The 57,671-nt window shown below is 60.8% G+C and carries 47 protein-coding genes, 1 tRNA gene and 1 other RNA gene (2 of these 49 only partly in view); 24 read left to right on the top strand and 25 right to left on the bottom strand.

Annotated elements, in window-relative coordinates:
• From ACILSR_RS04285 to ACILSR_RS04250, 8 genes are all read right to left on the bottom strand, one after another.
• Nucleotides 1-311, bottom strand: the beginning of a protein-coding gene (locus tag ACILSR_RS04285) for a PAS domain S-box protein (protein ID WP_395748486.1). The gene continues 2,224 nt to the left of window position 1, outside the view; only the first 311 of its 2,535 coding nucleotides appear in the window; its start codon is at nt 309-311; its stop codon lies beyond the left edge, outside the window.
• Between the two features lie 334 nt (nt 312-645).
• Nucleotides 646-1,701, bottom strand: a complete 1,056-nt coding sequence (locus tag ACILSR_RS04280) for a response regulator (protein ID WP_395748485.1) — start codon at nt 1,699-1,701, stop codon at nt 646-648.
• Between the two features lie 9 nt (nt 1,702-1,710).
• Nucleotides 1,711-2,157, bottom strand: a complete 447-nt coding sequence (locus tag ACILSR_RS04275) for a response regulator (protein WP_395748484.1) — start codon at nt 2,155-2,157, stop codon at nt 1,711-1,713.
• A gap of 5 nt (nt 2,158-2,162) precedes the next feature.
• The gene (locus ACILSR_RS04270) at nt 2,163-3,419 is read right to left on the bottom strand and encodes an ATP-binding protein (RefSeq protein ID WP_395748483.1); all 1,257 of its coding nucleotides are present in this window, start codon (nt 3,417-3,419) and stop codon (nt 2,163-2,165) included.
• A 139-nt stretch (nt 3,420-3,558) separates the two neighbouring features.
• Nucleotides 3,559-3,975, bottom strand: coding sequence for a c-type cytochrome domain-containing protein (locus tag ACILSR_RS04265; RefSeq protein ID WP_395748482.1), 417 nt, complete (start codon nt 3,973-3,975; stop codon nt 3,559-3,561).
• A gap of 22 nt (nt 3,976-3,997) precedes the next feature.
• A complete protein-coding gene (locus ACILSR_RS04260; RefSeq protein ID WP_395748481.1) occupies nt 3,998-4,282 on the bottom strand; it encodes a hypothetical protein in 285 nt (94 codons plus the stop codon).
• A gap of 12 nt (nt 4,283-4,294) precedes the next feature.
• A complete protein-coding gene (locus ACILSR_RS04255; RefSeq protein WP_395748480.1) occupies nt 4,295-4,774 on the bottom strand; it encodes a universal stress protein in 480 nt (159 codons plus the stop codon).
• Nucleotides 4,771-5,694, bottom strand: a complete 924-nt coding sequence (locus tag ACILSR_RS04250; protein WP_395748479.1) for a universal stress protein — start codon at nt 5,692-5,694, stop codon at nt 4,771-4,773. Before ACILSR_RS04250 ends, ACILSR_RS04255 begins: the two co-directional genes overlap by 4 nt.
• Before the next feature lie 244 nt (nt 5,695-5,938).
• Between ACILSR_RS04250 and ACILSR_RS04245 the strand changes: the two genes are divergently transcribed.
• The 11 genes from ACILSR_RS04245 (at nt 5,939) to ACILSR_RS04195 (ending at nt 17,630) form a co-directional block, all read left to right on the top strand.
• Entirely contained in the window at nt 5,939-6,565 is a 627-nt protein-coding gene (locus tag ACILSR_RS04245) for a hypothetical protein (RefSeq protein ID WP_395748478.1), read from the top strand.
• A gap of 74 nt (nt 6,566-6,639) precedes the next feature.
• A complete protein-coding gene (locus tag ACILSR_RS04240) occupies nt 6,640-6,843 on the top strand; it encodes a hypothetical protein (protein ID WP_395748477.1) in 204 nt (67 codons plus the stop codon).
• A 21-nt stretch (nt 6,844-6,864) separates the two neighbouring features.
• Nucleotides 6,865-7,155, top strand: coding sequence for a hypothetical protein (locus tag ACILSR_RS04235; RefSeq protein ID WP_395748476.1), 291 nt, complete (start codon nt 6,865-6,867; stop codon nt 7,153-7,155).
• A gap of 23 nt (nt 7,156-7,178) precedes the next feature.
• Complete coding sequence (locus tag ACILSR_RS04230) at nt 7,179-7,598, top strand: Hsp20/alpha crystallin family protein (protein WP_395748475.1); 420 nt, start codon at nt 7,179-7,181, stop codon at nt 7,596-7,598.
• Nucleotides 7,595-10,030: an endopeptidase La gene (gene lon, locus ACILSR_RS04225; RefSeq protein ID WP_395748474.1), complete on the top strand. Its 2,436-nt coding sequence runs from the start codon at nt 7,595-7,597 to the stop codon at nt 10,028-10,030. Before ACILSR_RS04230 ends, lon begins: the two co-directional genes overlap by 4 nt.
• Before the next feature lie 171 nt (nt 10,031-10,201).
• Entirely contained in the window at nt 10,202-11,788 is a 1,587-nt protein-coding gene (locus ACILSR_RS04220) for an AAA family ATPase (RefSeq protein ID WP_395748473.1), read from the top strand.
• A gap of 4 nt (nt 11,789-11,792) precedes the next feature.
• Entirely contained in the window at nt 11,793-14,483 is a 2,691-nt protein-coding gene (locus ACILSR_RS04215) for a cation-translocating P-type ATPase (protein ID WP_395748472.1), read from the top strand.
• A gap of 1,004 nt (nt 14,484-15,487) precedes the next feature.
• Nucleotides 15,488-15,841, top strand: coding sequence for a hypothetical protein (locus ACILSR_RS04210; protein WP_395748471.1), 354 nt, complete (start codon nt 15,488-15,490; stop codon nt 15,839-15,841).
• A 161-nt stretch (nt 15,842-16,002) separates the two neighbouring features.
• The gene (locus tag ACILSR_RS04205) at nt 16,003-16,488 is read left to right on the top strand and encodes a hypothetical protein (protein ID WP_395748470.1); all 486 of its coding nucleotides are present in this window, start codon (nt 16,003-16,005) and stop codon (nt 16,486-16,488) included.
• A 110-nt stretch (nt 16,489-16,598) separates the two neighbouring features.
• Nucleotides 16,599-17,054: a hypothetical protein gene (locus ACILSR_RS04200; RefSeq protein WP_395748469.1), complete on the top strand. Its 456-nt coding sequence runs from the start codon at nt 16,599-16,601 to the stop codon at nt 17,052-17,054.
• A gap of 153 nt (nt 17,055-17,207) precedes the next feature.
• Nucleotides 17,208-17,630 (top strand): GNAT family N-acetyltransferase, encoded by a 423-nt coding sequence (locus tag ACILSR_RS04195; RefSeq protein WP_395748468.1) that lies wholly within the window; start codon nt 17,208-17,210, stop codon nt 17,628-17,630.
• 441 nt (nt 17,631-18,071) lie between these two features.
• Here ACILSR_RS04195 and ssrA read toward each other — a convergent pair.
• Nucleotides 18,072-18,423: a transfer-messenger RNA gene (gene ssrA, locus ACILSR_RS04190) on the bottom strand.
• A 176-nt stretch (nt 18,424-18,599) separates the two neighbouring features.
• Between ssrA and cysS the strand changes: the two genes are divergently transcribed.
• Nucleotides 18,600-20,018, top strand: a complete 1,419-nt coding sequence (gene cysS, locus ACILSR_RS04185; protein ID WP_395748467.1) for a cysteine--tRNA ligase — start codon at nt 18,600-18,602, stop codon at nt 20,016-20,018.
• A 331-nt stretch (nt 20,019-20,349) separates the two neighbouring features.
• Here the strand turns inward: cysS and ACILSR_RS04180 are convergent, their stop codons facing one another.
• Nucleotides 20,350-22,119, bottom strand: coding sequence for an NHL repeat-containing protein (locus ACILSR_RS04180; protein WP_395748466.1), 1,770 nt, complete (start codon nt 22,117-22,119; stop codon nt 20,350-20,352).
• Nucleotides 22,120-22,442: 323 nt separating this feature from the next.
• Nucleotides 22,443-23,408: a ParA family protein gene (locus tag ACILSR_RS04175; RefSeq protein ID WP_395748465.1), complete on the bottom strand. Its 966-nt coding sequence runs from the start codon at nt 23,406-23,408 to the stop codon at nt 22,443-22,445.
• A 214-nt stretch (nt 23,409-23,622) separates the two neighbouring features.
• On the opposite strand from ACILSR_RS04175, the gene ACILSR_RS04170 reads away from it, so the two are divergent.
• Nucleotides 23,623-24,231 (top strand): DUF1080 domain-containing protein, encoded by a 609-nt coding sequence (locus tag ACILSR_RS04170; protein ID WP_395748464.1) that lies wholly within the window; start codon nt 23,623-23,625, stop codon nt 24,229-24,231.
• Between the two features lie 61 nt (nt 24,232-24,292).
• Here ACILSR_RS04170 and ACILSR_RS04165 read toward each other — a convergent pair whose 3' ends face one another.
• On the bottom strand, nt 24,293-25,219 hold the full coding sequence (locus ACILSR_RS04165) for a serine protease (protein ID WP_395748463.1): 927 nt from the start codon (nt 25,217-25,219) through the stop codon (nt 24,293-24,295).
• A gap of 171 nt (nt 25,220-25,390) precedes the next feature.
• The gene (locus tag ACILSR_RS04160; protein WP_395748462.1) at nt 25,391-25,909 is read right to left on the bottom strand and encodes a hypothetical protein; all 519 of its coding nucleotides are present in this window, start codon (nt 25,907-25,909) and stop codon (nt 25,391-25,393) included.
• Between the two features lie 259 nt (nt 25,910-26,168).
• Between ACILSR_RS04160 and ACILSR_RS04155 the strand changes: the two genes are divergently transcribed.
• Nucleotides 26,169-27,485: a DUF1552 domain-containing protein gene (locus ACILSR_RS04155; protein ID WP_395748461.1), complete on the top strand. Its 1,317-nt coding sequence runs from the start codon at nt 26,169-26,171 to the stop codon at nt 27,483-27,485.
• A gap of 441 nt (nt 27,486-27,926) precedes the next feature.
• Here ACILSR_RS04155 and ACILSR_RS04150 read toward each other — a convergent pair whose 3' ends face one another.
• Nucleotides 27,927-28,406 carry a hypothetical protein gene (locus ACILSR_RS04150; protein WP_395748460.1) on the bottom strand — a complete coding sequence of 160 codons (480 nt, stop codon included), beginning with the start codon at nt 28,404-28,406 and terminating at the stop codon, nt 27,927-27,929.
• 155 nt (nt 28,407-28,561) lie between these two features.
• Here ACILSR_RS04150 and ACILSR_RS04145 point away from each other — a divergent pair, with 155 nt between their 5' ends.
• Complete coding sequence (locus ACILSR_RS04145) at nt 28,562-29,131, top strand: elongation factor P (RefSeq protein WP_184338114.1); 570 nt, start codon at nt 28,562-28,564, stop codon at nt 29,129-29,131.
• Nucleotides 29,132-29,694: 563 nt separating this feature from the next.
• Here ACILSR_RS04145 and ACILSR_RS04140 read toward each other — a convergent pair.
• From ACILSR_RS04140 to ACILSR_RS04115, 6 genes are all read right to left on the bottom strand, one after another.
• Nucleotides 29,695-31,446, bottom strand: a complete 1,752-nt coding sequence (locus tag ACILSR_RS04140) for an ABC transporter ATP-binding protein (protein ID WP_395748459.1) — start codon at nt 31,444-31,446, stop codon at nt 29,695-29,697.
• Nucleotides 31,447-31,636: 190 nt separating this feature from the next.
• On the bottom strand, nt 31,637-32,920 hold the full coding sequence (locus ACILSR_RS04135) for a class I SAM-dependent methyltransferase (RefSeq protein WP_395748458.1): 1,284 nt from the start codon (nt 32,918-32,920) through the stop codon (nt 31,637-31,639).
• Nucleotides 32,921-33,016: 96 nt separating this feature from the next.
• The gene (locus ACILSR_RS04130; protein ID WP_395748457.1) at nt 33,017-33,892 is read right to left on the bottom strand and encodes a formylglycine-generating enzyme family protein; all 876 of its coding nucleotides are present in this window, start codon (nt 33,890-33,892) and stop codon (nt 33,017-33,019) included.
• Nucleotides 33,889-35,700, bottom strand: coding sequence for a hypothetical protein (locus ACILSR_RS04125; RefSeq protein WP_395748456.1), 1,812 nt, complete (start codon nt 35,698-35,700; stop codon nt 33,889-33,891). The genes ACILSR_RS04130 and ACILSR_RS04125 overlap by 4 nt, the downstream gene beginning before the upstream one ends.
• Nucleotides 35,701-35,795: 95 nt before the next feature.
• Entirely contained in the window at nt 35,796-36,740 is a 945-nt protein-coding gene (locus tag ACILSR_RS04120) for a GDP-L-fucose synthase family protein (protein WP_395748455.1), read from the bottom strand.
• A 231-nt stretch (nt 36,741-36,971) separates the two neighbouring features.
• Nucleotides 36,972-37,046 (bottom strand) — tRNA-Glu (locus tag ACILSR_RS04115).
• A 592-nt stretch (nt 37,047-37,638) separates the two neighbouring features.
• Here ACILSR_RS04115 and ACILSR_RS04110 point away from each other — a divergent pair.
• From ACILSR_RS04110 to ACILSR_RS04100, 3 genes are all read left to right on the top strand, one after another.
• Complete coding sequence (locus ACILSR_RS04110; RefSeq protein ID WP_395748454.1) at nt 37,639-40,833, top strand: hypothetical protein; 3,195 nt, start codon at nt 37,639-37,641, stop codon at nt 40,831-40,833.
• 71 nt (nt 40,834-40,904) lie between these two features.
• Entirely contained in the window at nt 40,905-41,558 is a 654-nt protein-coding gene (locus ACILSR_RS04105) for a GTP-binding protein (RefSeq protein ID WP_395748453.1), read from the top strand.
• A 29-nt stretch (nt 41,559-41,587) separates the two neighbouring features.
• Nucleotides 41,588-42,010: a hypothetical protein gene (locus ACILSR_RS04100; RefSeq protein ID WP_395748452.1), complete on the top strand. Its 423-nt coding sequence runs from the start codon at nt 41,588-41,590 to the stop codon at nt 42,008-42,010.
• Between the two features lie 72 nt (nt 42,011-42,082).
• Here ACILSR_RS04100 and ACILSR_RS04095 read toward each other — a convergent pair whose 3' ends face one another.
• A complete protein-coding gene (locus ACILSR_RS04095; RefSeq protein ID WP_395748451.1) occupies nt 42,083-42,481 on the bottom strand; it encodes a hypothetical protein in 399 nt (132 codons plus the stop codon).
• An 800-nt stretch (nt 42,482-43,281) separates the two neighbouring features.
• Here ACILSR_RS04095 and ACILSR_RS04090 point away from each other — a divergent pair.
• Both ACILSR_RS04090 and ACILSR_RS04085 read left to right on the top strand, forming a co-directional pair.
• Nucleotides 43,282-44,232 (top strand): FAD:protein FMN transferase, encoded by a 951-nt coding sequence (locus tag ACILSR_RS04090; RefSeq protein ID WP_395748450.1) that lies wholly within the window; start codon nt 43,282-43,284, stop codon nt 44,230-44,232.
• 31 nt (nt 44,233-44,263) lie between these two features.
• Nucleotides 44,264-44,584, top strand: a complete 321-nt coding sequence (locus tag ACILSR_RS04085) for a hypothetical protein (RefSeq protein WP_395748449.1) — start codon at nt 44,264-44,266, stop codon at nt 44,582-44,584.
• A 281-nt stretch (nt 44,585-44,865) separates the two neighbouring features.
• Here ACILSR_RS04085 and ACILSR_RS04080 read toward each other — a convergent pair whose 3' ends face one another.
• Together ACILSR_RS04080 and ACILSR_RS04075 are read right to left on the bottom strand one after the other, a co-directional pair.
• Entirely contained in the window at nt 44,866-48,072 is a 3,207-nt protein-coding gene (locus ACILSR_RS04080; RefSeq protein WP_395748448.1) for an efflux RND transporter permease subunit, read from the bottom strand.
• Nucleotides 48,073-48,113: 41 nt separating this feature from the next.
• Nucleotides 48,114-49,298 (bottom strand): efflux RND transporter periplasmic adaptor subunit, encoded by a 1,185-nt coding sequence (locus ACILSR_RS04075; protein ID WP_395748447.1) that lies wholly within the window; start codon nt 49,296-49,298, stop codon nt 48,114-48,116.
• A gap of 428 nt (nt 49,299-49,726) precedes the next feature.
• On the opposite strand from ACILSR_RS04075, the gene ACILSR_RS04070 reads away from it, so the two are divergent.
• Both ACILSR_RS04070 and ACILSR_RS04065 read left to right on the top strand, forming a co-directional pair.
• Nucleotides 49,727-50,209, top strand: coding sequence for a DUF2127 domain-containing protein (locus tag ACILSR_RS04070; RefSeq protein ID WP_395748446.1), 483 nt, complete (start codon nt 49,727-49,729; stop codon nt 50,207-50,209).
• Between the two features lie 333 nt (nt 50,210-50,542).
• Nucleotides 50,543-51,043 (top strand): hypothetical protein, encoded by a 501-nt coding sequence (locus ACILSR_RS04065; protein ID WP_395748445.1) that lies wholly within the window; start codon nt 50,543-50,545, stop codon nt 51,041-51,043.
• 48 nt (nt 51,044-51,091) lie between these two features.
• Here the strand turns inward: ACILSR_RS04065 and ACILSR_RS04060 are convergent, their stop codons facing one another.
• Entirely contained in the window at nt 51,092-52,279 is a 1,188-nt protein-coding gene (locus tag ACILSR_RS04060; protein WP_395748444.1) for a substrate-binding domain-containing protein, read from the bottom strand.
• A 111-nt stretch (nt 52,280-52,390) separates the two neighbouring features.
• Between ACILSR_RS04060 and ACILSR_RS04055 the strand changes: the two genes are divergently transcribed.
• Entirely contained in the window at nt 52,391-53,353 is a 963-nt protein-coding gene (locus ACILSR_RS04055) for a YHYH protein (protein ID WP_395748443.1), read from the top strand.
• A gap of 89 nt (nt 53,354-53,442) precedes the next feature.
• Nucleotides 53,443-55,974 carry a DEAD/DEAH box helicase gene (locus ACILSR_RS04050; protein ID WP_395748442.1) on the top strand — a complete coding sequence of 844 codons (2,532 nt, stop codon included), beginning with the start codon at nt 53,443-53,445 and terminating at the stop codon, nt 55,972-55,974.
• Nucleotides 55,975-56,052: 78 nt separating this feature from the next.
• On the opposite strand, the gene ACILSR_RS04045 is transcribed toward ACILSR_RS04050, so the two are convergent.
• Nucleotides 56,053-57,671, bottom strand: the 3' portion of a protein-coding gene (locus tag ACILSR_RS04045) for a molybdopterin oxidoreductase family protein (RefSeq protein ID WP_395748441.1). 583 nt of this gene lie beyond the right edge of the window; only the last 1,619 of its 2,202 coding nucleotides appear in the window; its start codon lies beyond the right edge, outside the window — the gene reads right to left on this strand; its stop codon occupies nt 56,053-56,055.

Here is a 57,671-nt window from a genome sequence, read left to right as displayed (position 1 = left end):
TCCAGCGCGCCACGCTTCATCATCTCCACCGCCACCCGCTCATCGCCCTGGCCGGTGATGATGATGAAGGGCAGGTGGTCGTGCAGCCCGTCCAGGCGGTCCAGCAGTTCATTCCCTTTGAACCCCGGCAGCTTCAGATCCAGCAGCACCAGGTCCGCGGCATGGTCTTTGACCCAGCCGATCGCTTCCTCGCCAGACTTGACGCTGGCCACCTGATGTCCCTCACGTTGCAGTTCCTGGCTGATGAGCCGGGCGATCCCCGGATCATCATCCACCACGAGGATGGTCGCTGGCTTGTGCGGAGCTTTCATGGTGCGGTCAGGCCTGCGTGGCCCGTTTCCTCCTCCGCAACGATGATGACGACCGGCTTGATGAGGTTCATGGCTTGCAGTGCTGAGAGCATCGGGGCGTCAGGCATGTTTGGGAAGAGTGGTTTCAGCACATCAGTCCTCAGCCCTCGGCTGAGGCCTTCTGCGAGTTTTCTCTGAGATCCGCGGCCGGGACCTGCGCCCCCCGCTTCACAGCAGCATGGCCCCGCCGGCACTTTGCGCTCCTGCCTCATTGCTCAAAACTGGCCGCATCTTGCGCTTTCCCCGGGACTTGCCGAATCCGACACACAAGTCACCCCAAATGCACGCCTGAATCTCAGGTCGCAGGCAGCGTGCAGGTCACACAAGTGCCTCCGCTCTCCTGCTTCTCAATCGACAGCCTGCCCCCGATCATCCCCGCGCGGTAATGCATGATCCGCAGCCCCATGCCCTGCCGCGTGGGGTCCACCGCGCCAATGCCGCCGCCATCATCCTTCACCGTCAGCGTCAGCTGCACTCCATTGAAATTCAGCCCGATACGCACCTCCCTGGCCCGCCCATGCTTCACCCCGTTGCTCACCGCTTCCTGCGCAATCCGGTACAAATGGGTCGCCGCAGAGTAGTCATTCATCTGCACCGCCCCCGTGCATTCGAACCGGCAGTCGATCTGAAACAGGCTCGTGGTCCGCGCCGCAAGATCATGCAAGGCCGAGACCAGCCCGTCCGGCTCCTCCGCCACCGGATGCAGTCCCCGAGCCAGGCTGCGCGTCAATGCCACAGTTTTCTTCAAAAGGTCGGTAATCTTGGCCGCCTCCGGCACCTCAGGCGCCCCCCGGCTGGCCAGACTGCGGCTCAGCATGGTGGCCATGATGCTCAGCCCGGCAAGCTGCTGGCCCAGATCATCATGCAGATCCCGGCCGATGCGCTGCTGCTCCAGCTCGCTGATATGCAGAATCTCCTGCTCCAGACGCTGGCGGTCCGCTTCAGCAGCAGCCAGACGCTGTTCCTTGTCCAGCTGTGAAAGCGCACGCCGCGCCACGGTGGGCACAAATTCGATGAAGTTCACATCCTTCACCAGATAATCCAGCGCACCGCGCTTCATCATGTCCACCGCCACGCGTTCGTCTCCCTGGCCGGTGATGATGATGAAGGGCACGGGACGCCTCATGGCTGCCATGGACTCGATGAGGGCCGGACCTTCCATGTCCGGCAGCTTCAAGTCGAGCAGCAGCAGGTCTGCGCGGTGCTGTTTCAGCCATTCAGTGGCCTCCAAACCGGAGCCGACTGCTGCTGTTTGATACCCTTCGCGACGTAGTGCACGCTCGATCAGCCGTGTCAGCCCGGGATCGTCATCCACCACCAGGATCGTGACAGGCGCTTGGGTGGCAGACATGGTGCGTGCTCAGGGCTGGCCGTTGATCTCGGGCACCTGCACGAGGGACACGTACATGCCGAGTTGCTTGATGGCCTCGGCAAATTTGTCGTAGTCCACCGGTTTGACGATGTAGCTGTTGCAGCCCAGCATGTGGCAGCGCTCGATCTCCCGCGGATCGTCCGTGGTGGTGAGCATGATGACGGGCAGCTTGCGCAGGGAGGCGTCCTCCTTGATCTGCCGCAGGGCCTCCACGCCGTCCACCTTGGGCATGCGGATGTCCAGCAGCAGGAGATAGGCGGTGTCGCTTTTGCGCTGCGGGCCCGTACCGCGGCGGAACAGGAAATCGATCACGTCCTGACCGTTTTCGAACCGCACGACGGGGTTGTGCAAACCAACACGGCCGAGGTTCTTTTCGATAAGCCGGGCGTGGCCGGCGTCATCTTCCGCGATGATGATCACTACTTCCTGAGTCATGGAGCTCATTTTCTAGACGGGTTCCGGGTGGCTGGCAAGGTGACAAAGAAAGTGCTGCCCTGGTCGGTGCCAGATTCGACCCAAATCCTCCCGTCCAGACGTTCCAGAATGCGCTGGGCAATGGTGAGACCAAGGCCCTCTCCCGAACTGTGCGAGGGGTTCAAGCGATGAAAAATCTCGAAGGCTTTCTGCTGATGGGCAGGCGCAATGCCTATGCCATTGTCCTTCACCTGATAAACCACCTGCGCACCATCGACCTCTCCTTTGACACTGATGTGCCCCGGCCGCGCGGGATCGAGGTATTTGATGGCATTGTCGAGAAGATTGGAGAAAACCTGGTTGATCTGCGTGGCATCGCCGAGGCAGTCCGGCATGTCGCCAATCTCAAGCCGGGCACCGGCCTGCTGAAGCTGGAACTCCATCGCGTGGGCGATCTGCTGAATCATCTCCTGCATGGACAGGCGTTCCACCGTCAATGCGGCACGGCCCAGGCGTGAAAAACGCAGCAGACCTTTGAGCAGGGAGTCGATTTTGGAAACTCCGGCCTGAATGAAGCCCAGCGACTCGGGAATGTCTTCCTCGATGGCCAGACGCAGACCTGCCTTTGGCAGGGTGTCTCCTGCCGTTTCCTGCATGTTTTTGCGCAGACTTTCACAGGTGCGCGTCAGCTCCTGGCTGAAACCCTGGATGTTTACCAGTGGTGAGCGCAGATCATGGGACGCCACATACACGATGGCCTCCAGCTCCTTGTTCTTTTCTGCGAGCGACTGCGCCAGTTCGGCGAGTTTTTCCTCATCGCGCTTCCGTTGGGTGATGTCGGTGCGGATGGCGATGTATTGCTGCGGTTTTCCTGCAGCGTCCACAAAAGGGAAGATGGTGGTGCTCACCCAATAAATGCTGCCGTCCTTGGCGCGGTTGCGGATCTCCCCCTTCCAGGTCTTGCCATGGCCGATGGTGCTCCACAGGTCGTGGAAGAACTCCTTGGAATGATGGCCGGAATTGATGATGCGGTGGTCCTGGCCCAGCAGCTCGCCGCGGCTGTACTTGGAGATCTCGCAGAACTTGTCGTTCACGTAGGTGATGATGCCGCGCGCATCCGTGGTGGCCACGATGGAGTGGGCATCCAGCGCCGCCTTCAGATCGATCAGCTCCTTCACCGGAACCAGATGCGCATCCGTTGCCGGACCTCCCTGGGGCAGGTCCGCCACAGGGGGTGTGGTTTCGAGCCGCTGGAGCCGGTCAATCAGCTCTTCCCTGGTCATGCGCGAGTAGTCCGTCATTCGAAGTCAGTGTGGCGGAGGAGTGTGGGAATGCCCATCAAAAAATCCAGCCTGATCTTCTCCCCGGCCATCCTGGCCTTTGACCAAGGGCGGGATCTGCGTCTGCGGGCGATGGGGCGGATCAGGAATGCTTGTTTTTCCACTCCTGCGGCGGCACGAGACGGACGTCCTTGGGCCATGTGGCGCCCTGCTTGATCCATTCGTGCAGCAGCTGCGCCTGCTCGCGTTCCATGCCTTCCGGGGTGGGCGGCATGGCCACGGGGTTTTCGTGTCCCAGCAGCAGGACTTTGTAGAGCAGGCTGCGATGAGGTGAACCTGGAACGATGACCGCGCCGCTGCGGCCGCCCTTCATGGCCAGTTTTTGTGTTTCCAGATTCAAGCCGGCGCAGACATACTGATGCTGATGGCATTCCAGGCAGCGTGTCTCCAAAAGCGGCTTCACCTCGCTCACAAAATCCACTTCAGGGCGCGGCTCCAGCTGCATGCAGGATGTCAGACCAAGCCATGCCGTGAAAAGGGTGAAGCGGTGAAGTTTCATAAGCGTGAAGGGCGGTGATGAATCAGGCCGCGAAGCTGAAGCGATGCTTCACCTGTGCAGCGTCCAGACCAAGCGAGTTGGCGAGCAGCCGTGAAGCCAGACGCTCGGCAGCGACGTGGAGCATGCGGTCGGCCTTGGACTGTTCGAGCTCGATGCCTTCATGCTTGATGGCTTTGATGCGGGCGCCGACGACGAGCAGGTTCATGAGGAAGTCTTCGGCCTCCACCGGGTCGTCCGTGCGGTGGGTGTCCACACGATGGTTGTGCTGAGGATGAATGATGTATTCGATGTCAAATTTTGCGATCATGGTGGTGGGTGGTCAGGGTGATGCCGGCTGGGTGGTGAGATGGCTTTGTGACGCTGCATGCTCAGGCACCACCACCACCGGACAGGGCGCATCCTTCAGCACATCGTCCACCAAGGTGCCAATCAAGAGATGGTAGAAAGTGCCATGCGGATGAGCGCCGACGATGATGAGGTCCGGCTGCAGGGATCGGGTCTCGGCGAGCACCTCCTCCGAAGTGGCGCCAGCCATCTGACGCACGCTGGAGTGAACTCCTGATCTGACCAAAACATCGGTCATGCTGATCAGTCTGGCGTGATGGCTGTCGAGCGCCTCCTGGGACGGTTTGCGCATGCGCACCGGAGACAGCGGGCTCATGTCCGGGACGACGGGTTCCTTGGGCACGACATGCAGAACGACGACTTCGCAGTTGAAGGCCTTGGCAAACCTGGAGGCTTGCTGGAGCACTTCGAAGGCGAGTTCCGAGAGATCAACGAGGGTGACAATGGTTTTCATGAGGGGGAATTCTCCACGGCAGGTTTCACCACGAGCACCGAGCATGGCAGGCGGGTCAGCAAACGCTCCGCGGTGGATCCCATGAGGACATAGCGGAGGTTTGTGCGGCCTTTGCCACCGACGATGACCAGGTCTGCCCTGACCTCTTCAGCGTGGGCCGCGATGCCGTTGCCAGAGTTGGGTGCTTCCTGAAGTACTTCGGAGGCCTGGATGCCCTGTGAGGCGTCTTTGACAAACTCGTGCAGCTCCCGCCGCAGGCCCTCGACATAGGCCTGCCTTTCAGCGGGAGTGAAGACCACGGTGGGATATCCGATGCCCACGAGCGTATCGCTGTAAGGGGAGACGAACAACGGCTCCTGCCACACGTGCAGGAAATCCACGCTGGCAGAATCCTTCACTGCGATGCGGCGCGCAGCCGCAACCACTTCACGGGCAGTGTCGGAGTAATCAACGCAGGCAACGACCTTGTGGAAGGGGTGTGCGTGGTCTGAGCGCACCAGCAGGACGCGGGAAGGAGACTTACGGGCGAGTTTGGCGGAGACCGAGCCTGCGCCTGCAGGGGTAAGGCCTGCACCGGCGATGCCTGCCACGAGCAGGTCCGCCTGCAAGGTGCGCACGTGATGGAGAATCTCGTGCAAAGGCGTGCCCACGGCAATGATGGCCTCGGTGTCGTCAGGGATCTGCGAGTGTGAGATCCAGGCTGTGAGCGCGCTGCGGGCGCCTTCCGCCGCCGTCGCGGCCTGCTTTTCGTAACCGGACTCCCGGGCGTCCGCCAGCGTGGCCACCGCCGCGGAGTTCACCACGTGCAGCACGTGCAGCTTCGATCCCTGAAGACGGGCGATGCGTGACGCCTGATCAAGCGCGGCGCGAGATCCGGGAGAAAAATCCACGGCGACGAGGATGGTTTTGAGCGAGTTCATGGTGAGTGATGATCAGGGTGGCAGAGCAGCGATAGGCCACGCCCGCCAGCCTCAGCAACTGGCAGATGTCCCTGATGGGACTCAGTAAACGGCTGAGACGCGTGAGGCGCTCTTCCTCATGGCGGCGGCGCCAGCGCGTTGCTTACGATTCATCGCAGCATCGAACACTCGCAGGGTTCAGCTTCAGGCGGCCAAAACTGGCGGCGGAGAGGCCGCGTCAGCTGCGCACATCCACTTCATCTTCATGAACGAAAAAATTGACGCGCTGATGGAAAAAATGTGTGCGCTGGAAAAGGAGATCCTGCGCGAACTGCAGAAGAAGGAGCTGGAGTTCTTCTACGAGGTGCGTCAGGGCAGAGTGCGCTTTACCGAAGAGGCACGGGCCCGGCACCGACGGCTGGTGAAGCGGTTCGCCAGCTACATCCGTGACTCGCGCTTCATGATCATTCTCACCACGCCGGTGATCTGGGCCTGCTTCATCCCGATTGCACTGCTGGATCTGTGCATGGTCGTTTATCAGGCGATCTGCTTTCCCGTCTATGGAATTCCCAAGGTGAAGCGCAGCGACTACATCAAGCTGGACCGGCGGCATCTGGCCTACCTGAACTGGGCGGAGAAATTCAACTGCGAGTACTGCGGCTATGCCAACGGCGTGCTGGCCTGCGCCACGGAGATCGCCGCGCGCACGGAGCAGTACTGGTGCCCGATCAAGCATGCGCTGCGGATGAAGTCCATGCACAGCCGCTACCGGCACTTTTTTGAATACGGAGACGCCGAGCACTACCGCCAGCAGATTGAAACGGTGCGGCGGTCGTTTGAGGACGTGGCGAAGAGCGAGGAACCAGAAGCCGCCGCACCCGCGATCACATGATCTGACCGGCAATCACCAAACCACGGGCAGCCGCACATTCGTAATAATGTCAGAGTAACAACACAAGCAAAGCCATGAAAACCACGACCACCGCAGCCACCGACGAAGCCCCCGCCAAGCCCCTGCCCCGCAAGCTGGGCGCGAACCACAGCGAGACCGCCAAACGGCCCCGCAAGCATGACAACAACTTCAAGCAGTCCAAAGACCTGCGCGAAGACCGGGGCATCCGCCAGCTGAAGTCGAGCCCGAAATCCCAGTCCGCCCGCGGTGGACGGTAAAACCAGCCAGCCTCCCCTGCCATGAATGATCCTAAAACACCCCATCCCGCTGATCTCTGCCTCCAGCGTGCGCTGGAGCGGGCGGAGGACTACGTGAGACGTGAACCGACCAAGGCGGTGGGCGCCGCGCTGGGGGCTGGGCTGCTGCTGACGCTTCTGCCCGCCCGCAGCCTGGTGCGGCCCATCGCCTCTTTGGGCGCCACCCTGCTGCCTCCTGCACTGCTGGGGCTGGGCCTCATCAAGGCCTTTGAGCTCTGCTGTCAAAACTGTACGGCCAAGGCGCCACCACCGCAGACGACGAACTCGCCTTAACCACCCGTTCTTCAACCCCCATCATGCCACGCAGCATCCGATTTACCCGTCTGTTTTCCATGGCGGATCAGCTGGCAGCCCAGTTGCAGGGCCTGCCCTTCGCGGGCCTGCAATCTCCGCAGGCCGTCTGGCGTCCGGACGTGAATGTCTATGCGCATTCCGACCGGCTGGAGGTGTGCGTGGATCTGGCCGGTGTGAGCAAGCAGGAAATCAATGTGGAGGTGGAACCGCGGCGTCTGGTGATACGGGGGCTGCGTCAGGCCCCGGATCGTGGCTGCGAGGCTTCGTCCTGCTGCCGCATCCTTGTCATGGAGATCCCAGATGGCAGCTTTGAGCGGGTGCTGGAGTTTCCCGTGGCCGTGGACACGGAGAGGGTGGTGGCCAGGCACGACAATGGGTGGCTGTGGATCACCCTGCCGATTCACATGGAGGATGTGTCATGATGGAAAACCTGTCATTGAAGGCCGCTGAATCCGGCAGCAACGCAGTGAGTGCGACCAGCTCTGCCGGCGCGGGCGCTGAGGCAGTGGTGTTGGTTCCTGGCGCGGTGGATGTGCTGCCGATCCTGCCGCTGCGCGACACGGTGCTCTTTCCAGACACGATCATGCCGCTGAGCATCGGGCGTGCCGCCAGCCTGCAACTGCTGGAACAGAGCCTGCCGCAGGGCAAGCTGCTGGGTCTGGTGCTGCAAAAGGACAAGGAAAGTGAAAATCCAACGCTGGAGCAGCTGCATGAGCACGGCGTCATCGGCCGTGTGATCCGCATGATCCGGCAGGACAATGGCGTGGTGGTGCTGGTGCGTGGAGAGCAGCGCATGCGCATCAAGCAGGTGGTGCAGCAGGAGCCTTTCATGAAGGCGGAGGTGGAGATGCTGAGCAGCGTGATGCCGGACAAGAATGATGATCTGGCGGAGGCGGCGGTGCGCAATCTGCGCGAGTCTGCCGGCAGGCTGCTGAGTCTGCGACCGGAGGTTTCAGATGAGGTGAAGACTTTGTTCTCAAGCATCGACAACGCCAGCACGCTGACGGACATCCTGGCCGCCAATCTGAGCATCGAAACGGACGAGAAGCAGAAGCTGCTGGAGGAAACCCAGGTGGCGCGCCGTGTGGCGCTCCTGGAGGGGCACCTCAACAACCAGCTGCACATCGCGGACCTGCAAAGCAAGCTGCGCGAGAATGTGAGCAGCGAATTTTCCGAGGCGCAGAAGCGCGCCTACCTGCGCGAGCAGCTGCGCGCCATTCAAAAGGAACTGGGCGAGGACAACAGCGGCGAGGAGCAGGTGGAGGACATCCGCCAGCGCCTGGAGAAGGCAGGGCTGCCCGAGAAGGCCCGGCTGCAGGCTGACAGAGAACTCAAGCGGCTGGAAGTCATACCGCCGCAAAGCCCGGACCACTCCGTCATCGTCAACTACCTCGAAACCATCGCCGAGCTGCCATGGAACGTGCTGAGCGATGAGAAGGTGGATTTGCGCAAAGCGCAGGAGATTCTGGACCGCGACCACTACGGCCTCAGCAAGGTGAAGAAGCGCCTCATCGAGTACCTCGCGGTGCGCAAACTCAACCCTGCGGGACGCGGCCCCATCCTGTGTTTCCTCGGCCCTCCAGGCGTGGGAAAAACGAGTCTCGGGCAGTCCATCGCGGAAGCGCTGGGTCGCAAATTTGCACGCATCAGTCTCGGCGGTCTGCGAGATGAGACGGAGATCCGGGGGCATCGCCGCACTTACATTGGGTCGATGCCGGGGCGGCTGATCCAGGAGCTGAAACGGCTGGGCACGCGCAATCCGGTGCTGATGCTGGATGAGATCGACAAGCTGGGTGCGGACTTCCGGGGAGATCCTGCCAGCGCGCTGCTGGAGGTGCTGGACCCGCGCCAGAACCAGGAGTTCACGGACCGCTACATCGACGTGCCGTTTGATCTTTCGCAGATCATCTTCATCGCCACGTGCAACACGCTGGACACCATCCCCGCGCCGTTGCGTGACCGCATGGAGATCGTGGAGCTTTCCGGTTACACCGAGCGCGAGAAACTGAGCATCGCGAAGAACTATCTGGTCAAACGCCAGCTCTCCGAGCACGGCCTGACCGAGGAGCAGTGCACCTGGAGCGATGAAGCGGTCGAGCGTGTGATCGAAGACTACACGCGTGAGGCTGGCGTGCGAAATTTGGAACGCCAGATCGCGTCCGTGACGCGGCACATAGCAGCCAGCATCGCCAAGGAGGAGATCACGCAGGCCAAGGTGACGCCGGGCATCGTGCGTGAGGCGCTGGGACCTGCGGCGTTTGTGCGCGAGAGCAAGCTGCAGACGAGCGCGCCCGGAGTGGTCACGGGCCTGGCCTACACAACGGCGGGTGGCGAGGTGCTGCACATCGAGGCGATTCGCTTTGCGGGCAAAGGCGGCTTCACTCTCACGGGGCAGCTGGGCGATGTGATGAAGGAATCCGTGCGTGCGGCGCTGAGCCTGGTGCGCAGCCGTGCCACGCAGCTGGGCATTGATGCCAGGACCTTCGACAAAAACGAAGTGCATGTGCACGTGCCGGCGGGTGCGGTGCCGAAGGACGGACCGTCTGCGGGCATCGCCATGTTCACCGCGCTTGCTTCACTGTTTTCCAACCGACCTGTAAGCAAGGATGTGGGCATGACGGGAGAGGTGACGCTGCGCGGCCTGGTGCTGCCAATTGGTGGACTCAAGGAAAAATCCATCGCTGCGCTGCGTGCCGGACTCAAGACGATCATCATTCCCAAGCTCAATGAGAAGGACGTGCCGGATCTGCCGGAGGAAGTGCGGCAGCGGCTGAAAATCATCCCGGTGGAAACCGTGGACGAAGTGCTGGCAGCAGCGCTGGAACCCGCCGCGGAGAAAAGGCATGAGCCATGAAAGAGATGCTTTTCGAATCAAGACGATGAGTTTCTGCCACTGGCGGCGCTCATTCCGGTGCGTGTGGAGTCGAGGAGCTTTCCTCTGGAAGCTGCGGATGAAGCGCTGGCCATGCTTCGCGCAGGCCGACTGAACGGCGCCGCTGCGCTGCTGCCCTGACACTTACTTTTCATGATCTCCGCCGACACACAACGCCTGCTGAATTTTCTGTCAGATGCGGATTCGTATCCGCATCGGCCATCGCAGGTGACGCTGGTGCAGACGCATGCATCGTGGGTCTTCATCGCGCCGCCGTTTGTGTACAAAATCAAGAAGCCGGTGAGTCTGGGTTTCCTCGACTTCTCCACGCTTGAACTTCGGCATGCCGACTGCAAGCGCGAGCTGGCGCTCAACCGACGCCTTGCGGAGGATGTTTATCTGGGGATCGAACCGATCTGTGAGCACGAGGGCAGACTGCACTTCGGCGGCTATGGAGAAATCATCGAGTGGGCGGTGAAGATGCGGCAGATGGATCCGCGCTACTTTTTGCTGCAACTCATGCAGACAGAAGAAGTGGGGACGAGGGAGATGGATCGCATCGTGGACAGGCTGCGGCGCTTCTACGTCTCACAACCACCGCTGCCAGCGGCAGAAGTCAAAACGGCCAATGAGCATCTGCGCCAGAGCACCGAGGACAACTTCAAGGCTGCCGCGTCATTCGTGGGGCAGAGCCTCTCGCAGCAGGCGCTGGACGCCATCGCGCAATACACGCGGGGGTTCTTCGAGCGGCAGAGCGCGTTGCTGGAATCGCGCCTGCATGAGGGGTGGATCCGCGACTGCCATGGCGACTTGCATCTGGATCACATCCACCTCTCCCCCGAGGCGGTGCGGATTTACGACTGCATCGAGTTCAACACGGACTTCCGCTGCATTGATGTGGCCTGTGACATCGCGTTTCTCGCGATGGATCTTGATTTCAACGGCCGTGCGGATCTGGCGCGATACATCGTCGAGCGCTTCGCGGTGCTGCTGGATGATCACGGCATTCGAGCGCTGATGGACTTTTACAAGTGCTACCGCGCCTGCGTGCGTGGCAAGGTGGAGAGCATGCATGCGAATGCCGAGACCGTGGCGGAGGCGGAGAAGCAATCGAGTCTCCAGCTCGCACGACGCTATTTCCAGCTCGCGCCGCAGTATGCCATTGCAGGCTCCGAGCCGCGTGTGTTCGTTTTCATGGGCAAGGTGGCCTCGGGGAAATCAGCGCTTGCTGAAACCCTGGGGCGGGAAACCGGGTGGCCGGTGCATTCTTCGGATCGACTGCGCAAGACCCTCGCGGGAACTCCTTTGAACCATCGCGGCACCGAGGAGGAACGTGCGGAGTTGTATGCGCCTGCGATGACGCAAAAAACTTATGAGATGCTGTTTGCCGAGGCGCTGGCCACGCTGCGCGAAGGGCGAAGCGTCATTGTGGATGCCACGTTTTCCAAACTCGAACAGCGCAATGCTTTGAAGAAGGTCATGGCTGCAGAGAATTGCGCTGTGCAATGGATCGAGGCGCATGCCGGCGACGACGTCATCCGTGAACGCCTGCTGGAACGGGACCACGCAACCTCCGTGGTGTCTGACGCACGCTTTGAAGACTATCAGCGGCTTTCTGCATCTTATGAGCCGCCGCATGAGCTGCTTTCAGATGAAAAACTCTCCATTCTGACGGACGGACCGCTCGATCGGGTCTTTGGCAGGCTGATGAGAGAACTGGTGGAGTCAGCATTTAAATAAAGCCATGCCGGAAAAACCATCACTCGCCTGCCACGCTGCCGAATCTGCAAAGGTTGTGGCGGCGCTGCGGACGGATGCCCAGGCCGGGCTGAGCAGCAGCGAGGCGTCGGAGCGTTTGAAGCAGCAGGGACCGAATGAACTGCCGGAAGACAAGCGCCGACCGATGTGGCGTGTGGTGGCCTCGCAGTTTGCGAGCCCCCTGATCTACATCCTTTTTGTGGCGGCGGTGATCTCCTTTGTGATGAGGCATGCGAGTGATGCGGTGGTGATTCTGGTGGTGGTGCTGATCAATGCACTGATCGGCGCCGTGCAGGAAGGCCGCGCGGAACATTCCATGACGGCGCTGCGGAAGCTTTCGGCGCTGAAGGTGCGCGTCATGCGGGACGGCAGGGAGACGCTCATTGAGGCAAGGGATCTGGTGCCGGGAGACATCCTGCTGATCGGAGCAGGAGATCAAGTGGGCGCTGATGCAAGGCTGCTCGAAGCCTCGGCGCTGGAGGCCACCGAAGCTGCGCTGACGGGTGAGTCCCTGCCGGTCGCGAAACAAACGGATGCAGTGGCGGAGGACGCGGGACTGGGGGATCGCAGGAACATGATTTACTCCGGCACGCATCTCACTGCGGGGCGTGGGCGTGCTGTCGTGGTGGCCACGGGTTTGCAGACAGAGGTGGGAAAGATCGCCAGCCTTACGGCATCCGCAGAGGAGCCGAAGACGCCGCTGGAAGTGAGGCTCAAGCAGTTTGGAAACTGGCTGGTGGCTGCGGCCATGGTGCTCTTTGTTCTGATCCTCGGCTTTGGCCTGCTGCGCGGCATTCCATTTGTGACCATTTTCATGGTGGCGATCAGCCAGATGGTTTCGATGGTGCCGGAAGGGCTGCCTGTGGCGATGACCATTGCGCTGGCCGTGGGCATGCAGCGCATGGCGCGGCGGGGAGCCATCGTGCGAAGACTTGCAGCCGTGGAAACGCTGGGTTCCACCAGCATCATTTGCAGCGACAAGACAGGGACGCTCACCAAGAACGAGATGACCGTCACCCTGCTGGTGCTGCCGGATGGGCGGCAAATCACCGCCACGGGCACGGGCTATTCTCCCGATGGCGGACTGCGTGGCGAAGACCAGGACATCACCGCGCAGGACGATGACGCGCTCCGCGCCCTGCTGGAAGCCGCCACGCTGTGCAATGACGCGAATCTGGTGCCGCCCGAAGGGGATGAATCCCGCTGGCGGCCGCTGGGAGACCCCACCGAAGCAGCGCTGCTGACGCTGGCGCTCAAAGGTGGTGTGGAATCTGAACCACTGCGCCATCGGTGGCCACGCCGGGCGGAGATTCCTTTCGACTCAGCGTCCAAGATGATGGCCACACAGCATGGCCGTGATGAGAAGCACCGTGTGTTGTTCAAAGGCGCGCCTGAGAAGCTGCTCGAACTCTGCGATCCTGCGACACTGGATCTAGCGCAGGTGCACCAGACTTCCAACGAGCTCGCCGGCCTGGCTTTGCGGGTGCTTGCCGTGGCTGAAGTGTACGATGTCGAGCTGGATGAGGGCGCAGGGTTTGAACCCTGGCGCGGTCGTTTGTGCTTTCTCGGCCTGCTGTGCCAGATGGACCCGCCGCGTGATGAGGTCAAGAAGGCGGTGGAGGAGTGTCTGCAGGCGGGCATCCGGCCGGTGATGGTCACCGGCGATCACAAGGCCACGGGGCTGGCCATTGCAACGGAGCTGGGCATTTCACGGCCGGGTGACATCGCCGTGGACAGTGCGGAGCTTGAGGCGATGTCTGAAGACGAACTGCGTGCCAGCCTGGACCGCATCTCCGTATTTGCGCGGGTGCATCCGGCGCAGAAGCTGCGCATTGTGGCGGCGTTTCAGTCTCAGAAACAGGTCGTGGCCATGACCGGAGACGGCGTGAATGACGCGCCGGCGCTCGCTGCCGCGGATGTGGGAGTGGCCATGGGCATCACCGGAACGGAGGTGGCCAAGGGCGCGGCCAAGATGGTCATCACCGATGATAACTTTGCCACCATCGTCAAAGCCATCGAGGAGGGACGGCTGGTGTATCAGAACCTCAAGAAGGTCGTGCTCTTCCTGTTTGCCACTTCCATCGATGAAGTCGTGGTGCTGCTGCTGGCCTTGCTGTGCGGTTTCCCGCTGCCGCTGGCGGCCGTGCAGATCCTGTGGATCAACATTGTCACCGAAGGCGTGGTGACGGTGAACCTGATCCTGGAAGGCCTGGAGGGCGATGAGATGCAGCGGAAGCCAACACCGGTGGATGAGCCGCTGATCACGCGGGATATGATGAAGCGTCTGCTGCTCATGGTCAGCACCTCGGTGGTGGTCATCTTCGGTTTCTTTGTCTGGCGGCAGGGCAGCGGTGTGCCGTTTGCCCTCGTGCAGACAGAGACTTTCACCCTGGTCGCGGTCACTCAGTGGTTCAATGTTTTGAACTGCCGCAGCGCCATGAAGTCGGCGATCAGTCTCGACGTGCTGCGCAACCGGTGGCTGGTCGGCGGTCTTGTGCTGGGCAATCTTCTGCACCTCCTCGTCATCTACAGCGGGCCGATGAACCGGGTCTTCCACACGGTGCCGATTCCGCTGGCCGACTGCGTCCTTCTCGGACTGGTTGGCAGCAGCGTGCTGTGGATGGAGGAGCTCAGGAAGTGGTTTGCACGGCGCAGGGCTGCATTGTCCGCGACGTGACTGGATCGAAATAGCTATTCCGCAGATGCGACGGCACGATGACCCGCGTCATCCGGTGGTGTTGTAAAAACGGCTGCATTCCGCCTCGCCGGCACAGCACACGAGCACAATCGGAGCAAGCAGACTGCACAAGATGCCATCGATCTTGCAAAGTGGATTGCTGGCAAACAACCGGCCATTTTGCAAGTTGGACGCGAGATGCGGAAACAGCAGCGGCTGGCTGCGCTCCTAGTACACCTCGCCAACTCTCCCATGACCATGCGAAACCTGCGAACCAGGCATGGATTCCAACGCGAGGAAGCAGAGCAATTGGCCCTCGAAAACCCGCAGTGCTTAACGATAAAAAGATCAAGACTGGAAAGGCTGGCCAGCCGCGATACGCCCCGCAGCCGTTCCTCCAGTTTGGGTGTGGTGTCAGGATTATTCACACATGGAATCTACACTCCTATGCCATTGCAAAGCGACATTTTTATTGCCCATCAACGGCATAGAAGTGTAATACGACACCCATGATCGCCACGGCACGCACTATTCCTACATAAATGTGGGCGATAAAGCTGCTGACAAACCTTGAAACCTGTTATTCATCTACATTGTTAGGCCAACTAACAGCACCACACAAAGAAATGACACTCCTCGCCACATCCTATCCACTTTGGTTTAGTGTGGCGATTTGGGTAGTCGTCTATTCGCCACTCATTCCCGGAAGCATCATCTTAGTAGTGGGCTTCGTGAAGATGACACGCAAGAGACGCCACGCAGTATTTTGGCTTCTTGCCGCAGCACTTCTACTCGGCATCGGCTACTATTACACTCTCAAGATGCTCAGTGCGGTATGATCACGACACTGCGAACCAAGCACCAACCCAGGGCGAACAAAACGGATGCAGGCAACGGCTCGAAGGCTATCTGTCGTGTCAGCAACGTCTTGCGCTCGCCGTCGCCTGATCCGAGACGTTCGCCAATGAAACGGAGTCCATCGTCGTCATGAAAACCTACTGACCATGAACCATATCAACTGCATTTTGTTGGCGTTTATCAGTCTTGGCTTTGCTTTACCAGCTCGGGCCGGAGAGGGGATCGACCAGAAACTCACGAAGCAAGTCGCGGACATATATGTTGAGTGCCAGAAGATTGCGCCGGGAGTGACCCGGCGAGAATTGCTCAAGGTATTCACCACTGAAGGTGGCCTCTCGACCGCCACGCAACGCACGTTTATTCATCGCCAGTGCCCCATTATCAAGGTTGACGTAGAGTTCAAACTTTCTGACCCCAAGCAGGGGGAGCTTGACGAGCGACCAACAGACACCATTAGCAAGATTTCCAGACCGTACTTAGCGCCATCCATACGTGATTGATGAGATGATTCGTGAGCCAAGGCATATGAGATCAAGAGCCGTCATCACAGCCAACCAAAGGGGCGAACAAAATGGATGCAGGCAACGGCTCGAAGGCCATCTGTCGCGTCAGCAACGTCTTGCGCTCGCCGTCGCCTGATCCGAGCCGTTAGCATCAGAAAATGAAGAAAGGATGTTTGATCTTCGGCGCAATTGCACTGATCGGCATTCTTGGATGCGGCTTTCTCCTTTGGGACTTTGCGAGGATCAAAAGCTGGGGAGTCGATGTTGAGTCAGTTGAGTGGCTTCCAAAACAGGCTTCGAATATCACCTTCATTTCGGGAGACATTAACAGGATCGCGGAGTTCGACATCGATCGGGACTCTCTCGCGAAATGGTGTGATTCGATTGGGAAATCATTGAAGCCTGTCGCTGAAGGTCAGAACGCGAGCATTTGGCGCGTGAATCAATGGCTGGATCAATTCGGAATCGTCAAAAATAGTTCATTCAAGGACTCGTCTGCTGTGGAAGAGGATTTTAACCGATATTCCAAGGACTTCACAGCCGGTGACCTGTTCTATGAGGACCGCTGGTCGAATGGTGGCGGTTATGTTATTGGGTATGATGTCAGCGAGGGACGAGGATACTACCAATATGCACACCACTGACTGCCCCAATGCGAACAAAACGGATGCAGGCAACGGCTCGTAGGCTATCTGTCGTGTCAGCAACGTCTTGCGCTCGCCGTCGCCAGATTCGAGACGCTCGGCCAACCACCATGAGCCCACTCCCCATTATCATAGGTCAGGAATTAGCACCTGATTGGCTTGGGGAGGCTCGGCGGCAGTTTGAGGTGAGTTGGCATCCTCATTCATACTTCGAGTCGCTCCGCTCAGTTGGGGCGTTATATGTGGCAGCAAACGCACTGATGATCCTCAGTTTCTTCGTTGCTATATTCCTGACCCTTCGGAGAACGTCGCCGCACCTCGCGACGTTTTCAGTTCTGGCCCCTGTGATCTTGGGTGCCGCTGCGATGCTCGTCCACATTTTGCACCTCACCCATGCTCTCGGTGATGACTATTGGTCGAGGCTCAGCACCGGTCACCCGATACATGTCGATGCACTCAAGGAGCTTCGCTCTATTCCTTTTCCACTCTACCTTGGAGCTGGCCTCAGCGCGGTCAGCACATTGCTGCTATGGTTGCGCAATACGAAAACCAGTCGCCAACCATGAAGAAGCCGAACAAAACGGATGCAGGCAGTGGCTCGTATGGCATCTGTCGTGTCATCGGCGTTTCCCGCTCGCCGTCGCCTGATCCGAATCGATCGCCCAAGAAAATGGAGTCCATCGCAAAGCACAGAAGATGACATGGGAATAACGTGCCGAATGCTCACCCGAGATGACGATGCCGTTCTGCGGTCGGTCGCTCCAGACGTATTCGATCACGCCGTCTCACCTGCGTTCGCCTCGGAGTTCCTGCGTGATCCTCGACACCATCTCGCTGTTGCCATCGATCAGGACATCGTGATTGGGTTCGCTTCTGCGGTTCACTACGTTCACCCAGACAAGCCCCCTGAACTATGGATCAATGAAGTGGGTGTGGCGGAGTCTCACAGGCGGAAGGGGTTGGCTCGCCAGCTATTGCTCCTGCTGTTTGATCTCGCTCGCTCCTTGGGTTGCCGTCATGCGTGGGTGCTGACGGACCGAGCCAACCCAAGTGCCGCGAATCTTTATTCATCCATGCCAGGAGCAACGCCACCGAGCGAGCCCCTGCTGTTTGAGTTTGACCTGGAGGTCCTGAATGCATGAACTCAAGCGAGCCACGGAATGAATCCACCACCAATCAAGGGCGAACAAAACGGATGCAGGCAACGGCTCGAAGGCTATTCGCCCTCTCACCCTCTGCCGCGAACGTCTCGACCGTATCCAGAGCATTCTGGGCAGGAATGCCGATTCTTTGCCCGTGCATGAGTTCAACCGCTCATTCAGCGTGTGGGAATGACCGGCTGCGAATCTACCTCCCCCGCTTCAGGAGTCTCCTTGCGAGTAAGCTTTCAGGGCGCAAAAATCCCGTGGGGATCAAATTTTCAGAGAAAACACACCGTAAGGGCAATGGTGCCATTTAAATCTCATTGCGCCGCCGGATGGCCGGCCCGATCAAACCCGTGGACTCGCATGGAATAAGGTGGACAAATTTGGACCTGTTCCCACTTCTTATCCAACCAACATCTACTTCCTTGTAGATCAAAGAAGTGGAGGCGAGGGGAGTTGAACCCCTGTCCGAATAGTCGTTGCCCGTAGCGTCTCCATGCTCAGTCTCATCTTTGGTCTCGGTGGGAGGCGGCTTGAGACAGCCTACTCTTCACCCAGCGTCCTGTTTGATCTCGTTTGTGACCCGGTCGCCCGGCCAACAAACCAGCCTGGTAGTGGCATCGTTCAGGCTACCAGACATTGCCTGAAGGATGTCGCAGGGCTTAAGCTGCGAGTGCTAGCTCGTTAGAGTTTGCATTTATGTTTTTGATCCGGTGTTTAACGAGGCCAACGAATCATCCTCGGCATGCAGCTCCGAACTCAGCCTACCCGTCGAAACCAGTACGCCCCCGTTTTGGAGTGGAAGGCAGAGTAATCGAGGGCTGGGGGAATGCAAGGGGGGAGTGGGAGCATCGGGTGAAGTCAAAGGTCAAAAAGGGTCAAGAGCGCCAAGTGTCGAGCCTTGACCTCTTGACTGCTGCTTGACCTCTTGACCATCTCCATTCGTCATTCACCTTCCCCGCCCCCATGTCTGCCGCCGCCCTGTCTCTGAAACTCCACGATACCCTCTCCCGCACCGACCGCGATGTCACGCCGCTCGATGGCAAAACATTGCGCTTCTACTGCTGCGGACCCACGGTTTATGGACCAGCGCACATCGGCAACTTCCGCACCTTCGTGGCGCAGGATGTGATGCGCCGCGTGGTGGAGGCCTCCGGCACGCCCACCCTGCACGTGCGCAACATCACGGACGTGGATGACAAGACGATCCGCGACTCGCAAAAGGCGGGGCAGACGCTGCTGGATTTCACGCAGGGCTGGACGGAGAAGTTTCATGCGGACTGCGCGGCGCTGAATCTGCTGCCACCGCATGTGGAGCCGAGCGCCGTGGGGCACATCCCGCACCAGATCGCCATGATCGAGAAGCTGGTGGCGGGCGGGCATGCGTACGCGGCGGCGGATGGGAGTGTGTACTTCCGCGTCTCCTCTTTTAAAGACTACGGCAAGCTCAGCCATCTGGAAGACCGCGAGCTGCGCCTGGGGGCGAGCGAGGCGGCGAGCGCGACGGACAGCGACGAATACACCAAGGATTCCCTCACCGACTTTGCCCTGTGGAAGGCGCGCAAGCCGGAGGACGGCGAGAATTTCTGGCCCAGCCCCTGGGGCGAGGGCCGCCCGGGCTGGCATCTGGAGTGCAGCGCGATGATTCTGGAATACCTCGGCGAGGATTTCGATCTGCACAGCGGCGGCGTGGACCTGATTTTCCCGCATCATGAAAATGAGATCGCCCAGAGCTGCTGCAGCACGCATGGGAAGTTCGCGCACCACTGGATGCACGTGGCCCACCTCATGGTGGACGGCGGAAAGATGAGCAAGAGCATCGGGAATTTGTACACGCTGGCGGATCTCGCGGCTCGTGGCTACACGCCCGCGGAAGTGCGCTATGTGCTCATCTCCGGCCACTATCGTGCGCCTTTGAATTTCACCATGCACAGCCTGGACTCGGCAAGGCAGGCGCTGCAGAAGCTGGCGAAGGCGGACAAGGCGCTGACGGCCGCCTCCCCTGCCCTGCCTCAGACGCAGGCGCCGGGCCCCTTTGCGGAGGCCTGGGAGACCCTGCTGCATGATCTGAATGTACCAGGCGCGATCGGCGCCGTCTTTGCCGTGCTGAACAAGCTCAAACCGGCCGCCCTCTCCGCCGAAGAAACCGCCGCCGCACGCAGCGGCCTGCATTTCATGCTCGGCGCCCTCGGCATCGTGCTGCCACCGGTGGCCGATGATCTGGTGGCCGATGTGCCGCCGGAGATTCAGGCAAAAGCCCAGCAGCGCTGGGACGCCAAGCAGGCCAAAGACTGGGCCGCCGCCGACACGCTGAGAAAAGAACTCGAAGCCGCCGGCTGGCTGATCAAGGACAGCAAGGATGGCTTTACGGTGGTGCCGAAGTAACATCACGAGCCTTTGAAAACTCCCCTGCTGTTGTGCTCGGCACTCCGGCCGTAGGTTGGTTGTGTTTGGCGTCGAGAGCGGTTCCAAGCTCCAACGCTCCCTTCGCCAAACCGACCAACTGCTAGGATGCTCGTACGCCACAGTAGTTGCAGCACGCTCAGAGACGGGCGGGCTGACGCCACGCCCATCCTACGCTCCGGCCTGCGCCTCCTGCTTGAGATTTGGGACGTTAATCATGGACCTGTTTCCAAATAGATCGTGATATCACTTGGTCTGGACCGGGGCCAATAACTGGATTGCCAGCCTGTTATATTCAATGTGTCCCCCCGCCTCACGGCGGTGCCGTGATCGACAGCCTCGCGAAGAGGGAGGCGGCTCCATTGAGCGGAATCACGGCCTTCACCTGCTGCGTCGTGCCATTGTCGCTCTGCACAGTCTGCACCACGCCGGCGCTGCTCCAGCTGCCTGCCGCCAGAGTGGCGCTCCACTGCACGGTGAAAACCGTGCCGGCATTGAGCGCGGCATCGCTGCGAGTGTAGGTGTACTCGAGGTTGGAGCCGTTGATCACAGTCGTCTGCGGAAGCGTGCTCTCCACGGTGGGATTGAGGCCCAGGGCATACTCGACAAGGTTGGGAATGCCATCGCCGTCGGAGTCGGCATCATCTGCGGCGGTGCCGCTGTTGGCCGTGGTGCCGAAGTAGGTCTCCCGCCAGTCTTGCTGCGAAGTCAGAGTCGTGAAAGTGGCGACGGAGGTGTAGGTGGTGCCAATGCTGTTGGTGGCATAGGCCGCGAAGGAATACGCCGTGCCTGCGGTAAGACTGGAAGCGCTAAGGGTGAAGAGGCCGGTGGTGCCGGAGGCAGTGACCTGAGTCACTCCCGCGCCGCCGATCTGCGGGCTGCCATTGGTGCTGGTGATGGAATAGACGACGCCGCGCTCGGTGATGGCGGAGCCGCCGTCGCTGCTGACCGTGCCGCCGAGCGTGGCGGTGGTCGAAGTGATGCTGGTGCTGGAGGGCGAGTTGACCGTCGGCGCATTGCCTGGCACGCCCTGGCTGATGCGGTCGTTGTTGGAATCTGCGATGAAAAGAGTGCCATTCGCAGCCACCGCCACGGAGTTGGGCAGGTAAAATCTGGCGGCAGTGCCGATGCCCCCCATGGTGCCATTGATGTTGGCGGTGCCACCGATGGTGGTGACCACGCCTCCGGTGGTGATTTTGCGGATGGTCTGGTTCTGCGTGTCCGCCACATAAAGGGTGCCGCTGGAGTCCACCGCCACGCCATTGGGAGCTTTGAAGCGTGCGGCGCTGCCGGTGCCATCCAGGCTGCCATTGAGCCCGGAGGTTCCTGCCACCGTGGTGACCACTCCGCCGCTGGTGACCCTGCGGATGGTGTGATTGCCGGTGTCCGCCACATACACATTGCCGCTGCTGTCCACCGCAACGCCGCCGGGAGAATTAAACCGTGCGGCGGAGCCGGTGCCGTCCGTGCTGCCATTGTGCTGCGCCAGACCTGCAAGAGTGGTCACCACGCCTGCGCTGGTGATCATGCGGATGGTGTCATTGCTGGTGTCCGCCACATACACATTGCCGCTGCTGTCCACGGCCACGCCAGAGGGAGAGTTAAACCGTGCGAGGGAGCCGGTGTTGTCGATGCTGCCGGTGATGCCCGCCTGCCCCGCCAGAGTGGTGACCACACCGGCGCTGGTGATCTTGCGGATGGTGTGGTTTCCGGTGTCCGCCACGTAGATGACGCCGTTCTGATCCACGGCCATCCCCACAGGGGACTTGAACCGTGCTGCGGAGCCGGTTCCGTCTGCACCGCCGGTAAAGGTGACCATGCCGGCCAGTGTGGTCACCGTTCCGTCACTGGTGACCATGCGTATCGTGTCATTGCCCGTGTCCGCCACATACATCGTGCCGCTGCTGTCCAGCGCCGCGCCGCCGGGGCTTTTAAAGCGCGCCGCAGTGCCGCTGCCATCGGTGCTGCCATTGACGCCCGGAGAGCCGACGAAGTTGCTCCACTGATATTGCTGGGCCTGGATCGAGCCGGCGCACAAGAAGGCTGCAATGAGGATGACCGGGAGGCGGAGACAAGTCTTCATGGCAATATCGGGAGAAGGCCAAAGCCAGAAGGTCATCTGGCGCTGCGGAGGTGGGAGAGAGTGAGGCTGAGCGGTGACCAGTTTGCTAAACGTCCTATATCGTGCCCAAGACACGCTACAGCCGCCCACATTTCAGTAGGCCCCTCCCTTAACGAGGGGTAAGCGTTTGGCAGTCAGCTCAAGCATCGCGAAGGAGTCATCATGATTGTCCCGAAATGATCGAAGATGCGAGATCATCCCTGAGTCCTCACGCATCCGCTTTTTCCGCCGCTTTTGGAAGAGGCGCATACGCGGGAAGGCGGATGGTCCACTCCGGCGGGGCGCTAGCTGCGCCAGAAATCTCGCAGTTTCCGGCGCAGGTTTGCCACCACCGAGAGCTTGTCCCGGCCGGAGGATCTGCCGAGGCGCTCCAGTAGTTCTTTCGCCAGCTTGCGCAATCCCACGTGAAAGGGTTTGGTCGCCGGACCATAGCGTGAGACGAGAGTCTTGGAGCCTTCAGAGCCCCAGTCGGTGGCCTTCATGGCTTCGGGCCGGTGCAGCACCTCGGCCTCCTTGCTGAACAACGGAGGGATGGCCTTGTGATCTTCCAGCGCAGACAGAGCGGCGCGGGCTTTGCGGTAGGTGTCGCTTTTGCGGTCCGGGCAGATGTTCAGCAGCGTGCCCAGCGGGTGGATGGTGTGAGTGGAGTTTTTCTGCGCCTCGTGAACCAGCTCGACCACGCTTTCGATGTCGGCGATGCTGAAAAAGTCAGGAATCTCAGGCAGCAGCCAGTAGTCGGTGGCCCGCAGGCCCATGGTGGTCCAAAACAAGATTTCCGAGCCCGGGAAATCAAGCAGGGCGATGTCGAAATCATCCTTCACAGGAGCCAGTGCATCCTTGAGCACATCGAGAAATCTCCAGCGTTTGGTGCGCTCCAGGCTGTTGATCTCCTCATTGAGCTCGCGCCAGTCTTCGCGGTGGGTGGCCAGCACGGACAGTGCACCAAGAGGCACGGAGCCCTTGCGCGCCTTGCCGGTCTGCTCCCGGTGCAGCAGACAGCATTCTACCTGCTCCTTGGTGACTCCGCCATTGCAGGCATGCCTGAGGAGCGCTGTGAGGGAGAGCCCGGACTTGAACGCTTTGTCGATTTTGTCCTCAGGAATCAGGGCCTTCGATGTGCTGCCCTGAGGATCCAGATCGACCACCAAGACACGCTGCTCATGGATCGAGGAAAGAAAGTCGGCCAGAAAAACAGTGAGGGCGCTTTTCCCAACGCCGCCTTTCATGTGGAAGATGCCTATGGAGATCATTTGGGCTTTTTCCAAGGGACCGAAAACCCTTTCTCAGTCAATCATGAATGCAGGAAAAGGGTCTAAGAAATCGCCGGGAGCACATGCAAGACGCGGGCACCATGACGCCCCCCTCCACCCGCCCCCCCTGCCCATCTCGTTTTGTTTTGCTTTTTTCCGCAGGGCCGGAGAAAAAGGTGCGTTTATCTGCTCTCTCATTTCACCCCACCCAACCATGAAACGCACCGCCGCTCTCCTCCTCGCCGCACTCTCGCTCTCCACGCTCCATGCCGAGGACTGGCAGCCGGAGGCGGGCTTCACCTCCCTCTTCAATGGCAAGGACCTCACCGGCTGGTGCTTCCGTGAGAAGACCAAGAAGGACGATCCGAATCCCGGCACGATCACCGCGAAGCACGATGGCAAGACCGAGGCCGCCGATGCGGGCAAGTACATCGTCAAAGACGGCGTCATCGCCGTGACCTTTCCCACCGAGATGGACAAGCTCACCGGCCAGCTCTACACCGTGGCGGAGTTCCCCAAGAACTTCGTGCTCAAGCTGGAATTCCGCGCCTCAGTGAATGCCGACAGCGGCGTCTTCATCCGCAAGCCCCAGCTCCAGTGCCGCGACTACCTCGTGGCTGGTCCGTATAAAGAACTGAAAGCCTACAAGCCCCAGGAGTGGAACCAGATCATCGTCGAAGTAAAAGACGGCGTGGCCCACTGCACCTGCAATGGCGAAGTGCTGGAAGATGCCCTGAAGCTGCCAGCCACGGGCCCCATCGGCTTGGAGGGAGATCGCGGAGTGATGGAGTACCGCCATATTCAGCTCAAGGAAGTGCCTTGATGCATTGAAATTCCGGGCGGCCCAAAGCCTCCCAGGCGCGTGGACCTCCGCGCTCCGCTGGCTACTTTCGCACGCGCAATGTAGCGCTTTTCCGCGCCCGATGCTTCTCAATGAGCGATTGAATCCATGCGGAGTCGGGCGCCACTGAGACGCCGCGATAATTCCGCATCCCGTCATGTCCGAGTTCAAAGCTGGCCCTGGTGATGATGCCGAGCACCTGGCCGCGCGCTTCGATCACCGGGCCGCCGCTGTCTCCGGGAGTCACTGCTGCGCTGTGCTCCAGCAGCCTCCAGCGGGCTCCGGGAGGATTCGTCATCACGGAGCCCAGGCTGGCCACATAGCCGCCACTATAGGCTATCGCTGGGCGTTTCGCGCTGACATTCCCGCAGGTGAAGATTGGAGGGCCCTTTTTAAGCTCGTCAAATCCGGCGAGCTTGTAGGTCCGGAACGGTGTCAGAGGGGCGTGAATCAATGCGAGATCGGGCTCGCCCTTTTCGACATTGCCGCGCCAGACAACGTCCGACTTCACGCAATGGAACTCACCGTCCGAAGCCAGAGCGACGAGGGCAAGCCTGGGCCTGCTGACACAATGACTCGCGGTCAGGAAATAGCCATCCTCCGTCACCGGCACCGCCATGCTTTTGTCGATCAGACCTTTCGTCTCCGGGAGAATGTCATAGGTTTTTGTCGTGTCTGTCTGCGCGATTTTGGTGAGGGTCACGCGCAAGGCTTTCTGAGAGTTGAACAAGAGCGTCCATCGCAGGGCGGCATAGTCCAGCGCCTTCTCGTTCCCGATCTTCCGGTGTGTCCATTCCTTGAGGCTGGAAGGTCGCCGTGCATTCAAGCTGGCCACAGCGCGCTTCATGTCCCGCGCACTCAGCAGCGGCGCCTCGGGCTTCGCCTTGTGGCTGTCGCGAAGTGGGGCGCATGACGCGAGCAGGAAGCCCACGCAAAGAGCGCCCACGACATGGAAAAAGGAGAATCTCATTGGCCGGCGGTTTGAAGGTAGAGCTGCAAAAATGTGGGAGAGCGAGTCGAAAGAGCTTCCTTGTTCCGCAGGAGCAAGGCTACGTGCAAGCCGCGGCGCGGCGGACGGGCAGGCCCAGGGAGAAGAGGCATAGTTTATGAGAGCGTGAGTCAGGCATGGCGCTGAGGAACCTTATGAAAGAGAGACACCCCGTGGCAGCAGAAGCAGAAAGTCATCAAAACCACCTTCCTTCCACCCATCGTGTCCATAGATTTCATCGGCAGGAATCTCTGCTTTCGGCTGGCCGTTGCCGATGCGGGAGACATGCCAGGTGTGCTCTGGATACAGCTCTCCAAAGCTGACATAGTGCAAAGCAATAGCCTGCACGGCGAGCGGGTCTTCAAGCGTGGCGAAGGCTCTGATACCCTCAACGTCCTCCACGATTTGATCGTCCAACGTTTCGTCGAAATAGGTGAAGCAAAAGCCACCTCTCTCCTGCGAATCTTCCCCTCCCACGATTGCATAGCAGCGCCCATCTACTCGTGAGATGTCCATGCCACCGTCTCTGTCTGGCACCATCAGCGAGAGACTTACAAATGGCAGCCCCTCGGAAAAAATCTCCGCCACCAGTGCAGGAATTTCTCCAGCATTTTGCGAAAGCCTCACTCCATCCAGCCTGAGTTCTTGAACAAAGGGTCCGGGTTGTTTCATGTGGCTGACGTAAACTTAAAACGCGATGGAGGAGGAGTCTAGCAAAGAGCTACGGCGAGACATCTGCTCCGTCAAAGAAGCATTATTCCACCGCCATCGGGTCCAGATTTTGAGAGCGGGGGATAACTGCTTTTGAAGCGCCTGGCTGCAGTGCTTTCCCCGCATTCCGCTTGAGTTTCCCACCCGTGCCGCCATCAGGTGGGCGCAAGATGCGCGCCTGCGTGGCGTAGCTTTCATACCCCCCTTTTTTGCCTCCAGAATGAAAAACCTCTACCGCCGCCAATTTCTCCGCGACCTCGGCATCTCCGCCGGGGCGCTGCCGTTTCTTGCCGGGCTGCCCAGCCTGACGGGGGCTCCGACGCCGCAGAGGAAGCAGCGGCTGATCATCATGTTTTCGCCCAACGGCACGCTGCCGAATGAGTTCTGGCCGGATCAGGAGGGGGCGGATTTCAGCTTCAAGTCCATCCTCAAGCCGCTGGAGGCGTTCAAGGACAAGATGCTGATCCTGCACGGGGTCGCCAACAAGGTGAAGGGCGATGGCGACAGCCACATGCGCGGCATGAGCTGCCTGCTCACCTGCGATGAACTTCTCAAAGGCAACATCATGGGCGGCGGCGGCAATCCCGCCGGCTGGGCGAGCAGCATTTCCATCGATCAGGAGCTGAAGAATTTCCTGCAGAGCAAGAAGGAAACGAAGACGCGCTTTGGCTCGCTGGAGTTTGGCGTGGCGGTGCCGGAGCGTGCGGACCCGTGGACGCGCATGAGCTATGCGGGCGGGAACCAGCCGGTGGCGCCGATCGATGATCCGCACCAGATTTTGAAAAAGGTGTACGGCAAGATGAAGGACAAGGACAGCCTCGTGAGCATCCTGGACGACGTGCGCGATGACCTGAAACGCATCTCCTCCAAGCTCAGCGCGCGGGACAAAGCGCTGCTGGACCAGCACATGACGCTGGTGCGCAGCATGGAGCAGGATCTGGCGGATGCGGACAAGCAGGGCAAGCTGGCGCACCCCGTGCCGCAGGTGGACCCCAGCATCGAGCTGGTGAATGACAACACGCCGCAGATCAGCCGCATTCAGATCGATCTGCTGGTGAACTCGCTGGCCAATGACATGGCGCGCATCGGCACGCTGCAGTACATGCGCAGCGTGGGCATGGCGCAGATGCGCTGGCTCGGCGTTGAGGAAGGGCACCACTCGCTCTCCCACGATCCGGACGACAAAAAGGACAGCTACGAAAAGCTGCTCAAAATTAACACCTGGTTTGCGGGCGAATTTGCCTACCTGGCCAAGCGCCTCAGCGAGACCCCCGAGGCCACCGGCGGCGGCAACATGCTGGACAATACCCTGCTCGTCTGGACCAACGAACTCGGCAAGGGCAACACCCACACGCTGGACAACATCCCCTACATCATGGTGGGCGGCGGCTGCGGATTCAAAATGGGGCGGAGCCTCAAGTTTGACAAAGCCGCGCACAACCGCCTGTGGATGGCCGTGGCGCAGGGCATGGGCCACAATTTGCAGACCTTTGGCAAGAAGGAGCTTTGCGAAGGCGGCGCGCTGAATCTGGCGTGACGTGATCTATACCACGACCCACTGAAGACAGGTCCGCATTTCAGTCGCAGCAGACCGGCTCTCGAGCACGTGCCTTCAGGCCGTAGGTTGGTCGTGTTTGGCGCCGAAAGCATTCCACGTCCCATCGCTTCTCCGCCAAACCGCCCGACTGCGAGGACGTTCATACGCCGCAGTGTTTGCAGCGCGCTCGCAGACGGGCGGGCTGACGCCTACGTCCATACCTGTGCCGCTCTGGCGTTCACTCCACTCGTCGAGGAAGCCTCTATGCTGATGCTTCTGTCCAGACTCGTTTTTAACTTTCGGTGGCATCAGCCCAGCGCACCCTTGACGACCGCACGGCAGAATGGTGCCCCCCTGTACGCAAAAGATGCGGGCTCTTTTGCCCGCATCTCAAGCTTTGGAACATCTGCGGGGCAGGCAGAGAGCCTGCGCCGGCGTCAGTTAATGACGGTGGTCGTGATCGCGGTCGTGATCGTGACCATTGCCGTAGCTATGACCGCTGTTGCCATGACTGGAGGAATTCCAGTTATGGGGGTAGGTCTGGCCGACGTTGCCGTGGTGGTACTGCGGATGGCTGTTGAGGTTCAGCGGCACCGAGGGCGAAGTGCGGATCACAGTATGGGAGACACCGTAGGGCCGGGGGGAGGACACCCACGAATTGCCCCGGTTGTAATGGTACGTCTGGGTCTGCGGATGGTAGTACGTGGAATACTGCGGGTAGTAGGTGTAATTGCTGCGGCCATAAGCCGGAGCGTAGGCGCTGTTGCCTGGACGGTAGCCGCCGTAACCGGCGCCGTAGCCAGGACCACCGCCAGCACCCGCGCCGACATAGGTGTCGCAGCTGGTGAAGGAGAGGAGGGCTGTGGCGCACAGCAGGAGAAATCCGGCTTTGCCGGAGGGGGTGGTTGGATTTGCTTTCATGCAGGCTCAGCATCCAGCCGAAATAACGGAAAGCAATGCGCCTGAAAACAACCGGGGTATCCACCATGCCCGTCTAAGGGTACCCGGAGGAGGGGGGAAGAGCGAACCGGCGCTTGCAAAGTACGCCAAACTCGCCAAGGAAGCAGGCTCATCTTATGCCAGCCACCCCAGTCATCAATCTCCGCAAAGGACACGCCGTCCGTTACAACAACGACGTTTGTGTCGTCACCGACACCGAACTCAAGACGCCGCCACGCATGGCCTCGTTCGTGCAGATGTCCGTCCGCAGCATCACCATCGGCAAGATGTACAACCTGCGCATGACTTCCAATGAGTCGCTTGAATCCGTGAATCTCGTCAAAGACAACCACGAGTTCAGCTACAAGGACGGGGACGGCTACCACTTCATCCACCCTGAGACCTTTGAAGACGTGCTCATCGGCGAAGACAAGCTGGACGCCAAGACCCGCGGCTACCTCATCGAAGGCCAGAAGTACCTCGTCGTGTTTGCAGATGACGTCGTCGCCGGCATCGAACTGCCCGCCAACATCATCATGACCGTCACCGACAGCCCTGCTGGCGTGAAGGGCGACTCCGCCAACAACGTGTACAAGGAAGCCACCACCGAGTCCGGCATGCGCGTGCAGGTCCCCCTCTTCATCGGCCCTGGCGACAAGATCAGTGTGAAAACCGAAGACGGCACGTATCTCGGCCGCGCGAACTGAGTTTGAGCTGAACTGAGTTCATTGAATTGCAGAACGCCTGACCGCGAAAGCGGTCAGGCGTTTTTTCTGGAGGGAGGATAGGCCTCCGGCCTGTCACCGGATCGAGGCGTCCCGCCTTCGTTTCTGATCCATGGCTGGAAGCTCCAGATCAGAGACAGGCTGGAAGCCTATCCTTCGTCAAACGCCAGCGCCGCCATCTCACGATAATACGGCGATGAGTGTCGTTGCAGATCGCCTCACCATGAAAGCGGTCAGGCGTTTTTTTGGAGGGAGGATAGGCCTCCGGCCTGTCACCGGATCGAGGCGTCTCGCCTTCGTTTCTGATCCATGGCTGGAAGCCCCAGATCAGAGACAGGCTGGAAGCCTATCCTCCGTCAAACGCCAGCGCGGCCACCTCGCGGTAATACGGCGATGAGTGTCGTTGCAGATCGCCTCACCATGAAAGCGGTCAGGCGTTCTTTTTTTGGAGGAGGATAGGCCTCCGGCCTGTCAACGGATCGAGGCGTCCCGCCTTCGTTTCTGATCCATGGCTGGAAGCTCCAGATCAGAGACAGGCTGGAAGCCTATCCTCCTTCAAACGCCAGCGCCGCCATCTCGCGATAATACGGCGACGTTTGCAGCAGCTCCTCATGCGTGCCGCTTGCCAGGATGCGGCCCAGGTGCAGCACATAGATGACGTCTGCCTGGACAATGGTGCTGAGGCGGTGGGCGATGATGAGGCTGGTGCGGTTGGCGCGGAGGCGGGCGAGGGCGGTCTGGATGAGGCGCTCGGATTTCACATCGACGGCGGAAGTGGCTTCATCGAGGAGGAGGATGGGGGCGTCCTTGAGGAAGGCGCGGGCGAGGGCGAGGCGCTGGCGCTCGCCGCCGCTGAGGAGGACGCCGCGCTCGCCGACTTCGGCATCGAGGCCTTCGGGACTGCGGCGGATGAAGTCTTCGGCGCAGGCGTCGCGCAGGGCGGTCCAGAGTTCGTCATCGGTGGCGGTGGGTTTGCCGATCAGGAGGTTGTCCCGCACGGAGCCGGCGAAGAGGAATGCCTCCTGGGTGAGGTAGGCGAGGTTCTGGCGCAGAAAGCGTTTGCTGAGGTTTTGAATCGGGGTGCCGTCGAGGGAGATGGTGCCGCTTTGCGGATCGTAGAAGCGCGTCAGCAGTTGGAAGAGCGTGCTCTTGCCCGAGCCTGTGGCACCGACGATGGCGATGGTCTTATGCCGCGCAGCGCGCAGCGTGACGTCCTGCAGCACCGGCTTGTCATTACGATAGCAAAAGGTGACCGCTTCGAAGGTGATCTCTCCCTGAACAGCGGGAAGCGACTGCCCGGCATCGAGGTCTTCGCCGGTTTCGTTGTCGAGGATGGCAAACACGCGCTTGGCAGCAGCGAGGCCGTTGAGCAGGGTTTGATTGACGCCATGCAGGCGGGCGATGGGCTCGTAGAGGAAGCCGACGAGAAGAAGAAACTCCATGAGCTGGCCGGACGTCATGCTGCCCCGCACGCACCACCAGGAGCCGGCCATCAGAAGCAGGACGAGACCGCCATTTCCCAGCAGCGTCATGGAGGGCGAGTAAAAGGCCCAGGCGGCCATGAGACGTGTTTGTTTGTCCTGCAGTGAGCGGCTGGCAGCGAGGAACTTCTGCTGCCGCGGCTCTTCCGCAGTGTAGCTCTTGATCTGGCGGATGCCGGTGATGGCATCATGCAGCGTGGCATTGAGAGCGCTGGTGGCCTCGCGCGCGGCGGTGGCACGCGGAGACACCCAGCGCGAGTAGATCCAGCCACCGGCGGCAATCAAAGGAGTGGGCGCCAGCACGAGCAGCGCGAGCTTGGAATCGGCCACAAGCATGACAATGGCGGTGATGATGATCTGCAGCACGGCGGTGCTGCCCTGCTCGATGCCTTCCAAAATGACACGCTGCGTGGCGGGCACATCGTCGGCCAGCTTGGTGAGGATGTCGCCGGTGCTCTGATGATCAAACCAGCGCAGCGGGAGGAGTTCGATCTTGCGATGAAGCTGGCTGCGCAGGTCGGTGATCATGCGCTGCTCAAAGGTGCAGTTCACGCGGGTTCGCAGGTAGAAGAGGCCCTCGCGCGCAGTGAAGGCAAGCAGCGCCAGGCCGCCGGCACGCCAGATGAGATCGCTGCGCTTCTGCGGGATGATGTCATCCATGAACCAGCGAACGACACCGGGAAAAACAAAAATGAGCGAGGTCCCCGCCACAGCAAGGGTGAACTGCCATGCGGCGATGCGCCAGTGGCCACGTGCGAATGTGAGCAAGCGGCGCAGCGCGTGGCTGTGGGTCATTGGCTCGTTCTTGTCCTCCATGGCGTGAGTGGCTAGACGAGCGAGCAGGGTGAGGGATTCAAACCGAATGTGGAATGGCGTGTCACGGCTTGCGGCCCAAGGAGCGGGACTTGCCAAGTCCCGGCCTGGAGACGCACCGCAATACCACCCTCACCTCCCAAACCGCAGCACTTGGCAAGTGCCGCTCCTTGGGGGGACGCTTGCGCTACGATCAACCCACCAGATGCACCTGCGGCATCGGAACCACAAACTTGCCGCCACGTGCCAGGAAGTCGCTCTCGCGCTTGAGGAACTCGGGCATGAAGTGCCAGGGGAGCACGAGGTAGTAGTCGGGCTTGGCGGCGCGGGATTCGTCTTCGGAGATGATCTTGATCTGCGTGCCGATGGTGTAGCTGCCCCACTTGATGGGGTTGCGGTCGGCGATGAAGGGGACGAGGTCCGGGGTGACGTTGCAGAACTGCAGCGTGGTGCTGCCCTTGGTGGAGGCGCCGTAACCGTGGACGACTTTGCCTTCCGCCTTCGCCTTCTGGAGGAAGGTGGTGAGGTCGAGGCGGATGCGCTCGATGTTGTCGCGGAAGATGGCGTAGGGAGCATCGGAGTCGAGCGCCATTTCGAACTCGCGGATGCGGAGCTCCTGCACGCGGGCGGCGGCTTCGGCGGAGGGCTTGACCTGGCCGGCATTGGCGACGACGAGGCGGAAGCTGCCGCCGTTCACGTCATTGAGATGGACGTCGATGACTTCGAGGCCGTGATCGCCGAAGAGGCGCTCGAGCACGGCGAGGGAGTAGTACTCCAAGTGCTCGTGGCAGATGGTGTCGAAGCTGTTGATGTCCAGCATCGCGGGCAGGTAGCTCTGCTCGAGAATCCAGATGCCGTCGGTAGCGAGCACGTCTGCAATGTCCTGCACAAAAGCGTGCGGATTTTCCAAGTCATAGAACATGGAGATGCTGGTGACGACGCGGGCCTTTTCCGTGGCGTGCACGCTCTTGAAGGCGCGGGCGGTGAAGAAATCGTTCACGACTTCAAAGCCTTTGGCGCGGGCTTTGAGGGCAACGTCCGAGGGATCGATACCGATGTGACGGAGGCCATCGATCTGATAGCTGGAGAGGAGGGTGCCGTCGTTGCAGCCGATGTCGAGGACGATGTCCTTGGGCTTGAGGGTGATGGTTTCCTTCACGAGCTGGGTGATGCCCGTGAGATTGTCGATCATGGACTGATTGATGCCGGACTCGTAGTAGTAGCGGTGGTAAAGCACCTTCGGCGGCACGGAGTGGCGCATCTGCACGAGGCCGCAGGCGTTCTCATCCTGGGAAGGATCGCAGCGGACGAGATCGAGCGGGACTTTGCGTTTGATGAGCGCACTGCCATCAGCGCTGGCAAGCACCCCGCCGATGAATTGATCGCCGAGGCTGACAACCGGGGTCAGGCTGCGGGAGCCGCAGATGCGGCAGGTGTTGCGGGTGATGAGGACGGGGCGGAAAGCTTGGATGGCCATGAGTGGTTCCTCAATTGGCATTGATGTGCTGGCGTGTCCAGCCGGGAGTTTGGCCCCCACCTGCCCGAGTGCCCAGCCAACCCTTGGCCCCCTCCTTTACCGCACCACCCGAAACCCCTGGTTTGAAAGAGATCCATGCCGGTCCATGCGGCCAATATCCACGAGATTGTAGAAAGAGCAGGTCCCTGCGGAGCACCACCAGGAGCCGCCGCGACCGGCCACCAGGCGTCGTTCGTCGCCGGGTTCGGCATCGGGTGGCAGGCCGGAACAGTACTCGAAAACGTTGCCGATGACGTCGTAGAGGCCCCAGGCATTCGGCGGGAAAGACTTGACCGGTGCCGTGTAGAGAAACGAGTCCTCGAGGGTGTTTTTCAGATGCGTTTGGCCGTTCCAGATATTGGCCTGCGAGGCATCGAACTTTTGGCCCCAGGGGTACAGCGTGCCGGTACCGGCGCGTGCGGCGGCCTCCCATTCATCCAGCGTGGGAAGGCGTGCGCCAAGCCACTGGCAGTAGGCCTCGGCGTCCGCTCCACTGATCTGCGTGACCGGGTGATTCGGGATCTCCTCCCAGCCCGGGCCGCGACCGCCCATGGGCTTGCGCCAGTGCGCGCCCTTCACCTGATCCCAGACCCAGTCCTCCATGCCTTCCACGGCCACCTTGCCAAAGCCGGTGCGCTCCGCGTCGGTGACATAATGAGTCGCGGCGACGAAGGCGGCAAACTGCGCGTTCGTGGTCTCAGCCTCCGCGATGGAGAAAGCCGCAAGCCGCACATGGCGCGGGGGATTGCGGTTGGATTTCTGCCCGCCGAGCGCGTGATCCCCTGCGGGTATGAGGATAAAACGGTGCCCGTTTTTGCCTTCGACCACCGCAGGGACTTTGGACGGGGCGTCACCGGTTTCTGCCAAGAGAGATCCGTGCAGCAAGGTCAGGAGGGCGATACTCCCGAGGAGCATGAGGAAACGGCGTTTCATCGGCGATGCAGGATGGCATACCAAGGGAGAGTCATGCCATCGGCAGCGCGGCGCTTTTCGGGAGGCACTTCCTGGAGGTAGCGCCGGGTGAGGCTCAGCACCTCGTCCCGCACGGCCTCGGTATAGGGGACAGCTACGGGGTATGAAGCGTCTTTGGAGATCTCGGCTTTTCGTTTGGCTTCGTCCCAAATGATATCGTCCCGCAGGTAGGTGGGGATTTGCTCATAGGAGGCGAACTTCGCCACCTCCAAAGCGTGCCTTTTGCGAAAGGCGGCGTGCCCTTCCTCCCGCAGAGCTTTTTCCAGAGCAGAGTCCCACATGGGACGGTAGCCCTCCTGCATGAGAAGCGTGTGCATAAGGCCGAGCAGCTCCCGCTGGTAAATGCGGCAGGACTGGAGGGCTCTCTCACGTTCGATCGGGTTCCAACCAGAAGGTGAGTCCAGGTGTAGCAGCGGCACCTTGACGCTGACGTCCTTTTCCGCCGCGGCCACCAGCTCATGAAGCTGCTGCTCCAGGCGCAGCACTTCCGGCAGGCACTCGACGGCGTTCAGACTCTGCACCACCTGGAAAATGACCGGGCCAAACTCCGTGCTCGTTTGTCCGCTGCGTTTGGGCCAGCCGTCATCGCGGGCGTCGGGATTCTTCTTGGGAGGCGGAGCGGCAATTTTCAACTCCTGGAGCCGGCGGACGAGCACCGGCATGACGACGTCCCGGTAGGCCAGCAGGCGGTCCAAGCTGGGTCCTCCGAGATTGAAGTGACGGGCGGCCAGCCGGGCACCGGGAGGCATCGGCACATCCATGGGGACGTCCGGCACTCTGACGCACATCTGATTCCAGAAACCAGGGGCGGCGATAGATTCCTCCAGAAGCGTCGCCCCGTCCACCTTGGCGGCGGGAGTCTCCTTCCCCGCCACGAAATCCTGCACCAGCCGTCGTGCGTCTGCGAGAGCCTCCGGGGTACCTGGCAGCAGGCCGGGAGGGTGCCGCTTCACAGCCAGCGCATGCAGGCGACCGGTCAGCGAGTCCTTCAAGGGGGCATAGCCTTTCTTCTCCAGCATGCCCAGGCAGACTCCGAGGATCTCACGCTGGAACACCAAGTTGTTGAAGAGCTGCTGCTTCCATTTCACCACGGCGGCGCGGTTTGGCTCCGTCTTATAGGTGACCGATTCTGCCTCCTGCAAACCGACGTTTTCTTCGCCGGTTTCAATGATGGGAAGGGAGACTTTCGGCGTCTTGCCTTCGTTGTCCCTGAAGGGATCGTGGGATTTTTCGTCGGCTTTCTCGTTGAGCTCTCCCAGCTCCTGCTCCAGGCGTAGCAGGTCGGGCAGCAGCTCCACGGTCTGCAGCGCCTCCATGATGCGCAGCATGGTGGCGCCCAGTGCGCGAGGATTTTCAAACTTGCGCGGTCCCGGGAGTGGACCGGTATCGCCCGGGCTGTCGCGCAAATCGTTCAAGCCTTTCGCCAGCTTTTGCACCTCGGCGCTGACGGCAGGCGCTGACGGAATGCTTTCCCAGTGGAAATCTTTGAGCCGCAGACCGAGCTCCTCCACGATCTCTTTCCGCCGGGCGGAGAGTGTGGCGATGGTGTCCTTCGACAAAAAATACTCCTGCGAGACAATGGTGCCGTAGCCATGCAGCGGCACAGAGCGGAACCGGCCCACCGGGCTGTCGTCCCGGCAGAGCTGCCCGTAGTCGCCGGGCCACCAGATGGCGCGGTCCAGCAAGTCAGCGGCGCTTTCTCCGCGAAGGGATGACGGGAGGCAGACACCTAGGCCAAGGGCCAGCACCAGCAAGATTTTCGTATGCATTTTCCCGTGAGACTAACACGCTGCCCATGAAATGGGAAGGGCTGCTGAGTGTCAGAGCCTGCACATCCCCCATCATCTCGGAACCTCCAGCCGAGCTACACCCGGGCGGTGGCGCGGTTGTCCAAAAACCACTGATACGTGTGTGTCACGCCCTGGCGGAAATCGGTGCGGGCCTTCCAGCCGAGCTTTTCCAGACGGCTGACGTCCAGCAGGCGGCGCGGGTTGCCGTCCGGCTGCGTGGTGTCCCAGAGGATTTCTCCATCGTAACCGACGATCTCGCCGATGATCTTCGCGGCCTCGCGGATGCTGATTTCCCAGCCGCAGCCGATGTTGATGATCTCGGGGCTGCTGTAGTTTTCCAGCAGGAAGGCGCAGGCGGAGGCGAGGTCGTCCACGAAGAGGAACTCGCGCGTGGGGCTGCCGCTGCCCCAGAGGGTCACCGAGGGCTTGCCCTGAAGCTTGGCCTCATGGAAGCGGCGGATGAGAGACGGCAGGACGTGCGAGTGCTCGGGGTCAAAGTTGTCGTAGGGCCCGTAGAGATTGGCCGGCATGCCGCAGATGAAGTCGCGGCCGTACTGGTGCCGGTAGCCCTGGCAGAGCTTGATGCCGGCGATCTTGGCCACACCGTAAGGCGCGTTCGTTTCCTCCATGGGCCCGGTCATGAGGCTGTCCTCGCGGATGGGCATCTCCACGACCTTGGGGTAGATGCAGGTGCTGCCAAGAAAGAGCAGCTTCTTCGTCTCAAAGCGATGCGCGGCGGAGAGCACGCTGTTCTGGATCTGCAGGTTGTTGAGCAGGAAATCCACCGGGTGGGTGTAGCTGGCCTTGATGCCGCCCACAGTCGCGGCGGCGAGGATCACCTGATCTGGCTTCTCGGCGGCAAAAAAAGCGTCCGTGGCATGCGGGTCGCGGAGATCGAGCTCTTCCTTTGTGCGGGTGATGATCTGCCATTCGGGCTTGGTGGCGTAGTGGCGCAGCAAGGCGCGCCCGACGAGGCCGCGATGACCGCTGATGAAAAGTTTGCCGCCTGAGGAAGACATGCGTTCATGCCTAGCGTTTGTGATTGCGGTGTCCAGTGAGTTCGTGCGGCTTGTGGCGACAAAAGAGGACGAAGAAGTTCCAAGTTTAATGTTTGAAGTTTAAAGTTCAAACTTGGGCTGGAAGAGCGTGTGCGAAGCCTGTGTGAAGGGGCATCGCGTGTGACGTCGTGAACAAAGTTTGGAAACCTTGCTGAGAGGCCCTCTTGCCTCGGCCGCCACTCTTTAAAAGAGTGGCGACCCCTACGAGAATCGAACTCGTGTCGCATCCGTGAAAGGGATGTGTCCTAACCGCTAGACGAAGGGGTCGTTTTGCTCGGGTTTCGAGCGGGCGGAGATAGTGCGTTCGATGTGAAATTCCGCAAGAGGAAAATCATGAGTTTTGAAATCTTTTTTGCCGATGGCGATCATGGCGGAGATCCCGCACGAAAAAGAGGCGCTTCCATTCACTGCGAGGAACCCGTGATGACACCCGCTTCGAAACAACATCGTTTTTTGAGAACTGGTTTGGGGAAAAGAAACGGAGCGTTGCAAACCGGTAGTGTCGCCGCGGGGGGATGGTTTGGAATGGACCGCCCAATCGCAGCTTCGTGGCACAGGGGATGCTGAAGAATGATTCAGATGCGCGAAAAGAGGCGAAAAACCTTGAACTGTGGAGCAAAATATTTAACCTCGCTTAATTAACGCAAATGCCGAGGTATTTGTTTATAAAAACTAGATTTTTCATACGGACTTGCTATTTTGTTAAGTCGGGCCGCTTCATCCTCCGATGAGTTTTTCGTTCCGAAGTTTGTTTCAGCGCGGAACCGGTTCCACCGAACCGGAGCAGGGCGCTCAGCAGTACTTCGCGGGAGCACATCCACCGAGAGTGGCTGGCACAGAACACAGTAACTCCTCATCCATGCAAGCGCCCCCATCATTCCAGTCTTCAGCCGGTGCATCCCCCTTTCAGGTGGGTGGCAGTCCGCTTTTCAGGACTGCAGGAAATGAACCGGTGGCGGCGCCGCCCATCAATTCAGCCTCGGGAATGTCCCCTTTCAGCGTCGCAGGTGCCACACCAACCCATTCTCCCCTCACCGTAGGAGACGTGATCAATCAGCTGCCACCGGAGGTGGTGCGCATGGGGGCGCTGCCGCCGGAGCAGCCGCTGTCCCTGCCGCCTTCCCTGCTGGAAAATGCGCTGCGCAGCGGTCAGGCGGCGCTGCCGGTGTTTGAGCTGTATCGCGTATGCCCGGCGCTGTTTCAGACGCCCATTTCTCCGCAGGACCCGCGCATGGTGCCGCTGCCTGCGTCCAAGCTTCCAGGACTGATAGCACAGGCCCGGGAAGGCGGTGCGGGAGCGCCCGGAGGTGCTGCGCCTTCGCCCTTCTCTCAGGGGCAGCCAGTGCCCACACCGCATTCACCCGCAGGCTCGCCTTTCCAAATGCAGCCACCTGCGGCGGAGGCCCCTGGGGCACAGCAGCCGGGTGGATCGCCGTTCTCACTGGGTGGCAGCCCCGCAGGCTCGCCTTTCAGCATGCCGCCGCAGGGCGGAGCGCCTGCCGGCTCTCCCTTCTCTCTGGGTGGCAGCCCTGCGGGATCTCCCTTCAGCATGCCACAGTCTGGCTCTGCAGCGGCCCCTGCCACGGGAGCACCTGCTGGGTCTCCGTTTTCGATGGGCGGCAGCCCGGCAGGATCTCCCTTCAGCATGCCTCAGCAGCCAGCGGCGGCACCGAATGCCGGAGCGGCTTCCGGCTCCCCGTTCTCGCTCGGGGGAAGCCCGGCGGCCTCGCCCTTTAGCATGCCCCAGCAGCCAGCGGCGGCTGCATCTGCTCCCGCTCAAGCGGCGGGTTCGCCTTTCTCTTTGGGCGGAAGTTCGCCCTTCGGTCAGCAGCAGCCCGCGGGGGCGTCGGCTTCGCCCGCCACGAGTGCGGGATCGCCGTTCTCGCTGGGTGGCGCATCGGGTGCTTCTCCCTTTGGCCAGCCGCAGCCTCAACCGCAGCCTCAACCGCAGCAGCAGCCTGCGGCGGGAGCGCCCATGTTTGCACCGGCACCGGCGGAAAATCTGTCTGCGGGGAGCGCGCAGCCGCAGGCGTCCATTTCCGTTTTGTTTACCCCCCAGGCACAGCAGCGGGCGTCCACGCCTTCGGACATGGCGGCTCCGCCACCGATGCCGTTTGGCTCTCCGTTTGTCTCCGCCATGAAGGAGGCGGCATCCCCGGCAGAAGCGGCCCCCGCGATGAACGCCTTCGCCTCCATGCCCGCGCAACAGCAGCCGCAGCAGCAGGCTCCCGCGCCCGCACCGGCGCCTTCCGCGCCACCGTCCAATGGAGCGCCTGCGAACGCCATGGCCAAGCTGGGATTTGCGGCCGTCCTGAGCGGACACAGCATGGATGAACTCGGCTTCAATCCGACCTCGCTTCCGGCATGGATCACCACGAACGTGCCGGCCAGTGTGCTGCAGGAGCAGATGTCCTCCGGAAACATTGTCGTGGAGCTCGGCCTGCTGATCGACGGGCTGTCAGACATCGGCTTCCGCAACACCCTCACCGGTGCCAGGCGTGACTGCCGCATCAAACTGCCGCAAAACGAGGTGTTTCATGCGCTGACAAACGCGGCTGCAGCCCCTGCGGCCGCCGGCATGCTGAGCACCCCCTCCCCTGCCCCGGCTGCGGCACCCGCGCAGATGCGCCTTTCGGTCCAGCCAAACCCTCCGCAGGCCCAGCACCAGCCGCAGCAGCCCGCGCAGAATTCTCAGCCGCTGTTTGCTCCCGCTGCCCCGCAGTCGGCACCCGCACCCGCCGCGGCGCCGGCCATGCCGACGTTTAACCCCGCGCTGAATCCCTTCCTGCAAAACACGCCGGCCGAAGCGCCCGCACCGGCGCTGACCCTGAATCCCTCCCAGTCTTCGGGCGGCCCGCCTCAGTTCTCTTTCGCTGCGCCAGCCGCGCCCGCCCCAGGCCCTTCCTCGTTGATTCCATCCTTTGGCGCTCCGCCTTCGTCCTTCGCTCCGGTGGCCGCAGTTTCCGCCTTTGCACCAGCAGCTCCGGCGGAGCCTCAGCAGGCACCTGCCCAGCCGGCTGGAAATTCCTTCTTTTCCCCTGCCGCGGCACCGGCACCGGCACCGGCGGCTCCCTCCGGGCCCATTCAGCCGCTGGCCTCGGCGTTTCAGACGACCTTCGGCAAACCGCCGGCCAGCCTCAGCTCTCCCAGCTCCCCTCTGGCGGGCACGCCCAAACCTTTCGATCCGTTTGCCTCGTCCGCGACGGGTGCGCTGGCTCCGAAAGCGACGCTCGAGACGGGTTTCAGCAGCGCGCAGCTGCTGGGCCAGGCGCCACCCGCGCAACAGCCTGCGGCCCTGTTTGCACCCGCGCCCGAGAAACAGCCTGTGGCGAACTTTTTTGCCACTCCAGAAGCGCCCCCGGCTTTTCCTCCCGCGCCTTCGCCTTCTCCATCGCCATTCCAGCCCACGCCTTCCTTTGCCCCCGCGCTGGAAGAGATCCCCGCCGTCTCCTCCACGGCTCCGCTGCCCATGGTGCAGCCTGCCTCGAGAGGGCTTTTCAGCGCTGCAGCTCCGGCTCCCGTGGCGAAAGAATCCAAACCCGCCAGCGCCTTCAGCCCAGCCCCGGCCCCGGCACCTGCAGCAGCTCACGCTCCTGCAGCAGCGCCGTCCAAGATGGCGGCAGTGAAGCACTCCTATCTGGGACTGGCACCTCTGGACACGCAGACGGACCAGCTGCTGCTGCGCGCCCTGCTTGGCACCGAAGAAAATCTGGCTGCACCGCGCGTGGTGGAGCTGCTGGCCCTGCAGACCGGCCTGAGCGCCTGCGTCTGCCTGCATGGCTCCCACGTGCTGAGCCACGCGGATGCCTCCAAGCCCGATGCGGCGGAATTTCAACGTCAGGCACCGGACATCGCGCGTCAGCTGCGCGGGCTGGCGCCGCTCATCGGCATCGAAGGCGCGGAAACTTTCACGCTCAATGCCGGAGGCCGCCTGCTGACCTTCTGCTTCCCGGGGGAAACGATCATCGGTGTGCTGCACGATGCCGAGCCTTCCACCGGCATGCGCGACAAGATCACCCTCATCGCCCGCGAGCTCTCCCGCATGCTGGGCTAAATCAAAAAGGCCCCTTTCCTGCGGCAGGCTGCGGAAAATTCATCCCCTGTCATACGTTCTTCTCTCCTGCCATGCCCAGCATCAATCACGAAGACCGCACGGTCAGCTTCAAGATCGTTTACTGCGGTTCTCCGCTCTGCGGGAAGACGTCCAATCTGCAGCAGATCCACGCCAAGCTGGATCCCAACGGCTGCAGCGACCTCGTCTCCCTCTCCACCGCGCAGGACCGCACGCTGTTCTTTGATTTCCTGGCCGTGGAGGCGGATGCGCTGCCGGGGTACAAGACCACCTTCCACCTCTACACGGTGCCGGGTCAGGTGACGTACAATGCCACGCTGCAGCTCGTGCTGCGGCAGGCAGATGGCGTGGTGTTTGTGGCGGACTCCCAGATGGACCGCCAGCGCGACAACCTGCAGTCTCTGCAAAGCCTGGATGCGAACCTGCGCATGAACGACAGCTCGCTGGACCGCCTCCCGATCGTCATTCAGTACAATAAGCGCGATCTGCCCAATGCCGCGCCGGTGGAGTACATGGAGTACCTTTTCAACAACCGGCCCACGCCCTTCCTCAGCTTTGAATCAGACGCGCGCAGCGGCCGCAATGTGCTGGCCACGCTGAACGCCATCTCCCAGGCGGTGCTGCACCAGTTCCGCCTGCGCACCGCGCCTTCTGACAGCACCTCCGCCACGCCGCACGAGCTGCCCACGCATGCCCTCGCTGCGTGAGCCCAACTTGAAACCTTTGAACTTTAAACATGCACCTCACCGCTCTCGCCTCCCTGCCTGAAGTCATTCAAGCGGCCGTCGCCGATGACGCGGGGCGCCTGCTGGATTGTGCCGGAGACGCCGAGCCCCCGACGGCCGCCATTCTGGTTCTGGCGCATGCCACGCTCTCTGCGGCGTCCGAGCTGGGCCGCCGCGCCGGCAGCGGGGATTGCCTGGAAATCATTCAACTGCATGACGGTGGAGTGATCTACCTGCACGGTCTGCCACAACGTCGTGTGCTGCTGGTGCGCTGCCAAAGCGTGGCGGTGATCCCTGCCCTGAGAAGTGCCTGCGAGGGACTGGCCAAGCCGATCACGACGCGGGTGCGGCCGGTAAGCGCGTCTGCGTCTGCGATTGCGTCCGTGCCTGCGATGGGACTGGCGGATGCGCTGCATGCGGAGCCGGCGTGGTGAGAGTTGGGTGGGGATGCGAGCCCAAAGTTGATGCCCTCTATTTGGTTGGAACGAATCAGAGTTCGTGCAAGTTCACTCCTTGGGAGATGCTTGCAACACCTCCAAAATATCAAACAAATAAACGCCATTCCCCTCTGCTTTGACAGTTTTCAAATCGGGATAATTGGCTAGCAGCATCTTATAAAACGCAGTTGTCCTCAGAAGCGCATAATCCTGTCTGTATTTCTTGATCGACGACCTGTACGCACTGGCAACTAGGTCCCTGACCGCATTTCGCTCCTTTTCGCTCAAATGGTAAGCCGGATCTATTGGATAAGTAGCCAGATAGCCAAGCGGTGCGAATTGATGGACGTTGTCGAACTCTGCAGGCACCTCAAATCCGGCCAGATGCTTATATTTGACATGCTCATCCAATGCGAAGACAGAGCACCCCGCGATCCAAATCAAAACAGCGATGAGTGATCTGTTCATTTTAAAAATATCGTGTTGGCGTTGTCTCCTGTCATAAGACCGCACTTGCGAGTTGCACAGTCCCCCTTGGCATTGGCAATCGAAAGCCGCGCTGAAGTAGTGCACCTGTCAATATACCCGCCCGTCAAGGGGGCCATAGACACCAATGACTCGGTCGCAGCTTGATGCCAGGCAGGAAAGGCCCTCCGCTAAGTCGGGGCTTCGCGGTCTCAAGCGTACTGGTGCGTCGCCGGGATATTCTGTACTGGGAGCGCTGGCATCCTGCCGGCTCAGGCGGGCGCTCCGCCATGAGATCATGCTCCGAGTTCTGAAGGAGGCATGACGCCTCTGGCTGGCATAGATACCACCGCGCAGCTGCAAGCCCGCACGCCCAGAGCCGGCAGGATGCCGGCGCTCCCAGTACCGACGGCTCCCGCGCCATAGCGTATCAATGCGCTCAGGGTCGGACGGTTTGGCGAATGCGACTACGGGCAAAAGCACCAGCTCGACGCTACACACGCCCAACCGGCCAGAGTGCGAGGCGTTTCGTAGGATGGGCGTGGCGACAGCCCGCCCGTCTGCGAGCGTGTTGCAGACACATCGGCTGGCGAGTGCCCTCGCAGTCGGGTGGTTTGTGAGAGTGTGGGAAACACAGCGGCTGGCGTGCGCCCTCGCAGTCGGGCGGTTTGGCGAAGGAGCCTGCAAATGATGGAGTGAGCGATGGGCGCCAAACACGCCCAACCTACGATTTGTTCTTCGCGCCATCCGAGAACGAATCGAATTGGCTTTGAGCTTTCGTTTTTTCGCGGCTTCATCCTGCCGTGCGTTTCATTCTCCCTCTCTGCCTCCTCCTCTGCCTCCTCCTCTGCACCCTCCCCGCGCAGGCCTTGGAGCGTTTTGATTTCTCCGCGCCGCTGATGTTTACGACGTTCCGGATTTCTCTGCATGCAGAGAGCAAGGAGGCGGCGGAGAAGGCCGCGGATGCAGCGTTCAAACGCATCGCCGCGCTCAATGCGGTGTTCTCGGACTACGAGCCGAACAGCGAGTTGATACAGCTGTGCAATGCCGGGCCGGACAAGGCTTTCAAAGCGAGCGCGGACTTGTTTGCGGTGGTGAAACGGTCGCAGCATTTTGCGGAGCAGACGGACGGTGCGTTTGACATCACATGCGGGAACCTGACGCACCTGTGGCGGCGCACGAAGCGCACTCACAAGCTGCCCCCCGCGGACCGGCTGCAGCAGGCGCTAGCCGCCACGGACTGGCGCGCCGTGCGGCTGGATGAGAAGACGCAGACCATCACTCTCACGAAGGCGGGCATTCTGCTGGATGCGGGGGGAATCGCCAAAGGTTATGCGGCCGATGCGGGGCTGAAGGTGCTGCAAGAGCATGGCATCACGCACGCGCTGGTGATGGCGGGTGGAGACATCGCCATCGGTGATCCGCCGCCCGGAGAGGAGGCGTGGGAGATCAAGCTGCGCCAGTTCGCCAAGCCCGCACCGGAGGAGGATCTCATCTCCGTGCGACTGCACAACTGCGGTGTCTCAACCTCGGGAGACTTGTATCAGTTCACCGAGATCGAAGGCACGCGGTATTCGCACATCGTTTCGCCAAAGACAGGCATGGGACTGACGGCAAGGATCGCCTGCTCCGTCATCGCGCCGGACTGCACCACGAGCGATGCGCTGGCCACAGCGATGTGCGTGCTGGGCAGGGAGCGCGGAGAGAAAGCAGCGGCGCAGATGGAGGGTGTTACGGTGAGGTTTGCAGAATGATGTCACTTCAAAATCAAACTCACCAAAACTCATGAAACTGACCCGATTCCAACTCCAGACTCTGCGCTTGCGAATGCGCATGCATCAAACCGGCTACAGCATCGGCCTATTTGTGCGGCTCATGTGGAAGTCTTGGCTGCTGCTTATCGTGCTGTGCGGGGGACTCGGCGTTTGGGCCTGGCCTCATGCGGAGGCAGCGAGCGGGTTGTTTGCGGGGATGTTTGCCGGAGCGTTTCTGCGCGACCTGGGCGTTTACCGGACCACACGACGCGCATGGCCGGTGGTGGAGCATGTGATGGACTGGCAGCGCGTGCAGGAGCTGCTGGACGCCCATGAAAAACCAGCGGCGTGACGCGGAAGTGATGCCGGCCCATGAAGGCTCAAGGGAAACACTGACTTAACAACGCAAGAGTTTAGAAGACCGCAGGAAAATCCTTCCAAATCAAGGCTTCCGAATGAGCACACCGCAGAGATTCTTTCGGAGTTCCCTTCTGGAAAACTCTGCGGCGTTTCAAGCTCTGCGGTGCAAATCTCCCGTTCTGTATTTACTCCCCGCCCACAATCCAGCCGCCTTGAATTAAGGTGCTCTGCGGTTTTTCATTTTCTGCAGTATTAATTTATTCAGCGCCTTCGCTAGATCTGCGGCTCCCCGATCTCAGGGGGCGGAAGGCGGTCTTCGACTTCGCTGAGGGGCATGCTGTGCACATTCGGCAGGAGCTTGCTGCGGTCCGCAATGGTGGCGAAGATGTAGAAGAGGCCGGGGATGATGAGCAGACCAACGAGAGTACCCAGAAGCATGCCTCCGGCGGCGGAGGCGCCGATGGTCTTGTTGGCGATGGCACCGGCCCCCGAGGCGCGCAGCAGCGGCAGCATGCCGGCGATAAAGGCGAAGGAGGTCATGAGAATCGGGCGGAAGCGGACGCGGGCGCCCTCGATGGCCGCCTCCCGGATAGACATGCCCTTCTGATGACGCTGCGAGGCGAACTCGACAATGAGGATGGCGTTTTTTCCCAGCAGGCCCACGAGCATGATGAGGCCGACCTGGGCGTAAATGTCATTGTCGAGGCCGATGGTGTCGAGCAGGAGAAAAGAGCCCATGACGCCGATGGGCAGCGAGAGGATGACCGCCAGCGGAAGGACGAAGCTCTCATACTGGCCGACGAGCACGAGATAAACGAACATGATGACAACGATGAAGATGTAAATCGCCTCATTGCCGCGATCGACTTCATCAAACGAAAGGCCGGCCCAGCCGATGTCATAGCCGCGTGGCAGGGTCGCGGCGGCGACTTCCTGAATGGCCTTGATGGCGTCTCCGCTGCTGTAGCCTGGAGCGGGTGCGCCCTGGATGGATGGCGCGGGATAGGCATTGTAGCGGGTGATTTCATTGAGGCCCTGAGTCTCCTTGAGCGTGAGGAATTCGGAGTAAGGCACCATCTCGCCGTCTTCATTGCCGACGTAGAGGTCCTTGAGATCCTTGGGCAGGGCGCGGTAGCGCGGCTCGGCCTGGACGTAGAGCTTGAAGAAGCGGCCAAAGCGCACGAAGCCCTGCTCGTAGGTGCTGCCGATCATGATGCCGAGATTGTCCATGGCCGTCTTGATGGAGACGCCCTTCTGCATGGCGGCCTGGTTGTCGATGACGAGCTCGATCTGGGGATAGTTGGCGCTGAAGAAAGTGAAGAGGCCGCTGAGCTCCTTGCGCTTGTGCAGGGCCTCCATGAACTTGTCATTCACCACCTGCAGGCGGTCGTAGTCACCGCTGCTGGTGATGTCCAGGAGGCGCAGGGAGAAACCGCCCGCGGCACCGTATCCAGGAACGGCAGGCGGCTCGTAGAATTCGATCTTGGCTCCGGAGATGGCGCGGCATTTTTCCTGAAGCTCCTGGACAATCTGCGGCACCGTCCGGCTGCGCTTGGACCACTCTTCCATGTCGATGAGGCATGTGCCGGCATTGGAACCGCGGCCTTCCGTGAGCACTTCGTAACCGGCGAGGGAGGAGATGGATTTGACGCCTTCGATCTTTTTGGCGATGTCCCGCAGCTCACGCGACTTGGCATACGTGCGCTCCAGGGTGGAGCCGGGCGGAGTCTGGATGATGGCGTAAACCATGCCCTGGTCCTCTGCAGGAATAAAGCCGGGCGAAAGCTGGCTGTTGATGAAGTAGGCCGCCGTCGTGGCCAGGCCGAGCACGGCGATGGTGACCAGACGGCGGTGAACGATCCGCTTGAGAAGGCTGACGTACAGATCGGTGATCCGGTCAAAGAGGCGGTTAAAGTGGCCGAGCAACCAGGCGACAGGACCTTTGCGGTGGTGCCGTGCCTGAGGCTCGTGCCCCTCATTCCTCAGGAGCATGGCGCAGAGGACGGGGGTGAGTGTGAGCGCCATGACGCCCGAGAGCACAATGGCCGCCGCCATGGTGATGGAGAACTGGCGGTAGAACACCCCCACCGGTCCGGACATGAACGTGACGGGCACGAACACCGCCGTCATGACGAGGGTGATGGCGATGACCGCACCGGCGATCTCCTGAATGACGTGCAAGGTGGCCTCGTAGGGAGTGAGGCTGGTGCCGTGCATGCGCGCGTGCACCGCCTCGACGACGACGATGGGATCGTCCACGACAATGCCGATGGCGAGGACGAGGGCAAAGAGGGTGATGAGATTGATGCTGACCCCAAACATCTGCATGAGGAAGAAAGCGCCCACGAGGGAGACGGGCACCGCCAGCGTGGGAATGAGCGTGGAACGCCAGTCCCCCAGGAAGACGAAGACGACGAGCGCCACGAGCACGAAGGCCTCCACCAGGGTGTGCAGCACCTTCTCAATGGAGGCGTCGAGGAAGGCGGAGACGTCGTAGCTGATCTCGTAGTCCATGCCGGACGGGAAGGACTTTTTCTTCACCACCTCGAGCTTGGCCTTGATGGCCTTGATGACTTCGGCGGCGTTGCTGCCGTAGCTCTGCTTGATGACGATGGCGGCGGAAGGATGGCCGTTGAGGTCGGAATAGAGGTCATAAAATTCGCTGCCCAGCTCAATGTCCGCGACGTCTTTCAGGTGAAGAATTTCGCCCTGCCGGGTGGCGCGGAGGATGACGTTTTCGTATTCCTCCGCCCTGTTGTACCTGCCTTTGTACGTGAGCACGTACTCCAGCGACTGGGAGACCTTGCTGTCGGCACGCCCGAGCCTCCCCGGCGTACCGATGACGCTCTGCTCCTCCAGAGCTTTCATGACCTTTTCCGTGGAGATGTTGTAGGCGCGCATGCGGTCGGGCTTGAGCCAGACGCGCATGGCGAACTGCCGGGTGCCGAGGATCTTGGTGGAGCCGACACCGCGGATGCGGCTGAGCTCCGGCAGGAGGCTGATGTAGGCGTAGTTGAACAGGAACTGCATGTCCGCGTTCTCGTCCGTGCTGTAGAGGTTCAGGTACATCAGCATGTTCGGGCTGACGTTGGTGACGATGATGCCCTCCCGCTGCACCAGCGGCGGCAGCTGGTTTTTCACCTGATTGACGCGGTTCACCACATTCACCGTGGCCTGGTTCGGATCGGTGCCGAGGTGGAAGACGACCTGGATGGTGGCCTCTCCGGCGCTCGTGGCGTCAGAGATCATGTACTTCATGTCCTGCACCCCATTGATGGAAAGGTCCAGCTGGCTGAGCACGGACTCCTCCAGCACCTTGGCGCTGGCCCCGGGGTAGGTGATGTTTACCAGCACGACCACCGGAGCCACATTCGGGAACTGGGACACGGGCATCCGAATGATTGAGAGACCTCCCAGAAACAGGATGATCAAGGAGATCACAATAGCCAGTGCTGGCCGCTGAAGGACCTTCGAAAACATGGTTGAATATCTCTCGTCCTGCCGCTGTTACACGGCTGCCTTTACTCTGCCTTCAGCTTGAGGTGCTTGTAGGCCTCTTCTGATTTCACAAACTCATACTCATGGGCCTTGGCACCATCGTGTGCCTGCCGCAGCCCTTCAAAGATGATCCGGTCAAATTCGGTGACGCCGCTGCCGACGACGAAGAGGTCTTCCAGTTCATCTGTGATCGTGAGCTTAACCTGGTGGAGGATTTCGTCCTTGTCCACGGTGAAGGCATAGTGCTCTCCATCGAGCTCGAAGGTGGACTTCTGCGGGATGAGCACCACGTTTTTGAGAGACTTGGTCATCTGGATGTTGCCGGTCTCGCCATGGCGGAGAAGGCGGTCAGGATTCGGGAAGTCCGCGCGGAACTGGATGGTGCCGGTGCGGTTGTCGAACTCGCCTTCGATGACATTGATGCGGCCCTTCTGATTGAAGAGCTGGCCATTGGCCATGATGAGGCGGACCTGCTTGCTTTCCTCGGACTGCTCATGGGAGGCATACTCGAGGTACTCGGCTTCGGGGACATTGAAATACACCCACATCTCGCTGTTGTCAGACAGGGTGGTGAGCAGGTCCCCCTCGTTGACGAGGCTGCCATTCCGCAGGTGCAGGCGGTCCATGATGCCTGTGAAGGGCACCTTGATGTCGGTAAAGCCGAGGTGCGCCTGCTTGAGGTTCACCGTGGCGAGCTTGTCGTCCCATTCGGCCTTGGCCATGGCGAGCTCCCGGTCTGAGACGACGGACGTTTCCGTGAGGCGCTTGGTGTTCTCGTATTTGACCTGCGCGACCTTGGCATCCGCCTCGGCGCTTTTCAGCTCCGCCTGGTAGGCCAGGGCGAGGATCTTGAACATGGGCTCCCCTTCTTTGACGAGCTGGCCTTCATTGACGAAGATCTTTTCCAGGTAGCCGCGCTCCAGAGCGCGGATCTCGATGTTCCGGCACGAGCGGATCTGGCACACAAACTCATGCTTGAGGTCCATGTCACGACGGATCGGGTTGGTCAGAAGCAGCTGGGACTCTTCCTCCTCCTCTTCTCCGTGCGCGTGGGCATGGCCGCTTTCTTTGCAGCTGCTGAGGGAAAAGCTGGCCACCATGCCGATGCACATCAGCGCTTTCCATGGGGCGACTTTCAGCCCTCCTGCCGTGGATTTTTCAGCAGATTCAAAAAACCTGACGAGGACGCTTTTCAATCGAAGTCTCATATGGGGATGCACGATACTAAGCCGACGAGCTTCAAAGTAAAGTGAAGCAACGCGCGGTGGCCGGCAGGAGTGAATACGAGGCCTGTGGAGGCGGTCTTTGAGCGAATCACGCGAAAGCATTGGGTAGGACTCACGCCTATTCTCAAATAAGCCCCTCAAACAACGCTCCGCGCAGGAGAGAACAAAAAGCAACAGCCCCCATGCCTCCTTGGTCGCATCACCACGGCATACATGCCTCACCTATGCCGAATCCAGCGCTGAGAGGATGAGTTCATCCCCACTCAAAGGGTGTCATTTTTTCTTCAAAAAACGCGCCCGATTTGGAGCATTCAGGCCATGCACTGCACATCCGATCGTGGTGCCCGCTACGATGCACCGAGATGCATGCCGATTTCTGATTGCCGCACCATACCTTTCGCGCATGCTTCATGATGACCCCCTCCCGCCTGCGCAAAAGTCTTGATGTGGTGGCTGCTCTCGAAGCCGCCAAAGGGATCGTCGTGCTTCTGGCGGGCTTTGGCCTGCTGGGGCTGCTGCACCGGGATCTGCACGAGCTGAGCGGCCAGATCGTGAGACAGATGCACCTGAATCCGGCGAGGAAGTATCCGCATATCTTCATGGATTTGATGGACAAGCTCAATGACCACCGGCTGTGGATGATGGCGGGGATGGCGCTGCTGTATTCCACGATCCGCCTGGTGGAGGCCTACGGGCTGTGGAAACAAAAGACATGGGCGGAGTGGCTGGCGCTGTTGGGCGGCTGCATCTACCTGCCGCTGGAGGTGTATGCGATCTATCGCAAGGTCACCTTCGTGCACGTCTCCGCGCTGGTGGTCAATCTCGTGATCGTACTGCTGATGGGGGCCGTGCTGCTGCAAAAACGGCGGAAGAAGCAGGCGCAGGAGGGGTGAAAATGACTGCGGGAGGCAGCGGCATGAGGCGGACGGATTTTCATCTTCCTTGCCAAGCTCTTACACCGTTCTGACACATTCCGGCCGGGTTGTGCGAATCTACCACCAGACAACGGGAACGGCACAAGGCCGCCGGTCTGACAAACAAACAAATTTCAGTAGTGAGTGGTTCCTGCATGGCTGTTGGTACGCACTTCCAAAAAACGGGGCGGATCGAGTGATCCGCCCCGCTTTTTTTTGCCTCCGGATGCGGGACCTCCCTCCAGAGGAAAAATGACAGGAGACCAGGGCGGCCCGGAGGTGCGATGAACGGATGACAACCGTCTCATTGCCATGAAGCCTGCGCAGATCGCCGCGACCCTGCTGCTCACCGCATTTCCTGCGCTGGCACCCGCGGCCACCATGAAGCTGCCGGAGGTGAAACCGGCGGTAACCGCGAACCTCCCAGATGACTGGATGCCGGAGAGGTCCGCGACCGGCGTGCTGGCCGAGTCCCCGGACAATGTGGCCACGATCTATCTGGAAGTGGTGGCCGAGGAGGAAGTGGAGTCTCTCATCGAAGACAGCATCCAATGGCTCACGGAAAAGCACGAGGTGAGCGTGGACACCGCCACGAAGGCAGTGAAGGATTTCGAAGAGGGCGGGCGCAAATGGAAGCGCTTCATCTGGACTGGCAACAGCAGGGAGTGGGGGCCGACGGTGATCGGATTTCTCTCCACCGATGCAGGCAGTGGCAGGCTGCTGACCGTGACCTACTGGGTCTCAAAGCGGGACAGCGAGAAAAGCCTGGAAGCGCTGGGCAAGATCTTCACCAGCGTGAAGCCGGTGCCTTGATGCGGAGGCGCTTGCTGGGAATTCATTTGGCTCCTAACCCTCCACACCTCACACCGAGCGCTGCTTCCGAAACTCCCCGGGCGTCATACCCGCGCGCTTCCGGAACGCCCCGGCCATGTACTGCGGGTGCGTAAAGCCGCAGCGCGCGGCGATGGCATCGAGCGTAAGATCGGTCTGCGTCAGCAGCTTTTCCACGGCGGCAAAGCGGATGCGGTTGATCTCCTCCCCAGGGCTGCGGCCGATGAGCGCCTTCATACGACGCTCCAGCACGCTGCGGGAGAGGGCGGTCTCGCGTGCCACCCGCGTGACGTCGATCTGCTCAGTGGCATGCTGGCGGATGTAGCGCAGCGCAGCGGCAATGCGTGGATCTTCCACCGCGACGATATCGCTCGACTGGCGCACGACGATGTCTCCGGGGGCGAGCAGGTGTTTCTCGCCCTGCTTGGGAATGCGCTGCTTTGACATCCATTCATCGAGGATGCGCGCGGCTTCGTACCCCACGGCCTGACCGCGCAGGCGCACGCTGGAGAGAGGAGGCGATGCGGTATCGCACAGCATGTTGTCATTCTCCGCACCGACGACGGCGACCTCCTCCGGCACGGCGATGCCGGCGCGGCGTGCGGCATCGAGCAGCCAGAAGCCGAGCTGATCATTCACGGCAAAGATGCCGACGGGCTTTTCCAAAGAGATGAGCCATTCGGACAATGCGCGCTGGTGCTCGTCCCAGCGGAGAGGCTTCTTTTTGCCTGCGCTGCCCGATTTGAACATGGAGCACTCAAATCCGTGAGTACGCAGAGTCTGCGCGAAGTACTCGCTGCGCTCGACAAAGAAGGCCTCCGAGGTGTCGATGTAGCAGGCGAAGCGCTGGAAGCCGCGATTGCGCAAATGCTCCGCCACGCGGGTGCCGACGATGCTGTTGTCCATGCCAACGAAGGGAAACGAATGAGGCAGCACGGTGGTGCGCAGCTCGATGACGGGGAGCTTGGTGGCCTTGAGCTGGCGCAGAAGGGCGTCATCCACGGTGCGGGAGAGGATGCCATCGCCGGGCCAGTCTTTGAGCCAGTCGGGGAAGCGGCTGCGAAGATCGCGCGGCTCCAGATAGAGAGACCAAGGGCCATGCTCCGCCACGTAACGACGCACGCCGCGCACGATGTCACGCCCGTACGAACGTGAGGTATCGACGAGAACGGCGACCTGCGGGATGCGGCTGGGGTTTGAGCGTGGGGCCTGCGGCATGGTGGAGATGCAAACCGGAAGCAGCCCCCGGAAGCAAGCAGGAATCGTCGCCATAGGCGCGGAGATTATTTTTTGTAACGAAATAACAGAGGAAGGGTTATGCTGGACGACATGCGTTCCCGTCGCTCTTCCATCTCCCCTGCCCTGCTGCTGAAAATCAGCGGTGCTGTTTTTGTGTCTGCCTGCCTCGCGGCATCCTCACAGCTGCCGCCGAGTGTGGTGAAGATCACCACGGATGATCAATACCGCCGCATTCAAGCCAATGGCATACCCGACCACACGCCGGGCCAGTTTCCGAACCGGCACAATCCGAATGTGATCGGTCCGCAGAGCTATGACTACAAGGTGCCGCTGCATCCCAAACTCGCGGAGAAGCCCTCCCCCTTTCGCATGCAGCCCTTTGGCATCGCGGTGAATGGCGTGGTGTTTGATCCCTTTGCCGCAGAATGGTGGCAGGGCAATCCGAGCAGCGGCTGGCAGTATGAACCGCACGGAGGCGCGATCGATCTCGGGCTGGATGCCAGCAATGCACATGTGCAGCCAAACGGCGCCTACCATTACCATGGCATCCCAACCGGCCTCGTCGAGAAAGCCGGTGGCGACAAAACCAAAATGGTGCTCGTGGGCTGGGCCGCGGATGGCTTCCCCATCTATAACCAGTGGGGCCACAGCGAAGCGAAAAACGCCAGCAGCCCGCTGAAGAAACTCACGTCCAGCTATGACATCAAAAAAGGCACGCGCCCAGCGGAATCCCCCGGTGGCAAGTATGACGGCGCCTTTGTGCAGGACTACGAATACATCGAGGGCAAAGGCGATCTGGATGCGAGCAACGGGCGCTTCGGCGTGACGCCTGAGTTTCCTGAGGGCACCTACCACTACGTGCTCACCGACACCTATCCCTACATTCCACGCCAGTTTGCCGGCACGCCGGATGCCAGCTTTGAACGGCGCGGACCTCCCGGTGGCGGCTTTGGTCCGCCCGGGCGTGGCAGGCGTGGTGGCCCTGGTGGTGGCCCGCCTGGAGGTCCTCCCGGAATGCGCCCGCCGCCGGGCTTTGGGCCGCCGCCGTTTTGAAAGTAGTCCAGTTGCGCCGCAACTGGAGTTGATGGGATTGATACCAGACCAGTTGCGGTGCACTCGTGCCATTCTATGGGTGAGTGCTCATGACCGACCACCCGCTGCTGCGCCGACTGCCCAAATCCACTGACTGCTCAAATGACGAGCTGCTGGCGGCGTTTCTGGACTATGTAGCAGAGAAAAACCTGGAGCTGTACCCGGCGCAGGAGGAAGCCATTCTGGAACTTTTTGATGATCGCAATGTAATCCTCAACACACCGACGGGCTCGGGAAAGTCACTGGTGGCGCTGGCGCTGCACTTCCGCTCACTGGCAAAGGGCCGACGCTCCGTATACACCTGCCCGATCAAGGCGCTGGTGAATGAGAAATTCCTCTCGCTCTGCCGCGACTTTGGCCCGGACAACGTGGGCATGGCCACCGGAGATGCGACGGTGAACCGCAACGCGCCCATCCTCTGCTGCACGGCGGAGATTTTAGCCAACTACGCGCTGCGCGATGGAGCCGACGCGCCCTTCCGCGAGGTGATCATGGATGAGTTTCACTACTACTCGGACAGGGAACGCGGCGTGGCGTGGCAGGTGCCGCTGCTAACGATGAGCAACGCACGCTTTCTGCTGATGTCCGCCACCATGGGCGGCAGCGACTTTTTCAAGGAAGGACTGATGCGCTTGACCAAAGCGGAGACGACCATCGTGGCCGCGTATGAGCGCCCGGTGCCGCTGGAGTTCAGCTATGCGCAGACATCGGTGGATGTGACGCTGCAAGAACTCGTGGCGGTAAACAAAGCACCGGTGTATCTGGTGCACTTCACGCAGAATGAGGCCGCACAAGCCGCGCAGGATTTAATGAGCCTGAATTTTTGCAGCGCAGCAGAAAAAGCGGCGATCAAAGAAACGATGGCGAGCGCGAAATTCACCAGTCCCTATGGCAAGGAGGTGAAGAAGTATCTGAGCCATGGCGTGGGCATTCATCATGCGGGGCTTCTGCCGAAGTATCGCGTGCTGGTGGAGAAGCTGGCGCAGCGTGGGCTGCTGAAGGTCATCTGCGGCACGGACACGCTGGGCGTGGGTGTGAATGTGCCCATCCGCACCGTGCTGCTGACGCGGCTGAGCAAGTATGGCGGTGAGAAGGTGGCCACGCTGAGCGCACGTGATTTCCACCAGATCACCGGACGTGCGGGACGTCGCGGCTATGATGATGTGGGCTTCGTGGTCTGCCAGGCACCGGAGCATGTGGTGGAGAATGCGAAGATGGAGGCCAAGGCGGCCGGCGATGTGAAGAAGATGCGCAAGATGGTGAAAAAGAAACCGCCCGAGGGTTTCGTGGGCTGGAACGAGGACACATTTAAAAAGCTGCAAAACGCCGCGCCTGAGCCTCTGGCATCGCGCTTCCAAGTTTCTCACGGCATGCTGCTGCAAGTGCTCAGCCGCAAGGGCGATGAGTGCGCGGCCATGCACCAGCTCATTGCGGATTCGCATGAGACCACCAAAGCGAAGACACAGCATGAGAAACGGGCGTGGGAGCTGTTTCGCTCCCTGGTGCAGCGGAAGATCATCGAGATCATCCCGCCCAAGCAGCGCGATGCGGACGGCACCAAGCTGCAACTGAATGTGGAGCTGCAGGAGGATTTCTCGCTGAACTACACGCTCTCGCTGTATCTCATCGACACGCTGGCGCTGATTGATCCTGGATCACCCACGTATGCGGCGGATGTGATGACGCTGTGCGAGTCCATCCTCGAAAACCCGGACATCATTCTGCGCCGTCAGCTCGATCAGGTGAAGGACGAGGCCATGGTGGCGATGAAGAACGAGGGCATTCCCTTTGAGGAACGCATCGCGAAACTGGAGGAGCTGGAATATCCGAAGCCCTGCCGCGACTTTATCTACAACACCTTCAACGCCTTCAGCGACGCGCATCCCTGGGTCGGTCAGGAGAACATCCGGCCCAAGAGCATCGCACGGGAGATGTTTGAGAATTTTAGGAGCTTCAGCGACTACATCAATGACTATGACTTGCAGCGTACGGAGGGCGTGCTGCTGCGGCACCTTTCCAGCGTGCACAAAGTGCTGGCTCAAACCGTGCCCGACAACTTCAAGACGGAGCCGGTCCAGGAGATGGAGGCATGGATCGCCGGTGTGCTGCGCGGCACGGACTCCAGCCTGCTGGATGAGTGGGAACGCATGCGGGACCCCAATTTCAACCCGGATGAGGCGAAGGAGAAACGCGAAGAGGCCCCAGACATCACACGCAACAAGCGTGAATTCACCGCGCTCATTCGCACAGAGATCTTCCGCTTTTTGCGCGGGCTCTCATTGGAGAATTATGCCGCAGCGATCGGCACAGTGGGAGGTGGATGGAATGCCGACACCCTGGCTGCGCAGATGGAGCCGTACTACGCCGACCACGAGCGCATCCGCCTGGACAACGAAGCCCGCAACGGTCGCCACACCTACGTGGAACCGAGCGAGGACCACGCAACATGGCGCGTGTGCCAGGTGCTCATCGATCCCGAAGAACTGAACGACTGGCAGGCCGAGTTCAGCGTGGACTTGGCGCAGGCACGCGAGGATGGGAAGCCAACGCTGGTGCTGAAGAGTGTTCGGCGGATTGGATAAGTGATGCGGGCACTCCTGCCCGCAATTCGAAGCACCCAGGATGTTCGTTGCGGGCAGGAGTGCCCGCATCACTTGGGACTACCTCTCCACCCGCACCGCCGAGTGCTTGTAGCTGGGCTGGCGGCTGTGGGGATCAAACGACGCGTGCGTGAGCTGGTTCACTCGCGGATCATGCATCGGGAGGAATACCTCCCCAGCAGAAACAGTTGTCGTCAGCCGGGCTATCGCAGAGAGCATCGCGCGTTTTGATACAACACGGACGTGCATGCCATCGCGGATGCTGAGGCGGTATGCGTCCTGCGGATTCAGATCGAGCATCAACTCCTCCGGCTTCATCTTCGAAAGAACGGCAGATTTCCCCGTGCGCGTCTCGGTGTGCCATTGCGCGCTGGTACCGCGACCGGTGATGAGGATGAGGGGATACTCATCGCTGCGCAGTTCGGGCGCAGGCTGCGGCTCGTCGAAGAGGAACTTCGCACGCTTGTCAGGGGTGTAGAACTGGCCGTCCGCAAACAGGCGGCGCTCCTTGCTGGCGCGGATTTCATCGCTCGCGGCACGGGGGAGAGGCCACTGCACGCCGCCGGATTTTTGCAGCATCTCATGACCGGAAATACCAGTGATGTCGCAGGGCTGGTCCTCCGTGCAGCGCTGCAGCACGCGGAAGACCGCCTCCGGAGTGCTCCAGCCACGGAACAGATCCGCACAGCCCCAGTAATGGGCGATGAGGCGGAAGATGTGGAAGTCCGCCAGCGCCTGACCGGGCGCGCGACGCACCTTGGGGCTGTAACCGATGCGGCGTTCGCTGTTGATGAAGCAGCCTTCCTTTTCTCCCCAGCCTGCGGCAGGCAGCACGAGGTGCGCACGCTTGGCGGTCTCAGTGCTGCAATACATGTCCTGCACGACCAGAAAGTCGAGCTTGTCGAGAATGCGGTTGATCTCGTTCTGATCGATCCAGGAGTGGCTCGGATTCGTGGCCACAAACCAGATGGCCTTCACCGTGCCTTCATCCGCAGCTTTGAGGATCTGGTCATAAGCGAGGCTGGGGCGGTCTGGAATGCGCTCCACCGGAATGCCCGTGGCGGCGGCGATTTTTTCACGATGGCGTGGATTGCGGAAGTCGTGGCCGCCGAGCAGGTTGGTAGTGTTTGAGAACAGACGCGAGCCCATGGCATTGCATTGGCCCGTGATGGAGTTGGCACCGGTGCCGGGCTTGCCGATATTGCCCGTCATCAAAGCGAGATTGATGATGGCCTGCGCGGTGCGTGTGGCCTGATGTCCCTGATTCACCCCCATGGTCCACCAGAAGGAGACGCGCGGCGTTCCTGAGATGATGGTCTGCGCGAGATGCAGCAGGCGATGCACGCTAATGCCCGTCTCCTGCGAGACCCGCGCCGGATGGAAGTCCGCGAGGAACGACTGAAACTCATCAAAGCCGCTGGTGTGCTGCTCCACGAAAGCGGTGTCCACTCCGCCGTCGCGGATGATGAGATGGGCGATACCATAGAGAAACGCGAGATCGCTTTTGGGTTTGATGGCATAATGCTGGGTGGCTGCCATGGCCGTCTCCGTGGTGCGGGGATCGACGACGACGATCTGTGGCTGGCGTTTGTTGCGCAGCACGCGCTGCCACATGATGGGATGGGCGATGCAGGGATTGGCCCCGATGAAGACGAGCACATCGCTTTCTTCAAAATCGG

The sequence above is a fragment of the Prosthecobacter sp. genome (genome assembly GCF_044222565.1).
Classification (GTDB): Bacteria; Verrucomicrobiota; Verrucomicrobiia; order Verrucomicrobiales; family Verrucomicrobiaceae; genus Prosthecobacter.
The sequence above is the reverse complement of the archived record's forward strand: the minus strand, read 5'-3'. Positions and strand labels throughout refer to the sequence as shown.

Coding starts and splice junctions, on each gene's coding strand:
- ACILSR_RS04215 (WP_395748472.1), top strand. CDS start 11,793: ATGCCGGAAAAACCATCACTCGCCTGCCACGCTGCCGAATCTGCAAAG.
- ACILSR_RS04110 (WP_395748454.1), top strand. CDS start 37,639: ATGCAAGCGCCCCCATCATTCCAGTCTTCAGCCGGTGCATCCCCCTTT.
- ACILSR_RS04245 (WP_395748478.1), top strand. CDS start 5,939: ATGAACGAAAAAATTGACGCGCTGATGGAAAAAATGTGTGCGCTGGAA.
- ACILSR_RS04175 (WP_395748465.1), bottom strand. CDS start 23,408: ATGATCTCCATAGGCATCTTCCACATGAAAGGCGGCGTTGGGAAAAGC.
- ACILSR_RS04060 (WP_395748444.1), bottom strand. CDS start 52,279: ATGCCGCAGGCCCCACGCTCAAACCCCAGCCGCATCCCGCAGGTCGCC.
- ACILSR_RS04120 (WP_395748455.1), bottom strand. CDS start 36,740: ATGTCTTCCTCAGGCGGCAAACTTTTCATCAGCGGTCATCGCGGCCTC.
- ACILSR_RS04055 (WP_395748443.1), top strand. CDS start 52,391: ATGCGTTCCCGTCGCTCTTCCATCTCCCCTGCCCTGCTGCTGAAAATC.
- ACILSR_RS04070 (WP_395748446.1), top strand. CDS start 49,727: ATGATGACCCCCTCCCGCCTGCGCAAAAGTCTTGATGTGGTGGCTGCT.
- ACILSR_RS04050 (WP_395748442.1), top strand. CDS start 53,443: ATGACCGACCACCCGCTGCTGCGCCGACTGCCCAAATCCACTGACTGC.
- cysS (WP_395748467.1), top strand. CDS start 18,600: ATGTCTGCCGCCGCCCTGTCTCTGAAACTCCACGATACCCTCTCCCGC.
- ACILSR_RS04140 (WP_395748459.1), bottom strand. CDS start 31,446: ATGGAGGACAAGAACGAGCCAATGACCCACAGCCACGCGCTGCGCCGC.
- ACILSR_RS04200 (WP_395748469.1), top strand. CDS start 16,599: ATGAGCCCACTCCCCATTATCATAGGTCAGGAATTAGCACCTGATTGG.
- ACILSR_RS04205 (WP_395748470.1), top strand. CDS start 16,003: ATGAAGAAAGGATGTTTGATCTTCGGCGCAATTGCACTGATCGGCATT.
- ACILSR_RS04260 (WP_395748481.1), bottom strand. CDS start 4,282: ATGATCGCAAAATTTGACATCGAATACATCATTCATCCTCAGCACAAC.
- ACILSR_RS04270 (WP_395748483.1), bottom strand. CDS start 3,419: ATGACCAGGGAAGAGCTGATTGACCGGCTCCAGCGGCTCGAAACCACA.
- ACILSR_RS04130 (WP_395748457.1), bottom strand. CDS start 33,892: ATGAAACGCCGTTTCCTCATGCTCCTCGGGAGTATCGCCCTCCTGACC.
- ACILSR_RS04135 (WP_395748458.1), bottom strand. CDS start 32,920: ATGGCCATCCAAGCTTTCCGCCCCGTCCTCATCACCCGCAACACCTGC.
- ACILSR_RS04230 (WP_395748475.1), top strand. CDS start 7,179: ATGCCACGCAGCATCCGATTTACCCGTCTGTTTTCCATGGCGGATCAG.
- ACILSR_RS04180 (WP_395748466.1), bottom strand. CDS start 22,119: ATGAAGACTTGTCTCCGCCTCCCGGTCATCCTCATTGCAGCCTTCTTG.
- ACILSR_RS04240 (WP_395748477.1), top strand. CDS start 6,640: ATGAAAACCACGACCACCGCAGCCACCGACGAAGCCCCCGCCAAGCCC.
- ACILSR_RS04150 (WP_395748460.1), bottom strand. CDS start 28,406: ATGAAAGCAAATCCAACCACCCCCTCCGGCAAAGCCGGATTTCTCCTG.
- ACILSR_RS04250 (WP_395748479.1), bottom strand. CDS start 5,694: ATGAACTCGCTCAAAACCATCCTCGTCGCCGTGGATTTTTCTCCCGGA.
- ACILSR_RS04275 (WP_395748484.1), bottom strand. CDS start 2,157: ATGACTCAGGAAGTAGTGATCATCATCGCGGAAGATGACGCCGGCCAC.
- ACILSR_RS04255 (WP_395748480.1), bottom strand. CDS start 4,774: ATGAAAACCATTGTCACCCTCGTTGATCTCTCGGAACTCGCCTTCGAA.
- ACILSR_RS04160 (WP_395748462.1), bottom strand. CDS start 25,909: ATGAAACAACCCGGACCCTTTGTTCAAGAACTCAGGCTGGATGGAGTG.
- ACILSR_RS04065 (WP_395748445.1), top strand. CDS start 50,543: ATGAAGCCTGCGCAGATCGCCGCGACCCTGCTGCTCACCGCATTTCCT.
- ACILSR_RS04145 (WP_184338114.1), top strand. CDS start 28,562: ATGCCAGCCACCCCAGTCATCAATCTCCGCAAAGGACACGCCGTCCGT.
- ACILSR_RS04195 (WP_395748468.1), top strand. CDS start 17,208: ATGCTCACCCGAGATGACGATGCCGTTCTGCGGTCGGTCGCTCCAGAC.
- ACILSR_RS04155 (WP_395748461.1), top strand. CDS start 26,169: ATGAAAAACCTCTACCGCCGCCAATTTCTCCGCGACCTCGGCATCTCC.
- lon (WP_395748474.1), top strand. CDS start 7,595: ATGATGGAAAACCTGTCATTGAAGGCCGCTGAATCCGGCAGCAACGCA.
- ACILSR_RS04280 (WP_395748485.1), bottom strand. CDS start 1,701: ATGTCTGCCACCCAAGCGCCTGTCACGATCCTGGTGGTGGATGACGAT.
- ACILSR_RS04100 (WP_395748452.1), top strand. CDS start 41,588: ATGCACCTCACCGCTCTCGCCTCCCTGCCTGAAGTCATTCAAGCGGCC.
- ACILSR_RS04210 (WP_395748471.1), top strand. CDS start 15,488: ATGAACCATATCAACTGCATTTTGTTGGCGTTTATCAGTCTTGGCTTT.
- ACILSR_RS04085 (WP_395748449.1), top strand. CDS start 44,264: ATGAAACTGACCCGATTCCAACTCCAGACTCTGCGCTTGCGAATGCGC.
- ACILSR_RS04105 (WP_395748453.1), top strand. CDS start 40,905: ATGCCCAGCATCAATCACGAAGACCGCACGGTCAGCTTCAAGATCGTT.
- ACILSR_RS04125 (WP_395748456.1), bottom strand. CDS start 35,700: ATGCATACGAAAATCTTGCTGGTGCTGGCCCTTGGCCTAGGTGTCTGC.
- ACILSR_RS04095 (WP_395748451.1), bottom strand. CDS start 42,481: ATGAACAGATCACTCATCGCTGTTTTGATTTGGATCGCGGGGTGCTCT.
- ACILSR_RS04165 (WP_395748463.1), bottom strand. CDS start 25,219: ATGAGATTCTCCTTTTTCCATGTCGTGGGCGCTCTTTGCGTGGGCTTC.
- ACILSR_RS04080 (WP_395748448.1), bottom strand. CDS start 48,072: ATGTTTTCGAAGGTCCTTCAGCGGCCAGCACTGGCTATTGTGATCTCC.
- ACILSR_RS04220 (WP_395748473.1), top strand. CDS start 10,202: ATGATCTCCGCCGACACACAACGCCTGCTGAATTTTCTGTCAGATGCG.
- ACILSR_RS04265 (WP_395748482.1), bottom strand. CDS start 3,975: ATGAAACTTCACCGCTTCACCCTTTTCACGGCATGGCTTGGTCTGACA.
- ACILSR_RS04170 (WP_395748464.1), top strand. CDS start 23,623: ATGAAACGCACCGCCGCTCTCCTCCTCGCCGCACTCTCGCTCTCCACG.
- ACILSR_RS04235 (WP_395748476.1), top strand. CDS start 6,865: ATGAATGATCCTAAAACACCCCATCCCGCTGATCTCTGCCTCCAGCGT.
- ACILSR_RS04075 (WP_395748447.1), bottom strand. CDS start 49,298: ATGAGACTTCGATTGAAAAGCGTCCTCGTCAGGTTTTTTGAATCTGCT.